This window comes from Shewanella sp., assembly GCF_041630135.1.
GTDB lineage: Bacteria > Pseudomonadota > Gammaproteobacteria > Enterobacterales > Shewanellaceae > Shewanella.
Map to the genome: position 1 here is coordinate 1 of NZ_JBFKLW010000008.1, position 57,671 is coordinate 57,671.

Annotated in this window: 49 protein-coding genes (1 of these 49 running past the window's edge); 32 read left to right on the forward strand and 17 right to left on the reverse strand. The window is 54.0% G+C overall.

Annotation, left to right across the window (positions count from 1 at the left end):
• The 4 genes from ABYK60_RS03455 to moeB form a co-directional block, all read left to right on the forward strand.
• Positions 1 to 1,924: efflux RND transporter permease subunit (locus tag ABYK60_RS03455; protein ID WP_372870534.1), on the forward strand; the 1,924-nt coding region annotated here is incomplete at its 5' end.
• Complete coding sequence (locus ABYK60_RS03460) at positions 1,921 to 2,988, forward strand: efflux RND transporter periplasmic adaptor subunit (RefSeq protein ID WP_372870535.1); 1,068 nt, start codon at positions 1,921 to 1,923, stop codon at positions 2,986 to 2,988. The genes ABYK60_RS03455 and ABYK60_RS03460, both read left to right, overlap by 4 nt.
• A 144-nt stretch (positions 2,989 to 3,132) precedes the next feature.
• Positions 3,133 to 4,374: a gephyrin-like molybdotransferase Glp gene (gene glp / locus ABYK60_RS03465; protein ID WP_372870536.1), complete on the forward strand. Its 1,242-nt coding sequence runs from the start codon at positions 3,133 to 3,135 to the stop codon at positions 4,372 to 4,374.
• 10 nt (positions 4,375 to 4,384) lie between these two features.
• Positions 4,385 to 5,137 carry a molybdopterin-synthase adenylyltransferase MoeB gene (gene moeB / locus ABYK60_RS03470; protein ID WP_372870537.1) on the forward strand — a complete coding sequence of 251 codons (753 nt, stop codon included), beginning with the start codon at positions 4,385 to 4,387 and terminating at the stop codon, positions 5,135 to 5,137.
• Between the two features lie 145 nt (positions 5,138 to 5,282).
• On the opposite strand, the gene ABYK60_RS03475 is transcribed toward moeB, so the two are convergent.
• Positions 5,283 to 6,479: an HD-GYP domain-containing protein gene (locus ABYK60_RS03475; protein WP_372870538.1), complete on the reverse strand. Its 1,197-nt coding sequence runs from the start codon at positions 6,477 to 6,479 to the stop codon at positions 5,283 to 5,285.
• 528 nt (positions 6,480 to 7,007) lie between these two features.
• Between ABYK60_RS03475 and ABYK60_RS03480 the strand changes: the two genes are divergently transcribed.
• The gene (locus ABYK60_RS03480; RefSeq protein ID WP_372870539.1) at positions 7,008 to 8,366 is read left to right on the forward strand and encodes an isochorismate synthase MenF; all 1,359 of its coding nucleotides are present in this window, start codon (positions 7,008 to 7,010) and stop codon (positions 8,364 to 8,366) included.
• Here the strand turns inward: ABYK60_RS03480 and ABYK60_RS03485 are convergent.
• Positions 8,363 to 9,091, reverse strand: a complete 729-nt coding sequence (locus ABYK60_RS03485; RefSeq protein WP_372870540.1) for a substrate-binding periplasmic protein — start codon at positions 9,089 to 9,091, stop codon at positions 8,363 to 8,365. The two genes, ABYK60_RS03480 and ABYK60_RS03485, sit on opposite strands and share 4 nt — an antisense overlap.
• 245 nt (positions 9,092 to 9,336) lie before the next feature.
• Here ABYK60_RS03485 and ABYK60_RS03490 point away from each other — a divergent pair, with 245 nt between their 5' ends.
• Complete coding sequence (locus ABYK60_RS03490) at positions 9,337 to 9,996, forward strand: 7-cyano-7-deazaguanine/7-aminomethyl-7-deazaguanine transporter (RefSeq protein ID WP_372870610.1); 660 nt, start codon at positions 9,337 to 9,339, stop codon at positions 9,994 to 9,996.
• Positions 9,997 to 10,081: 85 nt separating this feature from the next.
• A complete protein-coding gene (locus ABYK60_RS03495) occupies positions 10,082 to 10,543 on the forward strand; it encodes a GNAT family N-acetyltransferase (protein WP_372870541.1) in 462 nt (153 codons plus the stop codon).
• Positions 10,544 to 10,734: 191 nt separating this feature from the next.
• On the opposite strand, the gene ABYK60_RS03500 is transcribed toward ABYK60_RS03495, so the two are convergent.
• Together ABYK60_RS03500 and ABYK60_RS03505 are read right to left on the reverse strand one after the other, a co-directional pair.
• A complete protein-coding gene (locus ABYK60_RS03500) occupies positions 10,735 to 12,861 on the reverse strand; it encodes a cache domain-containing protein (RefSeq protein ID WP_372870542.1) in 2,127 nt (708 codons plus the stop codon).
• Between the two features lie 2 nt (positions 12,862 to 12,863).
• The gene (locus ABYK60_RS03505; RefSeq protein WP_372870543.1) at positions 12,864 to 14,249 is read right to left on the reverse strand and encodes a sigma-54-dependent transcriptional regulator; all 1,386 of its coding nucleotides are present in this window, start codon (positions 14,247 to 14,249) and stop codon (positions 12,864 to 12,866) included.
• A gap of 277 nt (positions 14,250 to 14,526) precedes the next feature.
• Here ABYK60_RS03505 and ABYK60_RS03510 point away from each other — a divergent pair, with 277 nt between their 5' ends.
• From ABYK60_RS03510 to ABYK60_RS03550, 9 genes are all read left to right on the forward strand, one after another.
• Complete coding sequence (locus ABYK60_RS03510) at positions 14,527 to 15,339, forward strand: substrate-binding domain-containing protein (protein ID WP_372870544.1); 813 nt, start codon at positions 14,527 to 14,529, stop codon at positions 15,337 to 15,339.
• Positions 15,336 to 16,043 (forward strand): ABC transporter permease, encoded by a 708-nt coding sequence (locus tag ABYK60_RS03515; protein WP_372870545.1) that lies wholly within the window; start codon positions 15,336 to 15,338, stop codon positions 16,041 to 16,043. The genes ABYK60_RS03510 and ABYK60_RS03515 overlap by 4 nt, the downstream gene beginning before the upstream one ends.
• Positions 16,043 to 16,738, forward strand: coding sequence for an ATP-binding cassette domain-containing protein (locus ABYK60_RS03520; RefSeq protein ID WP_372870546.1), 696 nt, complete (start codon positions 16,043 to 16,045; stop codon positions 16,736 to 16,738). Before ABYK60_RS03515 ends, ABYK60_RS03520 begins: the two co-directional genes overlap by 1 nt.
• On the forward strand, positions 16,722 to 17,312 hold the full coding sequence (mobA, locus tag ABYK60_RS03525) for a molybdenum cofactor guanylyltransferase MobA (protein ID WP_372870547.1): 591 nt from the start codon (positions 16,722 to 16,724) through the stop codon (positions 17,310 to 17,312). The genes ABYK60_RS03520 and mobA overlap by 17 nt, the downstream gene beginning before the upstream one ends.
• Before the next feature lie 16 nt (positions 17,313 to 17,328).
• Positions 17,329 to 19,128, forward strand: a complete 1,800-nt coding sequence (locus tag ABYK60_RS03530; protein ID WP_372870548.1) for a bifunctional molybdopterin-guanine dinucleotide biosynthesis adaptor protein MobB/molybdopterin molybdotransferase MoeA — start codon at positions 17,329 to 17,331, stop codon at positions 19,126 to 19,128.
• 8 nt (positions 19,129 to 19,136) lie between these two features.
• A complete protein-coding gene (gene moaA, locus ABYK60_RS03535; RefSeq protein ID WP_372870549.1) occupies positions 19,137 to 20,123 on the forward strand; it encodes a GTP 3',8-cyclase MoaA in 987 nt (328 codons plus the stop codon).
• 74 nt (positions 20,124 to 20,197) lie between these two features.
• On the forward strand, positions 20,198 to 20,641 hold the full coding sequence (locus tag ABYK60_RS03540) for a hypothetical protein (RefSeq protein ID WP_372870550.1): 444 nt from the start codon (positions 20,198 to 20,200) through the stop codon (positions 20,639 to 20,641).
• 45 nt (positions 20,642 to 20,686) lie between these two features.
• Entirely contained in the window at positions 20,687 to 21,502 is an 816-nt protein-coding gene (gene mutM, locus ABYK60_RS03545; RefSeq protein ID WP_372870551.1) for a bifunctional DNA-formamidopyrimidine glycosylase/DNA-(apurinic or apyrimidinic site) lyase, read from the forward strand.
• Between the two features lie 181 nt (positions 21,503 to 21,683).
• Positions 21,684 to 22,574, forward strand: a complete 891-nt coding sequence (locus ABYK60_RS03550; protein ID WP_372870552.1) for a DMT family transporter — start codon at positions 21,684 to 21,686, stop codon at positions 22,572 to 22,574.
• A gap of 53 nt (positions 22,575 to 22,627) precedes the next feature.
• Here ABYK60_RS03550 and ABYK60_RS03555 read toward each other — a convergent pair whose 3' ends face one another.
• From ABYK60_RS03555 to ABYK60_RS03570, 4 genes are all read right to left on the reverse strand, one after another.
• The gene (locus tag ABYK60_RS03555; RefSeq protein ID WP_372870553.1) at positions 22,628 to 24,100 is read right to left on the reverse strand and encodes a capsule assembly Wzi family protein; all 1,473 of its coding nucleotides are present in this window, start codon (positions 24,098 to 24,100) and stop codon (positions 22,628 to 22,630) included.
• 18 nt (positions 24,101 to 24,118) lie between these two features.
• A complete protein-coding gene (gene coaD, locus ABYK60_RS03560; protein WP_372870554.1) occupies positions 24,119 to 24,604 on the reverse strand; it encodes a pantetheine-phosphate adenylyltransferase in 486 nt (161 codons plus the stop codon).
• Between the two features lie 91 nt (positions 24,605 to 24,695).
• Positions 24,696 to 25,778, reverse strand: coding sequence for a glycosyltransferase family 9 protein (locus ABYK60_RS03565; protein WP_372870555.1), 1,083 nt, complete (start codon positions 25,776 to 25,778; stop codon positions 24,696 to 24,698).
• Positions 25,779 to 25,800: 22 nt separating this feature from the next.
• On the reverse strand, positions 25,801 to 26,847 hold the full coding sequence (locus ABYK60_RS03570) for a glycosyltransferase family 9 protein (protein WP_372870556.1): 1,047 nt from the start codon (positions 26,845 to 26,847) through the stop codon (positions 25,801 to 25,803).
• A gap of 82 nt (positions 26,848 to 26,929) precedes the next feature.
• On the opposite strand from ABYK60_RS03570, the gene ABYK60_RS03575 reads away from it, so the two are divergent.
• Positions 26,930 to 27,640, forward strand: a complete 711-nt coding sequence (locus ABYK60_RS03575) for a 3-deoxy-D-manno-octulosonic acid kinase (RefSeq protein WP_372870557.1) — start codon at positions 26,930 to 26,932, stop codon at positions 27,638 to 27,640.
• A gap of 8 nt (positions 27,641 to 27,648) precedes the next feature.
• On the opposite strand, the gene waaA is transcribed toward ABYK60_RS03575, so the two are convergent.
• Positions 27,649 to 28,908, reverse strand: coding sequence for a lipid IV(A) 3-deoxy-D-manno-octulosonic acid transferase (gene waaA, locus ABYK60_RS03580; RefSeq protein ID WP_372870558.1), 1,260 nt, complete (start codon positions 28,906 to 28,908; stop codon positions 27,649 to 27,651).
• Between the two features lie 124 nt (positions 28,909 to 29,032).
• Here waaA and ABYK60_RS03585 point away from each other — a divergent pair, with 124 nt between their 5' ends.
• The 5 genes from ABYK60_RS03585 to glpG all read left to right on the forward strand — a co-directional run bounded on the left by ABYK60_RS03585 (position 29,033) and on the right by glpG (position 33,447).
• Complete coding sequence (locus ABYK60_RS03585; RefSeq protein ID WP_372870559.1) at positions 29,033 to 29,668, forward strand: TetR/AcrR family transcriptional regulator; 636 nt, start codon at positions 29,033 to 29,035, stop codon at positions 29,666 to 29,668.
• Between the two features lie 296 nt (positions 29,669 to 29,964).
• On the forward strand, positions 29,965 to 31,158 hold the full coding sequence (locus tag ABYK60_RS03590) for a glycine C-acetyltransferase (protein ID WP_372870560.1): 1,194 nt from the start codon (positions 29,965 to 29,967) through the stop codon (positions 31,156 to 31,158).
• Between the two features lie 21 nt (positions 31,159 to 31,179).
• Positions 31,180 to 32,205, forward strand: a complete 1,026-nt coding sequence (tdh, locus tag ABYK60_RS03595) for an L-threonine 3-dehydrogenase (protein WP_372870561.1) — start codon at positions 31,180 to 31,182, stop codon at positions 32,203 to 32,205.
• A gap of 103 nt (positions 32,206 to 32,308) precedes the next feature.
• Positions 32,309 to 32,617, forward strand: coding sequence for a thiosulfate sulfurtransferase GlpE (glpE, locus tag ABYK60_RS03600; RefSeq protein ID WP_372870562.1), 309 nt, complete (start codon positions 32,309 to 32,311; stop codon positions 32,615 to 32,617).
• On the forward strand, positions 32,614 to 33,447 hold the full coding sequence (gene glpG, locus ABYK60_RS03605) for a rhomboid family intramembrane serine protease GlpG (RefSeq protein WP_372870611.1): 834 nt from the start codon (positions 32,614 to 32,616) through the stop codon (positions 33,445 to 33,447). The genes glpE and glpG overlap by 4 nt, the downstream gene beginning before the upstream one ends.
• A 35-nt stretch (positions 33,448 to 33,482) precedes the next feature.
• On the opposite strand, the gene elbB is transcribed toward glpG, so the two are convergent.
• Positions 33,483 to 34,136: an isoprenoid biosynthesis glyoxalase ElbB gene (gene elbB, locus ABYK60_RS03610; protein WP_372870563.1), complete on the reverse strand. Its 654-nt coding sequence runs from the start codon at positions 34,134 to 34,136 to the stop codon at positions 33,483 to 33,485.
• A gap of 386 nt (positions 34,137 to 34,522) precedes the next feature.
• Here elbB and polA point away from each other — a divergent pair, with 386 nt between their 5' ends.
• Entirely contained in the window at positions 34,523 to 37,294 is a 2,772-nt protein-coding gene (gene polA / locus ABYK60_RS03615; RefSeq protein ID WP_372870564.1) for a DNA polymerase I, read from the forward strand.
• 1,170 nt (positions 37,295 to 38,464) lie between these two features.
• Here the strand turns inward: polA and yihA are convergent.
• A complete protein-coding gene (yihA, locus tag ABYK60_RS03620) occupies positions 38,465 to 39,124 on the reverse strand; it encodes a ribosome biogenesis GTP-binding protein YihA/YsxC (RefSeq protein WP_372870565.1) in 660 nt (219 codons plus the stop codon).
• 168 nt (positions 39,125 to 39,292) lie between these two features.
• Between yihA and ABYK60_RS03625 the strand changes: the two genes are divergently transcribed.
• The 4 genes from ABYK60_RS03625 (at position 39,293) to ABYK60_RS03640 (ending at position 42,426) form a co-directional block, all read left to right on the forward strand.
• Positions 39,293 to 39,913, forward strand: coding sequence for a cytochrome c (locus tag ABYK60_RS03625; RefSeq protein ID WP_372870566.1), 621 nt, complete (start codon positions 39,293 to 39,295; stop codon positions 39,911 to 39,913).
• Positions 39,914 to 40,686: 773 nt separating this feature from the next.
• On the forward strand, positions 40,687 to 41,367 hold the full coding sequence (locus tag ABYK60_RS03630; RefSeq protein ID WP_372870567.1) for a class I SAM-dependent methyltransferase: 681 nt from the start codon (positions 40,687 to 40,689) through the stop codon (positions 41,365 to 41,367).
• Positions 41,368 to 41,404: 37 nt separating this feature from the next.
• Positions 41,405 to 41,941 carry a Der GTPase-activating protein YihI gene (gene yihI / locus ABYK60_RS03635; RefSeq protein WP_372870568.1) on the forward strand — a complete coding sequence of 179 codons (537 nt, stop codon included), beginning with the start codon at positions 41,405 to 41,407 and terminating at the stop codon, positions 41,939 to 41,941.
• Between the two features lie 17 nt (positions 41,942 to 41,958).
• Positions 41,959 to 42,426 (forward strand): DUF2489 domain-containing protein, encoded by a 468-nt coding sequence (locus ABYK60_RS03640; RefSeq protein WP_372870569.1) that lies wholly within the window; start codon positions 41,959 to 41,961, stop codon positions 42,424 to 42,426.
• A 62-nt stretch (positions 42,427 to 42,488) separates the two neighbouring features.
• On the opposite strand, the gene ABYK60_RS03645 is transcribed toward ABYK60_RS03640, so the two are convergent.
• The gene (locus tag ABYK60_RS03645; protein ID WP_372870570.1) at positions 42,489 to 43,760 is read right to left on the reverse strand and encodes an amidohydrolase family protein; all 1,272 of its coding nucleotides are present in this window, start codon (positions 43,758 to 43,760) and stop codon (positions 42,489 to 42,491) included.
• Between the two features lie 102 nt (positions 43,761 to 43,862).
• Between ABYK60_RS03645 and hemN the strand changes: the two genes are divergently transcribed.
• Positions 43,863 to 45,239, forward strand: coding sequence for an oxygen-independent coproporphyrinogen III oxidase (gene hemN / locus ABYK60_RS03650; protein WP_372870571.1), 1,377 nt, complete (start codon positions 43,863 to 43,865; stop codon positions 45,237 to 45,239).
• A gap of 70 nt (positions 45,240 to 45,309) precedes the next feature.
• On the opposite strand, the gene add is transcribed toward hemN, so the two are convergent.
• Positions 45,310 to 46,308: an adenosine deaminase gene (gene add / locus ABYK60_RS03655; protein WP_372870572.1), complete on the reverse strand. Its 999-nt coding sequence runs from the start codon at positions 46,306 to 46,308 to the stop codon at positions 45,310 to 45,312.
• 228 nt (positions 46,309 to 46,536) lie between these two features.
• Between add and ABYK60_RS03660 the strand changes: the two genes are divergently transcribed.
• Together ABYK60_RS03660 and ABYK60_RS03665 are read left to right on the forward strand one after the other, a co-directional pair.
• Positions 46,537 to 48,399, forward strand: a complete 1,863-nt coding sequence (locus tag ABYK60_RS03660; RefSeq protein WP_372870573.1) for a DUF885 family protein — start codon at positions 46,537 to 46,539, stop codon at positions 48,397 to 48,399.
• A gap of 44 nt (positions 48,400 to 48,443) precedes the next feature.
• Entirely contained in the window at positions 48,444 to 49,394 is a 951-nt protein-coding gene (locus tag ABYK60_RS03665) for an alpha/beta fold hydrolase (protein ID WP_372870612.1), read from the forward strand.
• Positions 49,395 to 49,459: 65 nt separating this feature from the next.
• Here the strand turns inward: ABYK60_RS03665 and ABYK60_RS03670 are convergent, their stop codons facing one another.
• Positions 49,460 to 51,931: a putative bifunctional diguanylate cyclase/phosphodiesterase gene (locus tag ABYK60_RS03670; protein ID WP_372870574.1), complete on the reverse strand. Its 2,472-nt coding sequence runs from the start codon at positions 51,929 to 51,931 to the stop codon at positions 49,460 to 49,462.
• Positions 51,932 to 52,203: 272 nt separating this feature from the next.
• A complete protein-coding gene (hutC, locus tag ABYK60_RS03675) occupies positions 52,204 to 52,908 on the reverse strand; it encodes a histidine utilization repressor (protein ID WP_372870575.1) in 705 nt (234 codons plus the stop codon).
• A 206-nt stretch (positions 52,909 to 53,114) separates the two neighbouring features.
• Between hutC and hutI the strand changes: the two genes are divergently transcribed.
• Positions 53,115 to 54,353 (forward strand): imidazolonepropionase, encoded by a 1,239-nt coding sequence (gene hutI, locus ABYK60_RS03680; RefSeq protein WP_372870576.1) that lies wholly within the window; start codon positions 53,115 to 53,117, stop codon positions 54,351 to 54,353.
• A 465-nt stretch (positions 54,354 to 54,818) separates the two neighbouring features.
• On the opposite strand, the gene ABYK60_RS03685 is transcribed toward hutI, so the two are convergent.
• Positions 54,819 to 55,709, reverse strand: coding sequence for a LysR family transcriptional regulator (locus ABYK60_RS03685; protein ID WP_372870577.1), 891 nt, complete (start codon positions 55,707 to 55,709; stop codon positions 54,819 to 54,821).
• 53 nt (positions 55,710 to 55,762) lie between these two features.
• Complete coding sequence (locus ABYK60_RS03690; protein WP_372870578.1) at positions 55,763 to 56,401, reverse strand: hypothetical protein; 639 nt, start codon at positions 56,399 to 56,401, stop codon at positions 55,763 to 55,765.
• A gap of 261 nt (positions 56,402 to 56,662) precedes the next feature.
• Here ABYK60_RS03690 and ABYK60_RS03695 point away from each other — a divergent pair, with 261 nt between their 5' ends.
• On the forward strand, positions 56,663 to 57,671 hold the 5' portion of the coding sequence (locus ABYK60_RS03695; RefSeq protein WP_372870579.1) for a MerR family transcriptional regulator. The gene runs 167 nt beyond the window's last position; only the first 1,009 of its 1,176 coding nucleotides appear in the window; its start codon is at positions 56,663 to 56,665; its stop codon lies beyond the right edge, outside the window.

The following is a 57,671-nucleotide window of genomic DNA, read 5'->3' on the forward strand; positions in this document are numbered from 1 at the left end:
GCGCACCCTGAACATTATCTCCCTCGCCGGTCTTGCCTTTGCGGTGGGACTGGTACTGGATGCAGCCATCATAGTGCAGGAAAACATAGTGCGGCTGCGCCAGCAGGGCATGACCCTTGCTGAGGCGGTGCTCACAGGTACTGCCCAGGTTAAGGGTGCCCTGCTCGCCTCCACAGCCACCACGGTGGCCATCTTCCTGCCAGTGCTGTTTATGCCCGGGGTGGAAGGGCAGCTGTTTTCAGACCTGGCGCTGACACTCTCTGTCGCCGTGGTGTCTTCATTCCTCAGCGCTATCAGTATTATTCCTATGCTCAACATGGTGTGGAAGGTCAAAGCCAGCCCTGCGGAGGGTAAGGATTACTGGCGACCGCTGGCCGCCTGGATTGGCAAGCTCACCCACAGCCGCAAACTGGCAAGCTTTTGGTGTGCGCTGCTGATTGTAGGCACCAGCGTGGTGAGTCTTGTGTTGATGCCGCGGGTCGATTTTCTGCCCCAGGCCAGCGGCGATGGCATTTTTACCTTCTTCTCCCTGCCGCCCGGCGCCAATATCGAAGCCATGGAGGCCGAGCTTGGCACCTTGCTGATCAGTCGCCTTAAACCCTACTACGACAAAGAAAAACAGCCCTACATCAAGGGTTACAACTTTTCAGTATTCGGTGCGTTTAACGTGTTGTTTATCTATCCTGAGGATCCAACCCGCATCGATGAAATGATAGGGTTGCTCAGGAACGAAATTCTGAAAGACTTGCCGGACACCCAGGCTTTCCCAAGCCGCAGCACGCTGTTGAATTTTGGCTTTAACGGCGGCCGTGCCATCAATATTGACCTGATTGGCTCGGACATGGAGCAGTTGATGGAGGTAGCATCAACCGCCATGCCCATCATCAGCGAAGCTCTGCCGGGAGCCGTAGTGCGGCCAATTCCGGGGCTCAGTCTGGCTCAGCCGGAACTGCAACTTATCCCCGACGAACATCGTCTGGCTCAGGCAGGAGCCGACCGCAGCCAAATCGCCAATGCCATTCGTGCCTATACCTCAGGTCTGTGGGTGGGAGAATATTTTGACGGCAATGAACGTATGGATGTACTGCTGAAGGGCCCAACCTGGCAATATCCGGAACAACTCGCAGCCACCCCGGTGTACACCCAGGGCGCGGGCGTACAAACCATAGGTGAACTGACCCGAATTCAGCGCACTGTCGGGCCAACCCAGCTGCAACGGGTGAATGGTCGCCGGGCCATTTCGCTGCTGGTTATCCCACCTCAGGATTTGTCCATGGATGAAGCCATGGAGCAACTGAACAACAACACCCTCGATAAAATCCGTGCCCTGTTGCCCGCAGAAGGTTCACTGGCCTTCCGTGGCGTAGCCGATCGTCTAACCCACACAATCACCCAGATGGGAACCAACTTCCTGATGGCGGTGATCATACTGTTTCTTCTGATGGCGGCGCTGTTCAAATCCATTAAAGACAGTCTGCTGGTCATTCTATCGATGCCGCTGGCCATTTGTGGAGGAGTACTGAGCCTGCGATTGCTCAATCTTTTCAGCTTCCAAAGCCTGGACTTGCTGACCATGATTGGCTTTATCATTTTGCTTGGTCTGGTGGTGAACAACGCCATATTGCTGGTAGATCAAACCCGCCAAAACTGTCGCAACGGCCTGAGTCTGGATGATGCCATTAACGATGCCGTAGTCACCAGGGCACGCCCGGTGTACATGAGCACCCTGACCTCGATCTTCGGCATGTTACCGCTGATGCTGGTGCCCGGGGTTGGCAGTGAAATCTACCGTGGCCTTGCCGCTGTGATTGTCGGTGGCATGACCTTCTCAGCATTGTTTACCCTGCTGTTGATGCCGAGCCTATTGCGCCTTGCAGGAACACCCAAGGCCACCACGTCCGTATTGAATGAGGTCACCGAATGAAACCTGCCATCCTGACCGGTCTGCTACTTAGTCTGGCCCTGAACAGCGTCCATGCAGCCGATGAACGCACTGTTGGCGTGGCCAATGTAGAACAAAGACCTCTGTCCCCCAAGCTAATGCTGGTGGGCACTGTGCATAGCCGCAGCGTCGCCGATTTAACCACAGGCGTATCCGGAAAACTCCTGTGGGTAATGGAACCGGGCACCCGGATCAACGCGGGTGATACGGTTGCCCGACTCGACGACACTCAGCTGCAGTTGCAATTGGCCGAACAACAGGCGCTGGTGGAACGGGAGCAAATCACCCTGACCCGGTTGGATCGCAACCTGGCACGGCTGGAGCAACTCGCCGATAGCCAAAACATTTCCCGTACTGAACTGGATGACACCCGCTCAGACCGTGACCTTGCCAAGAGCAACCTCAACCTGGCCAAAGTGCGCCTCGATATTATCCGCGACAACCTGAGCCGCACCCTGCTCAAGGCGCCCTTCAATGGCATTTTGATTGCCCAGCAGCATCAGGCTGGTGAAGACATAGGCCCGGCGGAACCTGTGTTGACCATCACAGACCCGGATCATCTGGAGCTGCGACTGCATGCTCCCCTGAAACACTCCCGCAGAGTGAATGTAGGCGACGACCTCAAGGTCTATCACAGCCAGGGCGAGTTCATTGCCCGAATCCGAAGCCTCATTCCGGTTTCAGACGTGCGCAGTCAAACCTTTGAAGCTCGCCTGGATTTGCCCGAAGAGATGGCCAGGATCATTAACATAGGTGAACTGGTGTCTATGGCATTGCCGATAGCCCCTGCCACCCTTACAACCCTGGTGCCAAGAGACGCTCTGGTACTGCGCTCCAGCGGCGCGGCGGTATTCAGGGTAAGTGCAGAGCAGACAGCCCAAAGGGTGCCTGTCACTCTGGGCGACGGTGAAGGCCCCTGGATTGCGGTACAAGGCGAGCTGATGCCGGGAGATCAGGTGGTGGTGCGTGGTGCCGAAACCCTGAGCGAAGGCATGAAGCTGAATGTCCACTTGGCGAACGGTCAGCCTATGGCGACTGCCAGGTAGAAGTCCCTGATTGCGAAGAGACATGCTCATCAGCGCCAAAATCACAATTGGGTCCTTTTAGGCCGACCAGATCATACAGTTAATGCCTCAGGACGTGGCATAATGTCCGCTGTTACCCATTTATGCCAACGATTGAGAACCTGAATGCACAGCCAAGACCCTTGCAGCAAACCGGGACTTATGCACCCGGACGACGCCATCGTTCAACTCCTGAGCCAGGTAGAAACCATAACTGATTCCGAGGTAGTGCTACTGACAGATGCCTTGGACCGGATACTGGCTGAAGATTTGGCCAGCCAAATTGACTTACCACCTTTCAACAATTCCGCCATGGATGGCTATGCCTTCAGTTTCGAGGATCTTGCCGGCTCCAATGGCGTTCTGACTCTGGCTGGCAATGCCTATGCGGGCCACCCTTTTGGGGGCCAACTCAAGCCCGGCCAATGTGTACGCATCATGACGGGAGCCCCCGTTCCCGCAGGCTGCGACACAGTACAGATGCAGGAAGAAGCTGAGGCCAATGGCGACCAAATCCATATTAATACTCCCAAGGCTAAGGGTGCCAATGTGCGCTGCCGCGCAGAAGAGCTCTGTGCCGGTGACAAGGTGCTCACATCAGGTACCCGCATTCGTGCGGCAGAAATGGGAGTACTGGCAACCGTTGGGGTCAGTCAGGTGCGGGTGTACCGAAAGCTGAAAGTAGCCTTTTTTTCTACCGGCGATGAGCTGCGCCCGGTTGGCAGTGAGCTGGCACCGGGGCAGATTTACGACTCCAACCGCTACTCGATTCGCGGTCTGCTGGAAAAAGCCGGTATGGAATGGCTGGATTTAGGGGTGATCCCCGATAGTCCTGACGCTATTCGCCAGGCCTTTCGTGATGCCGCCAGCCGCGCCGATGTGGTGCTGACCTCCGGTGGTGTGTCTGTGGGTGACGCCGATTTCACCAAGCAGGTTTTGGGTGAAGAAGGCCAGATTACTTTCTGGAAGCTCGCCATCAAACCAGGCAAACCCTTTGCCTGTGGCCGTATTGGCAAAGCACTCTTCTGCGGCCTGCCTGGCAACCCGGTGTCCTCCATGGTCACCTTCCAAAAACTGGTTTGGCCTATGCTGCGTAAGATGCAGGGCATGGCACAAAAACCGCCTTTGCTTATCGAAGCAAAACTGGCCTCACCGATTCGCAAGCAACCGGGCCGGGTTGAGTACCAGCGCGGAATCTTAAGCCGCAATGCCCAAGGGCTTTCAGTGCGCATCACCGGTAGCCAGGGCTCAGGCATGCTCACCTCCATGAGTCTCGCCAACTGCTTTGTGCATCTGGCTCAAAATCAGGGGGATACCGCCGAGGGCGAGACAGTGTTGGTGGAACCCTTTGACTCAGTGCTGGATTAAGGACCCGTTAATGACCGAAGAGATCCTCAGCGACAGCGAAATGCTGCGTTACAGCCGCCAGATTTCCATTAAGGCGATGGACATAGACGGCCAGGAAAAGCTTAAGTTGGCAAAGGTGTTGGTAATTGGCACTGGAGGCCTGGGCTGTGCTGCGGTTCAGTATCTGGCAGTGGCCGGTGTGGGCGAGCTGACGTTGGTAGACTTCGATACCGTTGAGCTGTCAAATCTGCAGCGCCAGGTGCTGCACCGCGACAGCCGTATTGGCATGGGCAAGGTGGAATCGGCCAAAATCGCCATCACCGAACTGAATCCCCATGTGCAGGTAACCGCAATCAATGCGGTACTGGATGACCCAGAGATGGATGCATTGGTGGCGCAGCATCAGTTAGTGCTGGATTGTACCGACAATGTGGCGGTGCGCACTCAACTCAATCAGGCCTGTTTTAACCATAAAGTGCCGCTGGTGTCCGGCGCAGCTATCCGCATGGAAGGCACTGTGACCGTGTTTGACTATCGCGGTGAAACTCCATGTTATCAGTGTTTCTCCAGCCTGTTTGGCGAGCAGCAGCTGACCTGCGTCGAGTCAGGCATTCTGGCGCCTGTGGTGGGCATGATTGGCTGCATTCAGGCAGTTGAAGCCATTAAGCTGCTTGCCGGAATGGGCAAACCTTTGGCCGGGCGGCTGCTGATGGTGGATGCCATGACCATGGAGATCCGCGAAATGAAACTGCCCAGGCAGCCCGGCTGCAAGGTGTGTGGTTAACCCGCAAAAGCAACTCTATCAACGGCAAGTCCGCTGACAACACATCCAGAATAACGCTGCCACAAGGATGTCACTGCCGATACCAATCAACGTAAAAACTTGCCCGTTTGGTATCGGCTTACGGCGCCCAATCAGGTTGCAGCTTTCAATAAAAAGGTTTGGGATCCACATCCAGACTGGAAGGGGAAACTCCCCGCTCGATATTGAGCTCAGACTTGCGTAGGTCAACAAAAGCCACGTCGGTGTAATGCCGGTGCTTGATGGAATAAAAACATTTCACAATGGGATGAAGCGCATCTCTGTCCTTGGCTTCCCAAACAATGCCCACACGCCCATCCGACAACTCCACCAGCGACCCCACAGGGTATACACCCACACAGCGGATAAACTCGTAAACCAGCTCTGTATCCAAATGGAATGGGGTGAGGCTGAGCAGAATTTTAAAAGCGGCGGCCGGACTCATGGCCTCTTTATAACAACGGGTGGCGGTAAGGGCATCGAAAATATCGACAATGCAGGACATACGACCATGAAGCGGAATTTCATCGCCTTTCAGCCCTTTGGGATAGCCACGACCATCGAGCTTTTCGTGATGCATCAGACACACGTCTTTGGAGACTTGTGAAAGCCCTTTGGTTTCCGCCATCACATCAATGGCAAATACCTGGTGCAGCTTCATATGCTCGAACTCTTCCGGCGTCAGCTTGCCCGGCTTGTGAAGCACCTTATTATCGACCCTTATTTTACCTATGTCGTGCAAAATCCCACCCACGGCCATCTGCTTCAACATATCCCGGTCAAGCTTGAGGTGTTTTCCGAAGGTAACGAGCAGAAAAGCCACGTTCACCGAGTGCTCCAGCAGGTAGGCATCTTTATCACGCAGCGCTGATACACATTTGAAAGCATCGTCATCCAGCATGATAGACTCAATCATATTGTCTGCCAGCGCCTCAAACGGTGCGACCTCAATGGCCTTTCCTTCGAAGGTTTCGGACAATACTTTCCGGATCAGCCCCTTGGCCTCTCCAAGGATCTTTTTTGCATGATTCTGACGTGCATCTCTGCTACCTACGGCCTTCTGAGCTTTTTCATGCTGACCAGGATCTGCGGCTACTGAGGTTTTTAAGCCACAATCGCCAGATGAGCGCTCAACATCCACCCACACAAATTGAATTCCGTTCTTAGTGAGTTTAGCTATGGTGTCCTGGGATCTGATTTGCCCTGCGTTGGCAATTGCAACCTTACCCTTGGCATTGCTGTCGATAGCCGACACAAACATACCCAGAGTCAGTTTGCTGACGGGCAGTTTCATTAAGTTACCATCGGGTGCCTTATCGGCCATGACTTTACTTCCCCCACACCGTTGTAATCATGCAATTGCAATCAACCCAGAACCACTACACTAATCCAAGGCCTCAGTTAATACACCAAAAACCTAGTTAATTAGTCAGGCATACTGATTCTAAGACGGTATTATCACTCAATCCACATTTAATACTAAATGATGACATCTGGCTTAGTTTCGCACGTACACAAAAAAGAAAATAATATCTTATAACTCATGTGAATTTCATCTGGCGGCGTCACAGCTGAAGATTGCATATAGATAAAGATGACTGAATATAAGTAACTCTCCCCCAACCACTTCAGTCCTCTTACAAACAGACAGAAATTAACAACCCAGGTACCATAACTGCCTGTGATGAATTTCAGCAAAGTGACGACCTACGCACAAAATCAGCAATTGCTCATTTAGCTTTTAGGCCAGACTCACACCTTGGCGGTCAAACGATTGACAGCAGCCACCATGCTCATTAAGTTTGGTCGAACAACAATAAAAGCAGTGTGTTGCACACAGTTGGAGACCCGTTTGTCTGTCATGTCGCTGCCTGAGGCTCGCCAATCCCTCGAGGCTAAAATTCAGCGCCTTCGTCTTACCCCCAGCAGCGAACCTCTGGTTCAGCTGACAGAAACCGTGCACGCCTTACCACTGATATCCTGGCTGGCATCCCAAGCCACTTTTCCACGCATTTATTGGCATGGCCGCGACAAAGAAGAAGAAGTCGCGGCCATTGGTGCTGCCGCCGATTTCTTTTTCGACAGTCCGGTAACCGACCACAGTCTGGCCGAAATTTATCAGCGTCAGCGCGATTTAAGCCGCAATCAAAATATCCGCTACTACGGCGGCATGGCATTTGATCGCGAAGTGGAAAGCTGGCCAGAGTTTGGCCGTGCGCACTTTGTACTGCCACGCATTGAACTGAGACGCAGCGGCAAAGACTTTATGCTGCTGCTGAACCTGAATTTTGATGGCAGGTCGCGGGAAGAGGAATGTCAGGCCGCACTGGATGTACTGACACAAATTCAGAAACCCCGGCCATTGCCGCCACCGGGCAAAGTCAGTTTACTTGGCCGCAGTGAATATCCTGAATATCCGCGCTGGAAACAGTTGGTTGAGCAAGTCACTGCGGACAAGTTTAATCAACACACACCAAAGGTGGTGTTGTCGCGCCTGTCACAGCTTGAAATCAGCGATCCTATAGACCCCTGGATGGTGCTGGCGTGCTGGCAGGGACGTAATCCTTCCAGTTTCCAGTTTGGGTTTCAGTTCTCCCCCGAGCGCGCTTTTATCTCTTGCTCGCCGGAACGCCTGTACCGTCGTCGCCATCAGGAACTTTTTACCGAGGCGTTGGCTGGAACGACTTTGCGCGGGTTAACCCCTGAAGAAGATGAGCACCTTGCCAAAGCACTGCTCGAAGACAGTAAAAACAGTCACGAGAACCAGCTGGTACGTCAGCACATAGTGGAGCATCTGGCACCACTCAGTCATTACGTAGGTGCTGAAGAGTCACCGAGGATCTTTAAACTGCCTCACATTCAGCACCTTCACCGGGCAATCCGCGCAGAATTACGCCCGTACGTGAACGATTTTCAGCTACTGCAGGCTCTGCACCCAACACCGGCCGTCGGCGGCCTGCCACGGGACAGCGCCATGAGTTTTATTCGTCAACAGGAAGGTTACAACCGTGGCTGGTATGCCGGCGCCTGCGGTTATTTAAACAAACACGAGAGTGAGTTTTCGGTGGCTATTCGCAGCGCCCTGATTGAACCGGGACGGATCAATTTGTATGCCGGCGCAGGCATAGTGGCCGGCTCAGATCCCGAAGCAGAATGGCAGGAGCTGAACAATAAGCTGGCGACAATATTGTCAATCCTGGTAGAGCTTTAATCTTTCAGCCCCAGCTTTTGCTGAACTTCATTGAATAATCTCTCTTGTACCCCGTCATCAATTAACTGCTTGTGTACGCTATCAAAATGTAGTTTAAGCGACGAACCAAAACGGGTATCAGCAAAACCAAAATAAACGTTTTCATTGAGCACATTATCAACAATGACATAATTGACTGGCTCACCTATTTTGCGTGTGGCGGCTTCCAGGCCGGGACGATAGTCAAGCACAGCGTCTATACGGCCTTCATTAAGCCGTGCCAGCATATCTTCAAGGCTGCTGCTTTCTTCATAATACATTGTGTGTGGAATGATACGGTCAAAGCCATAAGCAAGGTATGCCTGCACCTTTCGGTGCGTCAAACTGGACAATCCTTGCCAGTCTCGGGCCATTGCCGGTGTTATCGCTATATCAACTTTATCCATCTCAACCGGATACTGGCTGTATGAACCTCGGCGCAAATCTCCCCGGTAAACACCCAGCACAATATCCGCTCTTTCATGCTGCAACATCTGAATGCTGCGAGCAAAGGGAACCACCATGATATTCAGCTGCCACTGCGGCTCAGGAAAGGCACGTTTAAGGATTTCGAAATAATATCCCTCCCCCTGTGCATCCGCATAGCCAAGCCATTGCGCCGTGACAACCCGCACTTCCACTGAGTGTGCTGCCACGAGTGGAAAGCACTGCAATATCAGCGCACATAGAATGACTTTCAATCCCATCTGTTACCACTCCCCCAATGATTCAAACTCAGCCCATGCAAATAATTGTAGTGGATTGAACACAAACTGATGATTTTGTGCGCTTGCCCCTTGCGTTGCACGCGGCCATTCTTATAATGCGCAGCCCGGCGAAATTTTGAGTAAAAACTCGCCGACAAATTAACCGGCACAGGGTTCAACCCTGTGCTCCTGTTTTACTGCGGGTTCCCTCACCCCGCCAGCCCAACAAAAAAGGTCACAATATGATGTTGCAACTCACAAGCGCCCAGTATCGGCGTGCTCTTTTCCTGCTTGCCGGATTTCATATTCTGGTGATAAGTGCCAGTAACTATCTGGTACAACTTCCATTTCAGCTTTTTGGCTTCCACACAACCTGGGGAGCATTCAGTTTTCCCTTTGTGTATCTGGCAACTGATTTAACCGTTCGAATATTCGGCCAGCAGTCGGCAAGACGGATTATTTTTCGCGCCATGGTGCCTGCATTGCTGATCTCCTACTTTATGGGCGTTCTGTTCCATCAGGGCCTGTGGCAAGGTCTGGGCGCTGCTGCACAATTCAACAGTTTTATATTCCGCATTGCGCTGGCGTCCTTCGCGGCCTACCTGTTTGGTCAGCTGATGGATATCCGGGTGTTTAACCGCCTGCGCCAGAGCCGCCGTTGGTGGATTGCTCCCGCAGCCTCAACCTTTGCGGGAAACCTGCTGGACACCCTGGTGTTTTTCAGCGTCGCGTTCTATGCCTCCAGCGACACCTTTATGGCCGAGCACTGGGTAGAAATCGCCACCGTCGATTACGGATTTAAACTATTGGTGAGTATAGGGTTATTTCTGCCAGCCTATGGAGTATTGCTGCGAGTGTTGCAGGATAAAATCCTCACCACAGAGAAACCGCAGCAATACTGCTGATGCAACTGGCCAGACCTGTTATAATGCGGCCGTTTTTTGTTCGGCCGCTGCTCAGGTAACGGCCTTTATTCTGCGGGAGAAGTTGATGTACTCCACTCACATTCAAGCCATTACCCAGTTCACTCCGGCCGATGCTCAGGTGGCCGCCAGTCTGATGCAAAACATTTCTGAGTTCGATAAGCCCGTCAGCGCCGAAGCCATGCTGGAGCGCATTGGTGCGGCCCCGGCGCTGTTGCTGCTGTGCTACGTTGAAGACGAACTGGCTGGTTTCAAATTGGGTTATGAGAAATCACCGGGCGAGTTTTACAGCTGGCTGGGTGGCGTATTACCCGATTTTCGCAAGTTGGGACTGGCGCAATCCATGCTTTTGACTCAGGAGCAATGGGCCGGTGAACAGGGCTACAGCCTGTTGAAGGTAAAGACCCGCCACAGCTTCCCGGCCATGCTGTCGATGCTGGTGCAAAACCGCTATCAGATTGCCGCCATTCAAAGCGAAGGCGTGTCGCTGGCGGAGCAGAAGATCAGTCTGCAAAAAGCACTGGTTTAAAAATCTTGCAAAAAACACTTGCAAACACAAGTGAGAATGATTATCGTTAACTTGCGTTCCAAAACTCATCCCTAACTGAAGCGAATTCTTCGGATTATGGTGTTCCTGAGTTTGCAAAGCACGACATTGCTCACACTCACTTTGTGACCGGATCCCCTCGGATCCGGTTTTTTTTACCTTGCCCTGAAATATCAGTGGATCTGAACACCGCCGAGCATCAGCCCCTCATAGGGATTTTGCCCCATATCTTCCCGGGCTTCGTGGTGCAAACCTATGGTAAAGACCGTCCCTTTGCCCACACTGGAGCTGACCTCGATGGTGCCGCCAATACGTTTGATGATGCCATAGCTCAAAGACAGACCAAGGCCAGTGCCATCGCTGCGGGTGGTGTAAAAAGGGTCGAAAATCCGGCCGAGCTGCTCTGCTGCTATACCACAGCCCTCGTCTTCAATTTCAATTTTTACCCCTATAGGTTCGTCGTGTAACACCCAGTCGTAGGTGCGGATCCAAATACGCCCCTTACCATCCATCGCATGGGCCGCGTTAACAACCAGATTAATCAGCACCTGCAACAACTGAGGCCGATTCACCTGTACCGGGTAACTGGCATTTAGCTCCTGAATCAACACAACCTCTTGCTTTTTAATGGAATGGCGCACCAGAACCAGCATTTCCTCTATGATTGGCGTTATCTGATGCATCTCCAGGGGTGCGTTAAACTCGCCGGGACGGCTATATTGCAGCAAGCTGCGGATAATAGTGCTGATACGTCCAACCTGCTCAATTACCAAATCGATTTCTTCGTCAACCCGACCGGCATCTGACCCAAGCTCAGCCCGAAGCAGTTCCATATTGCCAAGGATAACCGCTGTGGGATTATTAATTTCGTGGGCTATCCCGGCTGTCAGTTCACCCAAAGCAGTAAGCTTCTCATTGGTAACCAGCTGCGCCCGCGTCTCATTGAGAAGTGCCACGTTGCGTTGCAGCTCTTCCGTTTTTTCCTGCAGGCTGCGGGTCCGCTCTTCCACTTTTAGTTCGAGCTGCTCGGCCGCAGCCTGTATCTGACTATTACGCCGCTGCAATAAATCAAGCATGCGGTCAAACTGCTCGGCAAGATTGGCCAGCTCATTATCTTTCTCAAGCCCCAACTCACCAATGCGCACATTGCGCCCGGACTGCACCGCCTTCACCACATGGTGAATACGTTCAATGGGTTGCAGCAAACTGTAGGCACCGCGGTACACCAGCATGCCAGACACCAACAGCACCAACATCAAAATAGTACCCAGCTCGATAATATTCAGCAGGTAATTGTGAATAAAGGGTGCCTCCGAAAAACCGGTGTAAATCATACCAATGCGCTCACCGCGCACATCGGTTAGCGGGGCATAGGCTGAAATGAACCAGTCGTTGTACACAAAGGCCCTGTCAACCCAGGTCTGCCCCAACGTCAGCACTTTATGGCGCACTTCTTCCGATACCAGACTCCCCAGAGCCCTGCCCTTGTCTTCGCCATCACGGGGGAAAAAATGCAAGGGCACATTGGTACTGATGCGTACGTTGTCCAGAAATATGGTGACCGTGCCGATGGAACGCTCCGGCAGCGTACCCTGGTCATAAACCAAGTCACGGATATGGTCGACAATGCGGGTGTCACGATTGAGCAGCAGGCCACCATCGAGATACCAGGCCACCTTGCCACTATTGTCGGCTATGGGCATCAGGCTGCGGCTCAGCATGCCTCTATCCTCTTTTTCCCTATCCGGCGTATCAGCGCGCAACGTAGGCAAAATATCCAGTCTGGCTCCGTCTGCCAACAAGGGGTCAAGCCTTGCCAATCGCGCCGAAGACAGCACCATCAAGCCCGAATAGGCGCTGCCTTCGCGCACCTTGGGTAACATTTGCCTCAAATCAGGGTCGGCGGCAGCCCTTTCAACACTGACCAAGCGCAGAAAATCCAAATCCATGAGTTCCTTGCGCTGTGCCAGGAAGTCATTGAACTCGGGAATGATGGCTTCATTACCGGCCAGTTGGGCGCGGAAATAATTTTGAAACTCCCAGGAGCCCAGCAGTGTTTCGAGCTGTTTTTCCTGTTGGTGCTGCACCTGCTCAAGGGTGTTATTGGCCACGGTCAGGTCGGCCTTCACCTTCATAAACAGCTGCTGACCTGTGTAACTGATGTTCCAATAAATGGTAATAAACACCAGACTCACCAGGGTCAGCAGAATAGGCAGTAAGGTCAGGATCAGGATGCGATAGCGCACCTTGGCCTGCATCTGGCGCCAATCAACACCAAACAGCTGCGTGAAGAACGACATGCTCAGTCCTCCTCACCTTGGATTGCATCCAGATCAAACCATTCCTTAAACTTGCGGTCCAGCGTCTTACGCGATACCCCAAGTTCCCGCGCAGCGGCAGATTTATTGCCGGCATGGGCTTCCACCACCGCCAGCACATGGTGCTTTTCCACATCCTTAAGCGGCCACTCCAGCGGGTAACCAAACTGGCCGGGTTCCGGTACTTTGGCGTTCTGCTTCCAGTATTCCGCCGGCGGCTTGCCCAGCAAAATACAGCGCTCAATCATATTACGCAGCTCACGGATGTTACCCGGCCATTCATGCTGCTGCAGTTTGGTGAGGTCTTCATGGCTCCACACCAGCTCACGCATCCCCAGCTCGGCGCCCAGCAACCGGGTGAAATGATGGGTCAACTCAACCACATCCTCCGGCCTCTCCCGCAGTGGAGGAATGCGGATTTCCAGCACATTGAGGCGATAATAAAGGTCGCGGCGGAAATTGCCCGCCTCAACCTCATCTGCCAGCTTACGGTTGGTGGCCGCAACCACCCGCACGTCGATGGATACTTCTTTTTCGCTGCCCACCGGCCGGATAGCCTTTTGCTCCAGCACCCTAAGCAGTGCAGTCTGCATTTTGAGCGGCATTTCGCCAATCTCATCGAGGAAAATAGTGCCGCCGGAGGCAAAACTGAACAGACCTTCCCGCGCCCCCTTGGCACCGGTAAAGGAACCCGCCGCGTGACCAAAAAGCTCACTTTCCAGCAGCTCTGGCGCAATCGCGCCGCAGTTAACCGGCACAAATGGCCCCTGACGACCAGAAAGCTGGTGCAACTGCCTTGCCACCAACTCTTTACCTGTACCGGACTCGCCTTCAATCAGCACCACTGTATTGGTGGGCGCAACCCGGGCGATGATGGTTTTTACTTCCTGCATGGCTTCACTGTTGCCAATAATATTGGAGGAGTAGCCAATAGACACTTCACGGCGCAGCATCAGGTTTTCACGCTTGAGCAGGCGCCGCTCTATGGCGCGGTCCACGGCTTTGAGCATCTGCTCCAGGTGGAAAGGCTTCATGATAAAGTCAGACGCACCGGCACGCAGTGCCTGGATAGCCACATCCATATCGGCATAACCGGTCATAAAAATAATATCTGAACGGCGCTCTGCGTCGGCGAGCGCTTCATGCCAATCGATACCCGAACGACCGGGCAGCCGAATATCCACAATCAACAAATCAAAATGACATCGGCTGCGCAGCTGCTCCGCTTCTTCTACGCTGCCGGCAGTTTCCACCAGCGCAAATTTTTTCGACAGGGCTTTCTTGAGGAAAGAGCGCATCCCCGGCTCATCATCAACGATAAGCACAGAGACTGCAGTAGGCAGGGGTTTAGCAGCTTCGTTCTGGTTCATCTTGTCTTCTTCAGGACATTTTGACGCAATATGTGCTCATTCTATCACCTGGTCTGGCCGAATAGGTCACTATGGGCCACACAATCAGAGCGCTGGGACAATTTGTCCGAAGGTTTTTGCCACACTTGCGAGCCGTCTCACACTTTGACAAAAGGAATGTGAAGCAAATCGCTATATATTCCTTGGCATCCTATTTGCTAAGAGCACAGGGAAGTTTCGCCCCGGAAACACTCCGGCGAATTAATGTTAAGGCTCTGTATCAAGCCAAGGAGAAACCATGCTCAGTACCAAGCACTTTTTAGGCGCCACTTTGGCAGTAACACTTTTCACCATCCTGCCAGCCAAGGCCGAAGAAGTGATTAAGCTGGCTACCACCACCAGCACCGAAAACTCGGGTCTGCTCAAAGAACTGCTGCCCGTCTTTGAAGCGCAAAGCGGTTACAAGGTACAGGTTATTGCTACCGGCACAGGTAAGGCGCTGGCACTCGGTCGCCAGGGCGATGTGGATCTGGTGATGACCCACGCACCATCTGCCGAAGCCAAGTTTGTGGAAGAAGGCTTTGGCACTGAGCCCCGCGGCATCATGGAAAACGACTTTATCGTGCTCGGTCCGAAAAATGACCCGGCCAAAATTAAAGGCAGTGCCAACGCCGAAGAAGCGTTCAGTAAAATCGCCGCCTCAGGCGTCCCTTTTATTTCCCGCGGTGATGACTCAGGCACCCACAAGAAAGAACTGAAAATCTGGCAAGCCGCCAACGTGAAACCTGAGTTCAAAGGCTACACCTCTGTGGGTCAGGGCATGGGCAAAACCCTGCTGATGACCAACGAAATGCAGGGCTACACCCTCTCTGACCGCGGTACTTACATTGCCTACAAGGGCAAGCTGGATCTGGATGTCGACTTCGATGGTGGCGCTACCCTGGCTAACCCTTACCAGGTGATCCTGATTAACTCCGCCAAATACCCTAATCTGAACCACAAAGGTGCCAAGGCACTGAGTGACTGGCTGATCAGTGCAGAAGGACAAAAGATGATCAATGATTTCAAGGTACAGGGAGAGCAACTCTTCAAGGCTACCTATCGTCAATGAATGAAGGCTGGTTTGCATTGATACAGCAGGCGCTGAGCCTGCTGTTTTCCCTCGATAAGGACGTTTGGTCCATCATTTGGGTGTCGTTCAGCGTCTCGCTGGCGGCACTGCTGATCACGCTTGTGCCATCAATGCTGCTGGGCTTTGTGCTCGCCTTTACCCAATTTCGGGGCCGTAACTTTGTGCTTAATCTGGTGCAAACACTGCAATCCATCCCCACTGTGGTGATTGGGTTGTTGGTGTATTTGCTGCTGACCCGCATGGGACCGCTTGGCGACCTGCGCTGGCTGTTTACCCAGCAAGGCATGATTTTGGGGCAAATGCTGATTTGCGCCCCCGTGCTGATTGCCATGAGCCAGGCTGCGTTTACCAGTGTCGACCGCCGCGCCTGGGAAACAGCCCTTACCCTTGGCGCCTCGCTGCCACGGGCCATCGCCATGGTCAGTCGCGAGCTGCGCGGGCCACTGCTGCTGGCGGTTATTGCGGCCTTTTCCCGTATCGTGACTGAAGTGGGCTGCTCCATGATGGTGGGCGGCAATATCGAATACGTCACCCGCAACATTCCCACCGCCATTGCCCTTGAAACCAGCAAGGGCGACTTTGCCCAGGCCATCGCCTTAGGGCTGGTACTGCTGTTTCTGGCAATTATTATGAACTTTGCCCTTGGTAGTCTGCGCGGCAAAAACCAGGTAAGGAGTCACTGATGGCAAGCATCATCGCCCGGGAACTGGGTATGAAGTTCCAGCAGCGACAATTGTTTGCTGATGCCAACCTCACCTTCGCCGAAGGTGACTGCATCTACCTGATGGGCGATAACGGCAGCGGCAAAACTACCCTGATGAAGATTCTGGCCGGTCTGCAAGCACCCAGCAACGGCAGTGTCATTGTCGAAGGCTTTCCATCAAGGGGGCTGTGGCAGAAAAATAAACTCCATGGCTGCGCGGTATACCTGCATCAGCACCCGTACCTGTTCGACGGCACGGTTACCGAGAACCTGACCATGGCGCTGAAGATGGAACCGCATGACTCATCAACCAGCTGTATCGAACAGGCGCTGGACATGGCTAAACTCGGCCATCTGGCTCAGAGTCAGGCGAGCCATTTATCCGGTGGCGAGCGTCAGCGTCTTGCCATCGCCCGCGCCTGGCTGCTGAAACCCAAATTGCTGATGCTGGATGAACCTGTATCCAATATGGATAGGGAATCCCGCGAACTGGTGCAGACCATGACCGCCCAGCTCAAGGCTGATGGCACAGGGCTTTTGATTGCCAGCCACCAGCACGGACAGTTAACCGCGCTGTGCAACAGCCGCTGGCTGATTGAGGATGGCCGCATCAGCACCGATGTCGATATTCGTTTTCAACCTTCACAGGAAGCCCACTATGTCCTTGCGAATTGATGCCGTAATCCTTGCCGGTGGCCAGGCCCGAAGAATGGGTGGTCAGGACAAGGGTCTTGTCGAATTAATCGGCAAACCCATGATTGAACACGCCATAGAAAGGATCCGGCCACAGGTTAAGGAGATCCTGATCAACGCCAACCGCAACCAAACTCGGTATGCTGAATACACCCATTGCGTGTTTGGTGATGAGGACAGCGGCTTTTTGGGTCCGCTGGCCGGCATGGTAGCCGCCATGGGAAAAACCCAGGCTGATCTCTTGTTGGTAGTGCCCTGCGACTGCCCCTGCCTGCCAACAGACCTTGTTAGCAGACTTAAAGCGGCCATGGATGCCGCAGACGCCGAACTGGCCGTCGCCAGCGATGGCGAGTACGAACAGCCCGTCGTCATGCTGCTCAAACCGCAACTGCGGGATTCGATGAAGACATTTTTGGATGCCGGCGAGCGCAAAATCGATTTTTGGTACGCCAAACACAAGGTGGCGGTGGAGTCCTTTGCTGACCAGCCGAATGCCTTCGTAAACGTCAATACGCCAGAACAAGTAGAACAATTAACCCAGGCGCTGACTCAGTGACTTTTCAGAGGTGAACATGAACCAAGCCTTCCACAACCCGCTGCCCATTCCGGTTCTGGGCTTTTGTGCCTACAGTGGCACCGGCAAAACCACCTTGCTGCTGAAGCTTATTCCCGAGCTCAACCGGCGCGGCCTCAGGCTCGCCGTCATCAAGCATGCCCACCACGACTTTGACGTGGATGTGCCTGGCAAAGACAGCTATGAGCTGCGTAAAGCCGGTGCCCGCCAGATGTTGGTTGCCTCCCACGTGCGCTGGGCGCTGATGACAGAAGATGCCCGCGACTCAGACCCTGAGCTGACCCACTTGCTTGAGCAAATTGAAGCCGACAAAGTGGATATAGTGCTGGTGGAAGGCTTTAAAAAGCTCGCTCTGCCCAAGGTGGAGCTGCACCGCGCCGCCCATGGCAAACCCTTTATTCATACCGACGATCCCAACATTCTCGCGGTGGCCTGTTGCGACGACACTATCCTGCCCGGTGATACCCCAAGGCTGGATATCAACAATGTCAGCAATATTGCCGATTTTGTCGAAAACCATATCCGCCACTGGCGTCCGGCCTGTCCGGTACTGCCATTGGCCCCCAGCTGTGGCTGCGAAGCCGACATGAGTAAAACCCTGTCGGTACGTCAGGGCATAGATGCCATCCTCGAGCGGGTGCATCCAGTTTCCCAGAGCGAGGCCGTCCACCTGGATGAACTCGATGGCCGGGTACTGGCTGAAAATGCCATTTCTCCTGTGGATGTACCCCAGCAAACCAACTCGGCTATGGATGGCTTTGCCTTCCGCTTTGCCGACCCAATGCCAGAACGCCTTAACATTGTCGGCAGTTCATTCGCAGGCCATGGCTTTGACGGCACAGTCGGCGACGGTGAAGCCGTGCGCATCATGACAGGAGCGCCTTTGCCGGCAGGGGCTGACTCAGTACAGCCCCGGGAGATGGCAGAAGACAGAGGCGACAGTGTCAGTCTGCTTGGCAAACTGAGTCTGGGGCAGCACGTTCGCCTTGCCGGAGAAGATATCGCCGCTGGCGCTGTGGCTCTGACATCCGGAAACCGTATTGATGCCGCCGCCACAGGTCTATTGGCTTCACTTGGCTTCGATAAGGTCAAGGTAAACCGCCGCCCAAGGGTAGCGGTATTTTCCACCGGTGACGAAGTGTCCGAACCCGGAGACACCTTAAAACCCAGCTGCATTTACGACTCCAACCGCTTCACCATTAAGGCCATGGCCAAACGGCTTGGCTGTGAAGTGATTGACCTTGGCATTATCGAAGACAGTGAAGCAAGCCTGATGGCAACGCTGCAAGATGGGGCCAGCCGCGCCGATGTGGTGATAAGCTCAGGCGGGGTATCTGTGGGCGATGCCGATTACATCAAAACTGCACTGGAAAAGCTCGGTCAGATAGGATTCTGGCGTATCAATATGCGCCCTGGACGGCCGCTGGCTTTTGGTGAAATCAATAACAGGCTGTTTTTCGGTCTGCCCGGCAATCCGGTAGCTGTGATGGTGTCCTTCCTGCAGTTCGTTCAGCCTGCGCTGCGCAAACTTGCCGGCGAGAAGGATTATGCTCCCAGACTCATCCCCGCGATTACCGATGAGCCACTGCGCAGTCGCAGCGGTCGCACCGAGTTTTTCCGCGGTATTTTCCGCCTCGGCGACGATGGCCGCCTGCACGTTAGCACCACCGGCGCACAGGGCTCCGGCATGCTCAGCTCCATGGTCAAAGGCAATTGTCTGATCGTGATTGGCGAGCCGGATGAGCAAGTGCCCGCAGGCAGCACTGTCTACATTCAGCCATTCGCCGATTTACTCTGAGGCCTGCCATGCCGACCCTTTGCGACAGCTTTGGCCGTACGGTGGAGTACCTGCGGCTCTCGGTAACTGACCGCTGTGATTTTCGCTGCGTGTACTGCATGGAAGAAGACCCCTGCTTTCTGCCAAGAGAGCAAGTATTAAGCCTCGAAGAACTGGCTCTGATTGGTCGTGCCTTTACCGAACTTGGGGTGAAAAAAATCCGTCTGACCGGCGGCGAGCCGCTGATCCGCACCGACTGCGAAGAGTTGGTAAAGCAGCTTGGCAGTCTGCCGGGGCTTGATGACCTGTCCATGACAACAAACGGCTCACGCCTCGCCAAGTTGGCACCTTCTTTAAAGGCCGCCGGGCTTAAACGGCTCAATATCAGCCTGGATACCTTGCAGGGCGAGCGCTTCTCGGCGCTGACCCGTAATGGCAAGCTGGAGCGGGTGGTAGCGGGCATAGATGCCGCCATTGCAGCTGGCTTTACGCGCATCAAAATCAATGCGGTTATTCTGAAGGGACGCAACGACGACGAGGTACTGGACCTTGTGGAGTTTTGCCGCAGCCGCAAGCTCGATATTGCCTTTATCGAAGAGATGCCCATCGGGATGATGGATGAGCGGGAGTCATCCTCGCGGCACCTGTCCAGCAGTGAGGTACGAACCATCATTGAAAGCCGTTATCCGCTTGAACTTTCTGACAAACGCACCGGCGGACCGGCACGCTATTACCGGATGAGTGACAGCCAGATACATATAGGTTTCATTTCCCCCCACAGTCACAACTTCTGCCACGAGTGCAATCGGGTGCGGGTTACCGTAGAAGGCAGATTGCTGCTGTGCCTTGGCAACGAGCATTCGGTTGATCTCAAAGCGGTACTGCGCGAGCATCCCGGCGATATTGATCAGCTGAAGGCCGCGATTACCGCCGCCATGCCGCTCAAACCCCTGGAACACAGGTTCGACACCGGTGAAGTACAGATCCTGCGGTTCATGAACGCCACCGGCGGCTGAACCTTCGCCAATAGCCGTGATACACTGAGTGCCAGCATAACGCTGGCACTGTGTTTTTATGGGGTGGAATTTTTATGGCAATCAAGCGCCGCACCTGGAACAACATCATTATTATCGCCTGCATCGGCATGGTGTCGGTACTGACCCTGCTCGATAAACAAATGAATGGTCTGCCCAGCGATGCAGTACCGCTGTTTGATGACGCCACACCGCTCACCGGCCTGCAACTGGACGGGCTGGCGCTGGAGCGCAAGGGTGGCGTGCTTGCCTGCGATAAGGATGTAAGCAATTGCGATGACTGGGGCAAGGCCTGGCTGGAGGTGAAGGTTTCCCCCATTAACCAAACACCCGAGCAACCTAAGAATCCAAAAGAGCTGGTTATTCGTATAGGTACACTTGAGCCGCAGGTGTGGCTGATGTTCGATGACGGCATACTCAAGTCGCCCCAGGGCCACTGGTATCTGGTACCTCCCAGCCTGCGGCTGGCACTGGAGCCAAAGCTCTCTGCCAGTCACTGAATCTTCGTCACCACTGTATTTTTGCCTGACTTGCTGGAATAACCCATGCCCGAATTGCCGGAAGTAGAAGTTACCCGCCAGGGAATTGCCCCCCACCTGGAAGGCAACCTGGTCGAAGCCCTTATCGTACGTAATGCCAGCCTTCGCTGGCCGGTGCCAGAACTTGCCCAGCGTATCGTCGGCCAAACCATTCGCGCGGTGCGCCGCCGCGCCAAATACCTGCTTATCGACACAGATGCAGGCACCAGCATAGTGCACCTGGGCATGTCGGGCAGCCTGCGGGTATTGCCCAAAGACACCCCGGTGGAAAAGCACGATCATATCGATTTGGTGATGCAAAACGGCCGGGTTCTGAGATTCAACGATCCACGCCGCTTTGGTGCCTGGCTCTGGTGTGAACTCCCCGAAGAAGCGCATCCGCTGCTGGAAAAACTCGGCCCCGAGCCCCTGTCAGCGGCATTCCATGCAGGGCATCTGATTGCTGCCCTCAAGGGCAAAAAGAAGGCCATTAAACTGTGCCTGATGGATAACGCCATTGTGGTGGGTGTGGGCAACATCTACGCCAATGAGGCGCTGTTTGCTGCCGGAATTCATCCCGAAGCCGAAGCAGGCAAGGTGGATGCCGAGCGCCTGACTGTGCTCACTGCCGAGGTAAAGGCCATCCTTGCCCACGCCATCAGGCAAGGCGGCACCACCTTGAAGGATTTTACCAACGCCGACGGCAAACCCGGCTACTTTGCTCAGAAGCTGCATGTGTATGGTCGTGGAGGCCAGCCCTGCACCGAGTGTGGTCACCTGCTGTCTGAAATCCGGCTTAGTCAGCGCACCACGGTGTTCTGCCCTTTGTGTCAGAAAAAATAATTTCACCCATATCACCACCCCAAGCACTAAGAAAAAGGTAATAGGTGAGAATATTTAATCCATGAACTCATCGGCATGCCATATCCGCATCAGCTGCTGGTGAATTATTGCCCGGCTCACTATAATGGCGATCCTTTTGCCGTGCTTTGTGCGGTTTTGTTCTGGTTAAGTGGATCACCCCGTGAGTTACGAATATCTCGCCCTGCTGGCTGCGGCCTGCTGGGCCGTCGGCAGTTTGATGTCTGCCACCGCCTCAACCCATCTGGGTGCCTTCGCTTTTACCCGGCTACGGATGCTGAGCGCCAGCCTGATGCTATGGCTAATCGCGCTGGTGATGGGCAGCTGGCAAACCCTGACTGCCGATAGCCTGTGGCTTTTGGCCGTGTCGGGCATCATAGGTATCTTCATCGGTGATACGGCGCTGTTTGCTGCCATGAACCGTCTTGGCCCGCGCCGTGCCGGGGTACTCTTTGCCACCCACTCGCTGTTTTCAGCACTGCTTGCCTATCTGTTTCTCGGTGAAACCCTCTGGGGCTGGACGCTTATCGGCAGTTCCCTGCTGATAAGCGGGGTGATGACCGCTATCCTGTTTGGCAAGCGAAAAAGCGAGGAACATGCCTGGGAGAGCGGCAATCAGCAGATCAAGCGCGGCATTGCCCTCGCGCTTCTCTCTGCCCTGTGCCAGTCAGTATCGACTTTGATGCTTAAGCCGCTGATGGAGACAGATATTGATGCGGTGGCGGCCTCAGCGGTACGTATGAGCACCGCCTTTGTGCTGCACTTTGCGCTGCTTATGTTGGGGTTTTCAGTAGCCAGGGCCAGAAGCCCCGCCACGCCCAAGGTGTTGGCACTGACCATTGGCAATGCCGCCTTGTCGATGGTACTGGGCATGACCCTTATTTTGCAGGCGTTAAAGCACGGCAACGCAGGATTGGTGGCGATTCTCTCGTCGGTAAGCCCTATTTTGGTACTGCCACTGCTGTGGCTGGTGTACCGCAAAAGCCCGGCTATCGGCGCCTGGCTTGGCGCTGCAATGACGGTAGCAGGTACCGTTCTTATCCTGAGTCACTGAAACCTTCACAAGGCCGCAGTAACAAAAAAGCCCCTGTGCAGGGCCTTTGCCAATCAGAAACGATATTCGTAACTGGCATACAGCGATGCATCATTGCTGCTGTCAGTTTCATATTCGGATTTCGACAAGGTTCCTCCCATGGTCACCATCCCCCTGAACATTGGCTGGCGATAGGATACTTCCAGCATCAGCAGGTCTTCCTTGGCTGTCTGTGGGACCCACTCGCCGCCGCGGTTTTTACCGTCTTTATTCAGTTGTGCATAACGCAGGAAAGCACTCATCCCCTTGCTGTCGCTGAACTGACCAATCATGCCAAGCACCCAGGTTTCAGCATCGCTGTCGTAGGTGGAACCCAGCGAGCGCCGATAGTAACGCATGCCAGAGGTGTAGGTACTGTGTTCATAAAAGCAATTGAACGCATTGTCATCAACGCCACAGGCAACCAGGGTATCGGTATACTCGAGGAACAACTTGTACTGCTGCTCACGAAAACTGATACGGGTATCCACACCGGCCATTTTGGCACAATCGGCCAAATTCCACGGCATGGCGCCGTTTGAATCTTCACAGGTGCGCTGCAGGTAAATGCCGACAGGGATATCGAACCAGGTATCGCCATAGCGGATATCCCAGCCAGCCTGCTGATTACCGTAAGCGGTACAACCAAATCCCACATCGTTACTACAGTCTTTTGAACCGCTGAGAGCCTTGAATACGGTTGACAGGTCGCATGCCTGCCCTTCACCGCACATCTGCGCGGTCCAGGAAGCTCCTATTTCAACTTGCTGTATCGGACGCAGGCTGCCACGGAAATTCCACAGCAGAGTATCCTTTACTGCACGTTCATCATTCATCCAGCTAAGACCCATGGTCAGATTCCATGGACCAATCCATGACAACCAAGGAGTTTCGAATCCATGGGCATCGTTGCGACTGAGCATCACTGACGGCATTGGGCGGGCATTGTTTGTTCTGTGCATACTGGTATCAAAACCGGGCCCCCACCATTGCTCTACAGCGCCGGCCGTCATCACCCAGTTGCCCAGCACCATGGATGCCCATGAGTCATCGAGACGAAAGTCTTTGTCATCCTGAGCGTCATAAGCCGCGGTGGCAGAAAGCTTGAATGCAAAGCGGTTGTCCATATATTCATGGGAAACTTTCAGCTCGCCCTGCTCGCGATAATCACTGCCATAATGCTGAAAACGGGCGGCATCTGTGGCGGCTGTACCCTTGATGCGGGTATTCCCGGTATTATCCACGGCCTGACGATAATAGTAATTGACCCGCGCGAACGCAGACGCCACATCAGGATGCATCAAAGAGGGTTCTGCTTTCCCCAGATCGAGACCTATGCCAGCCCACATCAAAGGAAAGGTATTCACAGGTACAGTAATAACACCGGCATCTGCCAGCGTCTGAATGTCGGCTCTCAGATAAATGTCTGAGGTATCCACCCAGGGTGCAGCCTGAGCCTGGGAGACCAGCAATGACAGGCTCAATGCAGATAAAGTCAGGTACTTCATTAAAATCCCTTTTTATAATTACTTTTTACGGGGCAGCGCCAACAACTCGACAGCCACTTCGGGGTGAACAAATTGGCTCACATCCCCACCATGCAATGCCACTTCTTTTACCAGAGTTGAAGAAATAAAGGAGTTTTCTTCAGCAGGTGTCAGGAACACACTTTCGAGTTCAGGGCTCAGACGACGATTCATATTGGCCAGCTGGAATTCGTACTCAAAGTCGGATACTGCTCTGAGGCCACGCACCAACACACTGGCCTGCTGCTCCTTGGCAAAATCAACCAACAGCCCGGTAAAGCCAACCACCTCTACATTGTCCAGATGTGCTGTGACTTTTCGAAGCAACTCAACCCGCTTTTCCAGTGAGAATCGGGGCTGTTTTGATGGACTGGCGGCAACACCAATGACCACCTGCTTAAACAGGTTAGCGGCACGTTCAATGAGGTCGGCATGGCCGTTGGTCACCGGGTCGAAAGTTCCGGGGTAAATGGCACGTGTGTGCATAACGTTCACCTAACTCCTAAAAAATGGTCCAGTCTTGCTGTTTCTCGATCATTACACGGCTTAACAGTATGTTCCCAACATCCAATCCTGCTCAGGATTGAACCTCAGGATACTTTTCCAGCAGCCTGATTATCTCTTCCATGCCCACTTGCAAGCCATTTAACGCCGGTGCAGACAGCAGGCGCTGTTTCAGCTGTGATAAGTTTTCTGGCTGCAGCATCCGCCCCAAAGCCTGTGACATAGCCTCAGGGTTGGTGGGGCAAGCCATCACCAGCTGCTCTTTTTCACAGGCAGCAATTCTTGCCGGCTGATCCTTGGAAACCGGTGCCGTAAGCGTTGGCACCTTCAGGGCAATGGCCTGTAAAAGCGTATCACCGCCACTAATCACGGCCACTTTGGCTGCCGCCAACAAGTTAATAAACTCTGCATTGGACATGGCAGCCACTGAAATGACCCCCTCATATTGGGGAATATCCTTAGGATAATTGGGACCGAAAACCATCAAGCTTTTTATGCCGTGGGTTCGGTAGCAATTTCTGGCAACCTCAGAAAATATGTCCGCCGCCAGCAGGTCTGCCACTTTATGGCCACCGGAACCGGCGTTGAATATGGCATACTCACCGGCACTTAACCCATAGTTTTGCAGCAGACCAAATTGGCGTTGCGCATCAGGATTGGTAAATACCGGGCCGGTAAATATGGGTTCTGGCTTACCTATAAGCTGCAGCTTAAACCTGTCAATTACAGAAATGGGGCCGATCACAAACTCTGGCTGAACAACCCAATGGCTGTCGGTCACCCTGGCTCGGCCAATTTTCAATCCTCTGCTGCGCTTACGTTTATGCTGACTGATGAAAATCACTTTGGCGCCGAGTTGGTGCGCACACTGCAGCTGAGACTTACGCCCTGAAGCATCAAATATCACCAGATCGGGTTTAAACTGCGCCATCAGTGTGTTTACCGCTTTCACTTCTTTCGTAGGGCTTTTATCTACCAGCGTCACCGGATAAGGGCATTGACTGGAATAAGGTGCCTGACGGCTAAGCACAAAATGAATTTCGGCATCTTTCCATCGTGAACTGATGGCATCTGCAAGAATGACTGAGCGCATGTACTCGCCGATGCCCTCAGCTGAGGAAACCGGAACAAACAAAACCCGAGGCGACCTTGACATAATCTCTCTCTGCAAATCCGTCTTAACGGTGGTATTTCATGATGACCGAGTCAAACGCCCGCTGCACCATCTCAACGGAAATTTGTTGCATCAATTCAGCGCCCTTGGCACGTGTCCCCCAGGGGATCTCGCCTTCCGGGTATTGCTGGCGGATAACCTGATCATACACACTGACGGTATCCGCCTGAAATAAATAGGGGCCTGTGCGACCGGGGTTAGAGTGTGCATATAGGCCTATCACCGGGGTGCCCTGGGTAACAGCCATATGAGCCGGACCTGTATCCGGCGCTACCACAACCGAAACCCGTTTTAACAGCGCCAGCAACTGCAGCAATGTGGTTTTCCCCACAAGATTGGTCAGGGGTGAGGAACAGTGTTGCAGGATAGATTCGGCAAGGTCTTTCTCAAGCTGAGCCGGACCACCACACAGCAACACCCTGTAGCCCCTGGACACCGCATACTCTGCCACGGCGGCATAACGTTCAGGCAGCCAGTTACGCTCAGCTTTGCTGGCGGCGGCACAAATGGCCAGCACTTTCTCGCCATCAGCAACCAGCTCACTGGCAAAGGCCTCGTCCGCAGCGGGAATGTGCATATCCCAGCGGGGAGTCAGATCTGTAACCCCCAGCTTTTTGGCAAAGCCCATAAAGCCTTCCAGTACATGAGGGGTACTGAGCGCTTCTACCCGTGCATTGGTCACCAGCCACTGACCTTCTTTGGCCCGCTGACGGTCAAAACCAATGCGCAGTTTGGCGGAGATCATCAATGAGGCAATGGTTGCCCGAAGTGCCACCTGCATGTGCAGCAACACATCGAAATGACGCCCCTTGAGGGCACGACGCAGCTGACCATAAGCCTTAAAACCCTGAGATTTATCAAAAATCACAAACTCGATACCCGGCAGGTGCTTCAGCAGTTGATACTCCACCTTACCGATCACCCAGGTGATGGCGAGGCTGGGGTATTGGCGCTGAATCGCCTGTACCATGGCCACCGCATGGCACACATCGCCAATGGCAGAGAGGCGCAGCAGACACAGAGATTTCATCGTGTTAGGGTCAAATTTCATAGCAAAGACACTGCTTGGTGCAAAGGCAGGATCTTAATGTAGAATGGCCGCAGGTTCCACGCTTTGGACAAGAATTCCACCCATGCAACTGCAAAAGCATCCCCCTTTTATTGTGGCCACAGCCGCGGGCGAACCCTGCTCACTGACCGCCAACTGCTTTGAGCCCACTTATTGGCAAGGGTTGAATGCCGTCACAGGCACCTCAAAAGGCCGTTACACCACCTGGTTTGTGCGCCATACCGATGCCAATGAAGACTGGGTGCTGCGCCATTACTGGCGCGGTGGACTGATGGAAAAATTCAGCAAAGACAAATACCTGTTTACAGGCATGCACAACACCCGTGCCATTGCAGAGCTGACGCTGCTTGAAAAACTCCACAGTGAAGGTCTGCCTGTGCCACGCCCTGTGGGTGCCCGGGTGCAAAGGCATGCACTTTGGTACAGTGCCGATATTCTGATTGAGCGGATGCCGGGTTGTCGTGATTTGCTCGCCTGGCTCGAACAGGGCCCCATCAGCGAAGCCGACTGGAAAGCACTGGGCAGTTGCATCGCCCGTTTTCATCGCCGCGGCGTGTACCATGCTGACCTCAACGCCAAGAATATTCTCAAAGGCCCCGAGGGATTTGCGTTGATTGACTTCGACCGGGGTGAAATCCGCACGCCCGCAAATGACTGGCAGCAAGCCAACCTTTCAAGGCTAAGACGCTCTTTTGATAAAGAAAAAGGCAAGCTACCCTCGCTTGCCTTTGATGATGCTTGCTGGCAGTGGTTGCTCAGCGGTTATCGCAGCTAACGCGGCGGCTAAAGTAAGCTCTCCAATACCGCCAACTGCCGCGTGAGTGCGCCGCGGTTGGCAGCCACAACCTTAAGACCGGCTTCGCCTGCTGCTTTACGCCCTTGAACATCGCTGGCCGTGGCATCTAACCACCGCTCAAACGCCGCCGGATTTTCACATACACCCAGATTACCTGCGTCGCTCAGCAGAGAAGTAATTTCTTTAAAGTCCCAATGATGTGGCCCCATGGCTACCGGCAGCCCCATAGCAGCGGGCTCCAGTGGATTATGACCGCCATTTTCAATCAGGGTACCGCCCACAAAGGCGGCATCGCCGGCGCCATACCAGGTCAGCAGCTCTCCCATGGTGTCACCCAGAAGCACCTGAATGCCTGATATCGGCTGTTCGCCCAGGCTGCGCCTGGCAAGGCTCAGCCCCGCGTCCGCTATAGCCTTGGCAGCATTGGCAAACTGTTCGGGGTGGCGCGGCACCATAATCAGCAGTGACTGTGGCTGGGTATTCAGCAACTGCCTGTGGGCACTGAGCATGGCGCCAAACTCCCCCGGATGCACGCTGCCCGCCACCCACACAAAGTCAGTATCCCGCTGCCATTCGCGCCTTAACACTCTCGCCTGCTCACGGCGCTCGGCAGGGATATCGATATCAAACTTCAAACTGCCGCAGACGCTGATGCGGTCTGGCTCGACGCCCAGCGCCACAAAGCGCTCAGCTTCCGGGGCGGTCTGCACCGCAATCCGGTCGAGGGATTTGAGCATAGGCGCAGTAAGCGCATGGTATTTGGTGTAGCTTGCGGCCGACTTTTGCGACAAACGGGCGTTGAGCAGCGAAACCTTTACCCCACGGGCCTTGGCGGCAGCGATGAGGTTTGGCCACAGTTCGGTTTCCATGATGATAAGCTCGGCGCAGCCCAGCCTTTTAACGAAGCGCCCCATGGCAAAGTACAAATCAAACGGCAGATAGCAGTGCTGCACCTTGTCGCCAAATGCCTTGATGACTTCTGCCGAGCCAGTGGGGCTGGTGGTGGTCACGGTAATGCTGAGCTCTGGGCGCTCAACCATCATGGCGCGGATCAGCGGAATGGCGGCCAGGGTTTCCCCCATGGACACCGAATGGATCAGTACGTCTGTGGGCTTAAGTGGTGCCAATGCGAACCGCTCGCCCCAGCGACCACGGTAGTCTGGGCTCTTTATCGCTCGCAAAGCTAAATAAATCAGCAGCAAAGGCGATAACACATAGAGCAAAATGGAATAGAAAAATCGAGCCATAAGAACCAGGATATGTATGAGTTTTGCCTGATGAATTACGGCAATGCTAACATAACCCGGGATGCGGACATAAGCACAGAGCGACCCGCCGGGAAGCGGCCGCCAAGAATAAGACAGGATACCCATGAAAACCCGCGATAAAATTATTCAGGCCAGCCTTGAACTGTTCAACGAGCATGGCGAGCGAACCATCACCACCAACCACATAGCCGCCCATCTGGATATCAGCCCCGGGAACCTCTACTACCACTTCCGCAATAAGGAAGACATTATCCGCTGCATCTTCGATCAGTACGAACAGCATCTGCTCAATGGCTTCAAACCCTATGTTGGCCAAAAAGTCGATTTGGAATTGCTGATGGGCTATTTCGACGCCATGTTTTACACCATGTGGCAGTTCCGCTTTATGTATGCAAACCTGGCCGACATCCTGGCCCGGGACGAGGCTCTCAAGGCCCGCTACCTCAAGGCGCAGCAATCTGTACTCGAGCAATCCATCGGGGTACTGAAGCAGCTCAAGCAAGATGGCATTTTCAATATTCCCGACGATCGCGTCAGTGACCTGGCCGACACCATCAAAATGATCATCGGTTTTTGGATCAGCTACAAACTGACCCAGTCCAGCATTGCCACCATTAACAAGGGCTCACTTTACGAAGGCCTGCTGCGGGTGCTGATGATTTTCAAGGCCTATGCCACCCCGGATTCCCTGCCGACCTTTGACAGACTGGAACAGCACTTTCAGGAGCTGGCTGCCTGAGCGTATTTACGCACATCTTCTCTATAGCAACAGACAAGGGCTCAGCGATGGGCCCGGCCACATTGCCACCGTCTGACTGGTGACATTTTCATCGCGACAGGACTACAATCAAACACAGACCTGTGCGGCCTACCCCAAGGTTACAAATTAGTTTTTCTTATGTGAAAACCTCAAACGCCCTAGCGCAATTTATGCGGTCATTCATGCAGCAAAAATAAGCTGCGGGCCGATTGGGTTTAGGGGTAGAATGCCGCCACTCCAACAAAAGCAGAATAAAGTTAACTAAGGAGAGACAAGTGGCATCAACCTCATTCTACGAGCAGATCAAACAGCAACTCGCCGACGTCAAGGCCGAAGGCCTGTACAAAAGCGAGCGGGTGATCGTCTCACCTCAACAGGCATCCATCAAGGTAGGCGGCGATGAAGTGATTAACTTCTGTGCCAACAACTATCTGGGCCTGGCCAACCATCCAGAGCTGGTCAAAGCCGCTCAGGCCGGTTTGGCCGACCACGGCTTCGGTATGGCCTCAGTGCGCTTTATCTGCGGCACCCAGGACATCCACAAACAACTGGAAGCCAAGCTGTCCGAATTCCTCGGCACCGAAGACACTATCCTGTATTCCTCTTGCTTCGATGCCAACGCAGGTCTGTTTGAAACTCTGCTCGGCCCCGAAGACGCCATCGTCTCTGATGCCCTGAACCACGCTTCCATCATCGATGGTGTACGCCTGTGTAAAGCCATGCGTTTCCGCTACGCAAACAACGATATGGCCGATCTGGAAACCCAGCTGAAAGCCGCCCGCGACGCCGGTGCACGCCACATTCTGATCGCCACCGACGGCGTGTTCTCCATGGATGGCGTGATTGCCAACCTCAAAGGCGTGTGTGACCTTGCCGACCAATACGGCGCACTGGTAATGGTGGACGACTCCCACGCCGTGGGCTTTATCGGCCAGAACGGCCGCGGCACCCACGAATACTGCGATGTGATGGACCGGGTGGATATCATCACAGGCACCCTGGGCAAGGCCCTTGGCGGCGCGTCAGGCGGTTACACCTCGGGCAAAAAGGAAGTGATTGACTGGCTGCGCCAGCGCTCACGTCCGTACCTGTTCTCCAACTCGCTGGCGCCGTCCATCGTGGCCGCCTCTATCCGCGTGCTGGACATGCTCAAAGATGGTCAGGCGCTGCGTGAAGCCGTGTGGGAAAACAGCCGCTATTTCCGTGAGCAGATGTCAGCCGCCGGCTTTAAGCTGGCCGGTGCTGACCACGCCATAGTTCCTGTGATGCTGGGCGATGCCAAACTGGCGGCCGATTTCTCGGCCCGTCTGCTGCAAGAAGACATTTACGTGATTGGTTTCTCCTTCCCTGTGGTGCCCAAGGGCCAGGCTCGGATCCGCACCCAGATGTCTGCCGCCCACACCCGTGCGCAGCTGGACAAGGCCATTGAAGCCTTCACCCGTATTGGTAAGGAAATGGGCATCATCTGATGTCCATTTTGGAGTAAGCACATGAAAGCACTTGCTAAACTCAAGCCTGAAGAAGGCATTTGGATGGTTGATGCCCCCAAGCCGGAAATGGGCCACAACGATCTGCTGATAAAAATCCGTAAAACCGCCATCTGCGGTACCGACGTGCATATCTACAACTGGGACGAGTGGTCGCAAAAAACCATTCCAGTGCCTATGGTAGTAGGTCACGAATATGTCGGCGAAGTGGTAGGAATTGGCCAGGAAGTACGCGGCTTCAAGATTGGCGACCGCGTATCCGGTGAAGGCCATATCACCTGCGGTCACTGCCGTAACTGCCGAGCCGGCCGTACTCACCTGTGCCGCAATACCACGGGCGTGGGTGTAAACCGTGAAGGCTCATTCGCCGAGTATCTGGTGATCCCGGCATTCAATGCCTTCAAAATCCCAAATGACATCAGCGACGATCTGGCTGCAATCTTTGACCCCTTCGGCAACGCGGTGCATACAGCACTGTCGTTCGACCTGGTAGGTGAAGATGTGCTTATTACAGGCGCCGGTCCTATCGGCATAATGGCTGCTGCCGTTTGCCGTCACGTGGGTGCCCGCCATGTGGTGATCACCGACGTCAATGAATACCGCCTTGAACTGGCCCGCAAAATGGGCGCCACCCGCGCCGTTAACGTGGCCAAAGAAAGCCTGAAAGACGTGATGAAAGAGCTCGGCATGACCGAAGGCTTCGACGTGGGTCTGGAAATGTCCGGCGTACCGGCCGCCTTCCACGCCATGCTGGATACCATGAACCACGGCGGCAAAATAGCCATGCTGGGTATTCCCGGCGGCGAGATGGCCATCGACTGGAGCAAGGTGATCTTCAAGGGCCTCATCATCAAGGGCATCTACGGCCGCGAAATGTTTGAGACCTGGTACAAAATGGCCAGCCTGCTGCAATCTGGCCTGGATCTGTCCCCTATCATCACCCACCATTTCAAGGTGGACGACTTCCAGCAGGGCTTCGACGCCATGCGCTCCGGCCAGTCCGGCAAGGTCATCCTCAGCTGGGATTAATCCGGCATCGCACAGGGCGCTGTACAGAGTATGGCGCCCTGTTGCACACTAACCTACAGATCACATGTTGGCACCTATGTGCCACTCGTTTTTTGAGAATCCTATGTCATTCAAACATCTGAGTGTAAATGAGCTTATCCACCTGCGCGCCGAACTTGGCGACAGCGTGCAAATCGCCGATATTCGCGACCCCCAGAGCTTTGCCAACGGCCATATCGACGGCTCGGTAAACCTGAGCAATGACAATCTGGCACGCTTTATCGCCGAAGCCGATATGGACAAGCCTCTGGTCGTGGTGTGCTACCACGGCATCAGCAGCCAAAGTGCCGCCGGCTATCTGGTTGAACAGGGCTTCGATGCGGTGTACAGCCTCGATGGCGGTTACAGCGCCTGGGATCAGGCCAACCACTGATGGAATTCGGTCGCCTGCCAAACCCCAGAGCCGCACAGGCGCTGGTGGATTACCTCAAGAGTCGCGGCATTGAATGCCGGCTGGCCGCGGACGAACACGCCGTGGTGCTCCTGGTGGTGAATGCTGGCGACTACGGTGCTGCCAAGGCTGAATTTGACTATTTTGTGCAGCATCCCATGGACGATAAGTATCTTGCTGCGTCCTGGGAAACCGGCACCACTTCGGCCAATCTGGATTACGGTGCCCCCGGGCTTGCCCTGCTTAGCCGCTTCGTGACTGCCGCAGGTCCACTCACCCTGATTATCTTTGCCGCCTGCATGCTGGTTTATGGCGCCCTCAATCTGGGCTTCGCCAATCAAACCTACGAACTGCTGAGCTTTTTCGGAGCCACAGGCCCGATGAACACCAGCGAAGTATGGCGGGTGTTTACCCCGTCACTGCTGCACTTCTCGCTGATGCACATCAGCTTTAACCTGCTGTGGTGGTGGTATCTGGGTGGAAAAATCGAAACCCGCATTGGCACGGCACCACTGCTTATGCTGCTACTGGTGGCAGGCACCCTGCCCAACGTGTTGCAATACTTTGTCTCGGGCCCCAACTTCGGCGGCCTCTCCGGAGTTGTGTATGCCGTCGCTGGCTACACCTGGATTATGGGCGTACGTAAACCTGCCGCCGGCATAGGTCTGCCTGCAAGTTATATGGGCTTTATGCTGATCTGGCTGCTGCTGGGGTTCTTCGATATTCTCGGCCTGTCCATGGCCAACTGCGCCCACTTGGGCGGCCTTGCGGTAGGCTTATTGCAGGGACTGTGGGACAGTCGTCGCCGCTGAGCGTTTTACCGGGCAGCGACAACCGCTGACGACGGTCAGGCCATCGCCAATACTTTATTGACCAGCTTTTCGATGCCCGAGTGCGCCTCGGCAATGCTGCCCGCCAGCATATAAGCAGGGGTGCTCACCACCTTGTTGGCCTCATCCACTACGATTTCGTGCACTGATGCATCCTGATGCGCACCGCCCATGGCGCAGAAAGCCTCGCCGGTGCCCTTGTCAGTCCCTATGGTGCCTTTCGCGCCCTTGCCGTAGAGCTTGGGGATCATCACAGGAGCAATACAAATAAAGCCCACTGGCTTTTTCGCCAATGCAAATTCAGCGATAAAATCGCGCACCTCAGGGGCAACTTCGCAGTCGGCACCCACCAATGCAAAGTTGCTCAGATTCTTGGCCGCGCCAAAACCGCCGGGAACGATCAGCCCATCAAAGCCGGCCACATCCAGCTCGCTGGTCGCCCTGATATCGCCACGGGCAATACGCGCCGCCTCGACCAACACGTTGCGTCGCTCCCCTTGGGCAACCTCGCCGCTCAAGTGATTCACCACATGCAATTGGTCAATATCCGGTGCAAAGCACTGATAGGAAGCGCCGGCACGGGACAGGCTCAGCAGAGTGAGCACGGCCTCATGGATTTCACTGCCATCGAACACACCACTACCAGCCAATAGCACTGCTATTTTTTTCATAAAAAATTCCCTCTTATGTAATTTGGTTTTAACAAACTAGACACATATCGGTTGATCTGATTAAAAATCGTGCTAAGTTAGTTCATCGTCTTTGGTGAGCAACAGGAAGTAGCATGGCTCGCAGGACAAACAAAAACAACCAACAAAGAAATCCACAGATCAGGAAGATTTAACGGAATTGCCAAACCCCTCACAGAAAAACTAAAAAACAATAATTATCAACAATATACAAACTTGCCCTTCAGCATTATCGAATGACATCACAATTTGTTGATCTTTTAGCCCACAGACTTATCCACAGGCCGTGAGCCGTTCGCTGTGGCCGAATTCCTATATCTGTGGCATGCTTAGCCCCCAAGAATCCATGGACTGCCGACGCCAATTTTATGCCTGATATTGCCAGCAACCCGCTCATCCTTGTGGATGGTTCTTCTTATCTTTACCGCGCCTATTATGCACCGCCTCACCTGACCAACTCCAAGGGTGAAGCCACAGGTGCTGTCTACGGTGTGGTCAACATGCTCAGAAGCCTGTTGGCACGGTACCAACCTACCCAGATGGCGGTAGTATTCGATGCCAAAGGCCCGACCTTCCGCAATGAAATGTTCGCTGACTACAAGGCCCACCGTCCACCCATGCCCGACGACCTGCGCAGCCAGATTGCGCCACTGCATCGCATCATCAAGGCACTGGGTATTCCGCTTATCAGCATTTCCGGCGTCGAAGCCGATGACGTGATTGGCACCATTGCCGTGCAGGCGGGCAAAGAAGGTCGCAGCGTGCTTATCAGCACCGGCGATAAAGACATGGCGCAGTTGGTGAACGAACATATCACCCTGATCAACACCATGACCGATACCATACTTGGCCCGGACGAAGTGGCCACCAAATTCGGCGTGGGGCCAGAGCTGATTATCGATTTGCTGGCGATGATGGGCGACAAAGCCGATAACATTCCCGGTCTGCCGGGCGTAGGCGAGAAAACCGCACTGGCAATGCTCACCGGGGCAGGCGGCGTGGCCAAACTGCTGGCGGAACCTGACTGCGTTACAGATTTGGGATTCCGCGGCGCCAAAACCATGGCTGCCAAAATCCGCGATAACGCCGAAATGCTGGAACTGTCTTATCAGCTGGCGACCATCAAAACTGATGTGGCGCTTGAGCAGGACTGGCATCAGCTGTCACTCACTGAGCCAAATCGCGATGAATTGATTTCCTGTTATGGCGAAATGGAGTTCAAGCGCTGGCTTGCGGAAGTACTGGATAACAAGTCGCCCCTGGGCGCCAAAGCATCTGCAGCGCAGGCAAGTGTCGAGACCACTGAAACCCCGGTGCCTGCGGCCATCGAAACCCAATACGACACCCTGCTGACCGAAACCCAATTGGATGCCTGGCTCGAGAAACTGAGTAAGGCCGAGCTGATTGCTGTGGATACTGAAACCACCAGTCTCGACTATATGCAGGCCGAATTGGTGGGCCTGTCCTTTGCCATTGAAGCCGGTAAGGCTGCCTACCTGCCACTGGGACACGACTATCCCGGTGCCCCCACGCAGCTGCCACGGGACGCCACTCTGGCCAAGCTCAAACCACTGCTGGAAGATCCCGCCATTAAAAAAGTGGGCCAAAACCTCAAGTACGATATGAGCGTGCTGGCCAATGCCGGTATCCAGCTTAAAGGCGTGGCCTTCGATACCATGCTCGAATCCTACGTGTTCAACTCGGTGGCCAGTCGCCACGATATGGACGGTCTGGCGCTCAAGTATCTGGGCCACAAGAATATCAGCTTTGAAGAAATTGCCGGTAAAGGTGCCAAGCAGCTCACGTTCAACCAAATTGCCCTCGAGCAAGCCGCGCCCTATGCAGCGGAAGATGCTGATATCACCTTACGGCTGCATCAGCACTTGTGGCCGCGCCTCAGTAAAGAAGAAGGTCTCGAATCAGTATTTACCGAGCTTGAATTACCGCTGATTGATGTGCTGTCTGATATCGAGCGCCGCGGCGTACTCATTGACAGCATGATGCTGGGGCAACAGAGCGACGAGCTGGCACGCAAGATTGACGAGCTTGAGCAAAAAGCCCACGAGATTGCCGGTGAACCCTTTAACCTGTCCTCTACCAAGCAGTTACAGGAGCTGTTTTTCACCAAGTTGGGTTATCCGGTTATTAAAAAGACGCCAAAGGGAGCCCCTTCCACCGCTGAAGAGGTATTGGTAGAGCTGGCACTGGACTACCCGTTGCCAAAAATTATCCTTGAGCACCGCAGCCTGACCAAGCTGAAAAGCACCTACACCGATAAGCTGCCACTGATGATCAATGGCCGCACCGGTCGGGTTCATACCAGTTATCATCAGGCCAACGCCGCCACCGGTCGTCTGTCGTCCAGCGACCCGAATCTGCAGAACATTCCAATTCGTACCGAAGAGGGACGTCGCATTCGACAGGCGTTTGTGGCACCTGAAGGCAAACGCATTCTGGCAGCGGACTATTCGCAGATTGAACTGAGGATAATGGCGCATCTGTCGCAGGATAAAAGCTTGCTGCGTGCCTTTGCCGAAGGTAAGGACATTCACCGCGCCACCGCCGCCGAAGTGTTCGATGTGGCCTTCGAGACAGTGACGCCTGAGCAGCGCCGCCGCGCCAAGGCGGTTAACTTCGGTCTGATTTATGGCATGTCGGCCTTTGGTCTGGCCCGTCAGCTGGACATTCCCCGCAACGAGGCTCAAAGCTATATAGATACTTACTTTAAGCGCTACCCTGGTGTGCTTAAGTACATGGAAGACACCCGCGCCATGGCTTCGGAGCAAGGCTATGTAGCCACCCTGTTTGGCCGCCGTCTGTATTTGCCGGAAATCCGTGACCGCAACGCGATGCGCCGCCAGGCTGCCGAGCGCGCCGCCATTAACGCCCCCATGCAAGGCACAGCTGCCGATATCATCAAGAAAGCCATGATTGCCGTTCAGCACTGGATTAAGACCGAAACCAATGGCGAAATCCAGATGATTATGCAGGTGCACGATGAATTGGTGTTCGAGGTAGATGCCGATAAGGCTGATGTCCTGAAAGACAAGGTGTGTGAAATGATGGCAGCCGCCGCAAACCTGGACGTGCCTCTGCTGGCTGAAGCCGGTCTGGGTGATAACTGGGATCAGGCCCACTGATAGTATCAGGCCGCTGGCAGCGTCCTCACCGCCAGCGGCTCTATCTTGGTATTGTGGTGCAAACCGATTCAATCACTGCTGATATCATTTCAAGCGCAAACAATCGTGTACTGATGTTTCACAGCAGTATCGCGCGGCATGATTACACCAGAGAGCCAGCACAAAAGCCCGTCCCCTATCAAGCCCCTCACCAAGCTTCAACCTTTATTACCATACACTACCGCACATTAAACATATCCTATGTCCGGCTACCGTGGCTCGCTGCATCATGAAGACAAACACTAAGCAGATGGTGGTAAACAATGGGTATTAAGCCGTAAAGTTGCTTATATTGAACCGAGTCGGCACTAACCCCTGCTGCACATCCCAGCCATACTGCCACAATCGGTTTTTTGGTTTCCCATAGGCTCCCAAAGCCGGTTCAGGCTGACCTTTGATGTGGGCATTTGCCCCTTTACCAGTCCAAACCTACGAACAATCCGTACCCTATCCGGCAAAAAAAACCAAAACCGAGTAAACACTCTGAATGTAGACTTTTGATCAAATAAAATCCCAAAACGTCACAATATAACGCTAAGCGACTGTTTTAAAGCCTAATAGTGTAATTATTAGATCATGCAGAGCTTGTTTTATGAGCATTCTCCTGGGATCGGCCTCACATTATTGTCTCTTTTTTGAAAAAACTGTTTTCATATTACCGCCTGATGAGGTATTATTCTTGGCGTAGGGTACAGAGGTTAAGATGTTCTATCTTTCAGACCTTTATTTCACTTAATAGTGATGCCAAATTATGGCGCCCCAGCATCTCGTATGCTGGGGCTTTTTTTATGCCCTGAAAAAATATTAGAGCTTTTACTTTAACTTTACTGGGAGAGCGGATAAGATGTGTTCATTGAGAGCCATCGAAGCAGTTTGGTGGTACTTGAGTCTTGTTGAATTTTTAGCTTCTCCCCAAAAGAGCTAATACTTTGCGCCGATGGCTGGTTCGTCGGCGTTTTTTTATGCCTTAATTTCATCGGCTACCTGCGCCAACCAGGCACACAAGCTCTGGCATCATCCAATCCGGCATGCCTGATATTTAAACTGACTAAATTCAAATTAACACACTGGTTTTTAAGACAATAAAAAAACGCCGCTAGCGGCGTTTTCAACAACAGCGTTGTGGTTGGGTTAGCCGGCAACATCCTCGGCTTCACCTTGCTCATCAAGCCAGTCGGGATGGCACCAGGCATCCAGAATCGAAAGCACCTTAGGCTTACCGGTTCCCTTTAACGATGAGAAAGACTCAACGCTGACCCAATCACCAAACTCGGCCAGCTCTTTACGTACCGCGTTAACTGTCTTCATTTTATCGCTCTGCCCCAGTTTGTCGGCCTTGGTTAACAGCGCCAGCACCGGAATCTGACTTGCCACCGACCACTCAATCATCTGACGGTCAAGATCTTTCAGAGGGTGACGGATATCCATCAATACCACAACGCCGCTCAGACATTGCCGCTTTTGCAGATACTCACCGAGGGCGTTTTGCCACTTGCGCTTCATGTCCAAGGGAACTTTGGCAAACCCGTAGCCGGGCAAGTCCACAAGACGGCGCTGACTATCCAATTCAAACACGTTAATCAGTTGGGTACGGCCTGGCGTTTTACTGGTTCGCGCCAGGTTTTTTTGCTCAGTCAAGGCATTGAGTGCACTGGATTTACCGGCATTTGAGCGGCCAGCGAAGGCAATTTCAACACCAGAGTCACCTGGCAAGTGCTTATCAAGATGGGCGATATCCGGCGCACTGATCAAAAACTTGGCTTGGCGAAAATCGATACGGGTTTGGCTCACTGTAGACTCCGGATTATTGTCAGGCTTGGGCAGAATTTGTCGAAGAATTGCTTACTTTTACACGTTTTCGTGTAAAATATTGCCCCGATCACATTACGCTATATTACCACGCTTGCGGGCCAGGCCGGTAAGCTCAGGACAATAATCTTAACAAGAAGTTGGAACGCTATGAAAAAGTTAGCTCTTGCGCTGTCTGTTCTCGCTGCCATGTCTACCACTGCTATGGCTGAAGGTGATGCGGCTGCGGGTCAATCCAAAGCGGCTCTGTGCGTTGCCTGCCATGGCGCCGATGGCAACAGCATGATCGACATGTACCCTAAACTGGCTGGTCAACACGCCAAGTATCTGGAAAAGCAATTGCACGATTTCCAGAACGCCATGAAAACCGGCGGCAAAGAAGGCCGTATGGACCCTATCATGGGTGGCATGGTAATGACCCTGAACGAACAGGATATGGCTGATCTGGCCGCGTTTTTCGCCAGCCAGACTCAAACCCATGCACCAGTAGCCGACGTACCGGCGCTGGGTGAACAGCTGTATCTGGGTGGTGACATGTCTCGTGGTATCACCGCCTGCGTGGCCTGCCACGGCCCCGAAGGCAAAGGTACTGAGCAAGCTGGCTTCCCGATGGTTGCAGGCCAGCACACCAACTACATCAAGCTCCAACTGACCAAGTTCCGTGACAAGGGTCGCACCAACGACCTGAACGGCATGATGCAGGATGTGGCCAAGAAGCTCAGTGATGCTGACATCGAAGCCTTGTCCAAGTACATCGCAAACCTGAAGTAACGATTCAGGGGTGACATTAAGGGCGAGTGTTATCGCCCTTTTTTGCCCCCACAGGTTTACGTTTACGTAAACTGAGTTTATTTTTGCTTGACACCGATCACGCTTTTCGGTTTAATTGCCCTCGTGCCAAAACAAACCCAGCTGTATGAACAAAAATCATACTTACAACATACAGGTTTCGGTACGTTTTACATTCAAGATATAAGAATAAAGTTAACTAATAACAATAACATCGCTAAACCCGCTCGCAAATAATAATAATGAGCAGAGATTTCATAATGAAATCCGGGTAAATCAAAATAAGGGAACGCCGATTTTGGCACCTGGCTGTTTAGCCCTCCCCTTAAAATTTCAGGGATACTGAACCAACAGGAATCTGTGCCTTGCACAGAGCGCACTGGAAGCGTAATGCTTTGGATGCACCGGCTGGATGCTGTTATCACTGGAAGGTACCTGCGACAAGGATGGTTTGCTTATCGTCACAGAAGACGGGTTGGTTAGCGGATGTGTCAAAGACCATCTACGGAAACTGTTATCAGGATGGTGACAGAAATCGAATAAAGCGTCTGGAAGACCAAAAACGAGAAATTTCCGCAAGGAAAGCAGTAAAAAAAAGACGGATCTGACCGGGAAAGTCACATAGCAAGTAAGGATACTTGGAATCAGGATAAGGTGCTGAGGCACCGATGTTAAGGCGGCAGGCAACTGCCGCCTTTTTTCTTTATCGTGATATACTTGTCCCGCCCCGCCACTCGCCTCAATGATGGGATCCCATGCGACGTTGCCCTCTCTGCCTAAGGCCCGACATCAGGCTGTTTCACCAGGATAAGAAACGCAGCTTCCATGCCTGTGGGCAGTGCTGTCTGGTATTTGTTGATGGTGCGAACCATTTGCCCCCACAGGCGATTCGCAGTCGTTATGGCCGCGGCGGCTCGCTTGAGAATCAGCGCAACTTGCCACAGTTTGTTTTACCACTACTCAATGAACTGGCTACCGATCAGGCATCACCCTTGAATGGTCTCAACTATGGCAGACTTCTTGATGAGCAAACCCTTAAATTAATCACAGCGGCAGGCCACAACCTGAGCCAGTACGATCCATTCGTACAACCCAACAGCGAAGCCCTTCAGCAGCAATACGATTTCATCTGCTGCTATAGGGTGTTCGAGCATTTCGGCTCACCTTACCGGGAATGGCAACTGTTCCAGCGGCTATTGAATGAGGGCGGGTATCTGGCACTCAGTACCCGACTTTTAACTGAACCGGCGCGTTTCGATAAGTGGCATCACAAGAATAATTTGGCCCATGTCAGCTTCCCGAGTCGGGAAACCTTTGAATATCTGGCTGCTAACAGCGGCTTTAGGCTAATATTTGCCGAAAACGACCTCATCCTGATGCAAAAAGCATCGGGATCTGCTATAAAACGCGACCCAAACTTGACCCCGGGTGAATAAACCGGGTTGTTCCAGGCACTGCGGAGTTAACACAGTCATGACCCGAATCAAAAAGTCACGTAAACCAAGCGGTACAGCGCCCAAACATGCGCCCCGCACCTCAAAGTCTGAGCGCGTGCCCTCAACCAAAAAGCGCGACACCGGCAATAAATCCGGTAGTCGTCAGAATCCCGGCAATGACAAGCAAGGCGGTTCAGGCCAAAAAAGCAGTAAAGACCCCCGCCACGGCAGTAAAAAACCGGTAGCGCTGGAGCTGACGCCACAAACGCCGACACCAGCGAAAGCACAAAAGCCGAAGCAGCCAAAATTGACCGATGAACAGCTGTTGCTAAAGCTTGAGGAAGATCCGCGACTGAATGATTTGCTCGACAAACTGGAAGAAGGTCGTGTCCTTGGCGCAGACGATCAGCGCTGGCTCGATGAGCAGCTGTCGAAAATCGAAGCCCTGATGGACAAACTCGGTATCAGCGATCTGGACGACAGCCAGGCCGACGTCAGAGACGACGATGACGCCCTGCTGGACAAGTTCGAGTCTGGCGCCGAACTGTTGAAACAGTATCAGGATAAAGACTAAAACGGAGCTGGCGAACCATGTCCTCTACTCTCGTCATTATTGCTGTAGTGATAGTGCTTGCCCTCACAGCGTATGCGGCATCACTGCTGTGTAAACTGAAAAAGCAAAATGAAGCCCGCGCTGCGGCAGAGGCTGAGCGCAAGGCTGCCACCGATGCCCGCCGCGAGTCGATATTTGAAGACATTCGCTATATCGCCCACGCCATGTTGGAAGACAGATGTGAAGTATCCGAGGGCGTGGTGCGCATTGCGCGCCTGTTTGAGGTGCTGTCGCTGTCTGAGCGCGTCAGCAGCGACTATCCGGCGCTGTTCCAGCACTTTGAGCTCATCCGTAATCATCCCATCATGGAAGAGCGCAAGGCACTGCCAAAGCAGGAACGGATGAAGCTCGATTTCGAGCGGATGAAGTCCGAGGCTGAACTCACAGAGGCGATTCTGGATGACGCCAAGCGTCTCAAAGATTTCAAGCTTTCTGCCTGCCACTGAGTATTCTGGCATCAATGACAACAAAAAAGGGCGCTGAGCGCCCTTTTCTTTTTTAGCTGAAGTTATTTCACCTGCTCGCCGTCTTTGATCACCAGCTGCACATTTTCAAGTAAGCTAATATCGTCCAGCGGATTGCCCTTTACCCCGACCAAGTCAGCAAAATTGCCCACTTTAATGGCGCCCAGCTCGCTCTGTCCCAATACTTCAGCCGCCACCGAGGTAGCTGACTGAATTGCAGCCATGGGCGGCATACCAGCCTGGGCCATCAACACAAACTCGCGGCCATTGCGGCCATGTTCAAACACCCCGGCGTCGGTGCCAAAGGCAATAGTCACCCCAGCCTTATACGCCCTCGCAAAAGTCTCCTGAATTTTCGGGCCAATTTTGGCGGCCTTGGGGCGCACTATTTCCGGGAAAAAACCGTCAATTCTGGCTTTCTCGGCCACATATTCACCTGCGGTCAGGGTCGGCACCAGTGCAACCTTGTGCTTCTTCATCAGCGCAAATAGCTCATCATCCATATAGGTGCCGTGCTCAATGGTATTCACCCCGGCCAGAATAGCGCGCTTCATGCCTTCTTTGCCGTGGGCATGCACAGCCACTTTAAAACCGTAGTCTTTGGCTGCCGCTACAATGGCTTTCAGCTCTTCATCGGTGAACTGGGGGTTCTCACCACTCTTGGCCACCGACAGCACCCCACCTGTTGCAGTTATCTTAATCAGGTCTGAGCCGTCTTTATAGCGTTGGCGTACCGCCTTGTAGGCATCAACAGAGCCATTGATCACCCCTTCCTTTGGCCCCGGATCACCCACCAGTTCCTGATTGCGGCCATTGGTCTTGTCGGCATGGCCGCCTGTGGTGCCAATGCTGGTACCGGCAGTAAAAATTCGCGGTCCCTGCACCCAGCCTTTGTTGATGGCGTTACGCAGCGCTATAGAGGCATTACCCGCATCGCCCAGATCCCGCACCGTGGTAAAGCCCGCGTTGAGGGTGCGCTTGCCATACATCACCCCGCGAAGGGCCACATCGGCAGGGTTGAGTGTGTAAGGTTCAAGGTAAGCGTTCTTGTCACCCTGAAAGGTAAGATGGGTGTGCATATCGATAAAGCCCGGCATCAGGGTGCCGTCACGCCAATCAATCAGGGTATCGCCCTCTACCGGCGTGCGATAACCGCTCTCTACCGCCTGAATACGGTTGCCATCCAGCACTACTGTTGCCTTTTGCATGGGTTTGGATGACTCACCATCGATAACAACACCCGCATGGATGAGGGTCAACGCGTGAGCATTCACACATAACGCCCACAAAGTGACAGACAAGAGCGTCTTTTTCATGGATATTCCTTCTCCTGTGATGAAATTTACAACCTGGATCAAGGTTATTTGGCCGAAAAGGCCTCATACTTCGCCCATTGCTAAATTACCGGAGGACACGACTTGAAGCAGCCCACCCAAATCAGCTGGGATCAGTCGATGATCGAGAAATACAACTACAGCGGTCCCCGTTACACCTCGTATCCCACAGCGCTGGAGTTCAACGACGGTTTCACTGAGCAGGATTTGCTGAGTGCCATCGAGCACAGCAAGAGCGATAAACTGTCACTCTATATTCACATTCCCTTCTGTGCCAAGCTTTGTTATTACTGTGGCTGCAACAAGGTCATCACCCGTCACGCCCACAAGGCCGATCAGTACATCGAATATCTGGCGAATGAAATCTTAAATCGTGCCCCACTGTTCAAGGGCTATACAGTTACCCAGATGCACTGGGGCGGTGGTACACCTACCTTCCTGAGCCCAGAGCAAATTCTGCGTCTGACCAAGCTTTTAAAGGACAACTTCAACTTTGCTGATGAAGGTGAGTTCTCCATTGAAGTTGACCCGCGCGAAATTGAGCTGACCATGCTCGACACCCTCAAAGAAGCCGGTTTTAATCGTATTTCCATCGGTGTACAGGACTTCAACAAGCAGGTTCAGGAAGCGGTAAACCGCCCGCAGGACGAGCAGTTTATTTTCGACCTGATTGGTAAAGCCAAAGCCATGGGCTTTGAGTCCACCAACGTGGATTTGATTTACGGCCTGCCACATCAGACGCCGGAAAGCTTTGCCCAAACCATCCAGCGCATCCTGGACCTGTCGCCAGATCGTCTGTCGGTGTTCAACTACGCCCACCTGCCTGCGCGCTTTGCTGCCCAGCGCAAGATTAAGGACGAAGATCTGCCATCACCGCAGCAGAAGCTCGAAATCCTGCACCAGACCATCGAAACCCTGGTTGACGCCGGTTATCAGTACATCGGCATGGACCACTTTGCCAAGCCCGATGATGAGTTGGCCCGTCTGCAACGGGAAGGCAAGCTGCACCGCAACTTCCAGGGTTACACCACCCAGGAAGAGTGTGACCTGCTGGGCCTTGGTGTGTCGTCCATCAGCCAGATTGGCGATTGCTATGCCCAGAATCAGAAAGACATCCGCCCCTACTACGAAGCTATCGACGACCATGGTCATGCGCTGTGGAAAGGTTGCAAGCTGAATCACGACGACGAAATCCGCCGGGTGGTGATTAAACAGCTTATCTGTCATTTCGATTTGGATATGGCGGTTATCGATGAAAAGTTCGGCTTCACCTTCGAAGACTACTTCGCCCAGGATCTGAAGCTGCTGCAAACCTTCATCGACGACAAACTGGTGACCATTGAGAACCGTCGCATTCACGTGTCGGAGACCGGCCGCCTGCTCATTCGCAACATCTGTATGTGCTTCGACGTGTACTACCGCGAGAAGGCCCGTCAGCAGCAGTTCTCCCGGGTGATTTAAGCCTCAGGCTTCATCAGCCAACAAAAAACCGGCCTCTGGGCCGGTTTTTTTTTCAGCTAAATCGCTCAAATCAGGCTTTGGCAGCGTACAGCGCTTTACGCTCTGAGTCAGAGATAAACGCCATCTCAACGCCGTTGGCCTGCAGTTTGGCCAGCTCAGCGGCACTGAAACCCATCTCGTTGTGGGCAAGCGTATACTCGTGTTTGATGTCGATATTACTCACGCCCGGGTCGTCAGTGTTCAGACACACAAGTACACCGGCATCCACGAAGGTGCGCAGCGGATGCTCAGCCAGTGAACTCACAGTGGAAGTTTGCAGGTTGGAAGTGGGGCAAGACTCAATACCGATTCGGTGCTTGGCCAGATACTCCATCAACTTAGGATCATGCACTGCCTTCACACCGTGACCGATACGGGTAGCGCCCAATTCCTGAATCGCCTGCCACATGCTCTGGGCACCTGCTGCCTCACCGGCATGCACCGTGATGTTGAGTCCAGTGTCGCGTACCCGCTTAAAGTGATCGTTAAACAGAGTGCCGGGGAAGCCCAGCTCATCACCGGCCAAATCGATGGCCACCAGCTTGTCACTGTGGGCCAGCAGGCCATTCAGCTCGGCGGTACAGGCATCCACACCGAAGGAGCGGGACATAATACCAATCAGGTTAATCTTCATCTTAGGGTGGTCTTTCAGCCCCTGATTTACACCGTCGATAACCGCTTCCACCACACCTTCAATCGGCAGCTTGTGATTCATTGCCATGTAATATGGACTGAAACGCAACTCAGCGTAGTCGAGACCTGACAGCGCCGCATCGGCCACGTTTTCACGGGCAATTCGCTGCACGGCATCGAGATCGGCGAGTACCGCCACCATCCAGTCGAGCTTCTTCAAAAACGCGACCAGACTGGTTTCTATACCCTGTATTTGCACGAACGGCGCCAAGGTCTCAATTGAGTTCGCCGGTAAGGCGATACCATGCTGATGACCCAGCTCCCAAATGGTCTGCACCCTGACGTTTCCATCAAGATGTCGGTGGAGATCCACCAATGGAATCTTGCTATCGATCATAATTAACCCCTGTTTTAAAGCCCCGCCAGTATCTAGTTTTTTTGGTCCTGGGCAGGGATTAAGTCTAACACGCATTTTGACATCCCATTTCGAGTTATATGCATTCTGTTCGCAAATTCAACACTTTCTCACAATCTTGGTGACTAAAATCGCCCCGTCGGGCTGGCAAGGTAATGGGAGTCAGGCATAATCCCAGCTTGGATATCACAAGAATTACAGGACAATGGCATGCAAAAGCACTTTTATCCATCCCTGCTGGTACTGGCTTTAGCCAGCGCAGTAACTGGCTGCAGCGTCACCACCACAGTAGGTGAAGCCTATAAATACAGCTATGACGCGAACCGTACCTCCACAACGCAGGCTAAGGAAGCACAGCCGGCTACGCATCCCGTGACTCAAGCCAGTCCCGTCCTGAATACCAACCTGCAAAGCATTATCGACAATGCCTGGCAACTGGAGTTGGAAATCAGTCCATCCATGGCATACGACCAGGGTGACAGCACCGCCGCAGGTAAACTCAGTGACCTGTCACCGGAGCGCATGGCCGAAACACAACTCAAGCGCCAAAGCCTGCTGGCGTCACTGAAGGCCTTGAACAGAAGCAAGCTCAGCAAAGCGGAGCGCATCAATGCCGATATCCTTCAGGGCCAAATTCAAAATGAAGTCGACATGTATCAGTTTAAAGACCATTACATGCCCATCTCATCCGAAGGCGGCTTCCATGCCTATATAGCCTCCATCGCCAAGGGTAACTTTAAAACCCGCGAAGACTACGACAATTACCTCGCTAAGTTGAATGCCCTGCCGCAATACTTTGCCCAACAAATCTTCTGGCTGCGTCAGGGAGTGGCAAGCGGGATCACCCCGCCCAAGGTGACTCTCAAGGGCTTTGAAGACAGTATCAGTGCCTTTATGGTGCCAGTGGAAGACAGTAGCTATTTCGCACCTTTCAAAGAGTTTCCGTCTCATTTCAGTGCCGCCGACAAGGCTGAGCTGTCCAAAGCCGGTCGCAAGGCTGTGGCCGAGAAAGTGCTGCCCCAGTATCAGGCCTTTTATGACTTCATGACCGGCGAATACATGCCAAACGCCCGTGAAACCATTGCCGCCTACGATATGCCAAACGGCCAGGACTTCTACGAGAACCGGGTGCGCTACTACACCACCCTGACTATGACCTCTGACGAGGTGCACCAGTTAGGTCTCAAAGAAGTGGCCCGCATCCGCGCCGAAATGGAAGAAGTCATCAAGAGCACCGGCTTTACAGGCAGCTTCGATGAGTTCCTGCATTTTTTGCGCACCGATCCACGCTTCTATGCCACCACCCCGGAGCAATTACTTAAAGAAGCGGCCTATATCGCCAAGAAGGCCGACGCCATGCTGCCGAAGTTCTTTGGCAAGCTGCCACGTCAGCCCTATGGCATTGAGCCGGTACCCGCCGAAATCGCCCCCAAGTACACCACCGGTCGCTACTCAGGCTCGTCCAGCCCCGATAAAGCAGGGTACTACTGGGTCAACACCTATGCGCTGGACAAGCGGCCACTGTACGAAATGGAGGCTCTGACCCTGCACGAAGCCGTGCCCGGTCATCACCTGCAAATCGCCCTCAATCAGGAACTGGATCAGCTGCCCAACTTCCGCCGCTACAGCTATATCTCAGCCTTCGGTGAAGGCTGGGGTCTGTACAGCGAATATCTTGGGCTGGAAGGCGGCTTCTACACCGACCCTTACAGCAACTTTGGTCGCCTGACCTATGAAATGTGGCGCGCCGCCCGCTTGGTGGTAGACACTGGTATGCATGCCAAGGGCTGGAGCCGCCAGCGAGCCATCGACTTTATGGCGGGCAACACGGCACTGTCGCTGCACAACGTTAACACTGAAATTGACCGCTATATCTCCTGGCCAGGTCAGGCGGTGTCGTACAAAATTGGTGAGTTGACCATAAAACGTCTGCGCGCCAGGGCCGAAGCTGAACTGGGAGATAAGTTTGATATCCGCGCCTTCCACGATGCGGTGCTGGCCAACGGCAGTGTGCCCCTGTCGGTGCTGGAGCAGCAGATAGACGACTTTATTGCCGCAGCCAAAGCGGCCTGAACTCACGCACAAGCCCCGGGCTGGGGCATTTTTTACAGATGAAAATGCAAGAATCCGCTTTGAAAACATCCCTGATTATCCCGCCATCGCAACGGGCACTGTTTGCCCAATGCGAACTTGGCAGTCTAAGTACCAGCCCGGGCGTTGACATCGCCTGGTTGGCACTGAAACACCCAAACCCCAAGGGCAGCATAGTGTTCTCCAATGGCCGTATCGAGGCCTTTATCAAGTATCTGGAGCTGTATCAGGCCTTTTATGATGCCGGTTACAGTGTCTATGCCCTCGACCATCGCGGCCAGGGATTATCAAGCCGCCTTACGCCCAATCGTCATATGGGGCATGTAGCGCACTTTGCTGACTATCTCACTGACTTCCATACCTTTATGGAACACGTGGTGCGTCCACGAGCCAAAGAGCCGCTGTTTTTATCCGGTCATTCTATGGGTGGTGCCATTGGCACCCTTTACTTACAGGAGCACCCGGGGATATTCCGCGCCGCCTGTTTTTCGGCCCCCATGTACGGGATTTGCCTGCCGATGAATAAGGTGTTTATCCGTTGGTTGGCGCACAAGCTGGATGCCAGCGCCAAAGGCCTGCCCAACTACATTCTGGGGGGCAAAGACTACACCCCGGCACCCTTTGCCAAAAACGACCTCACCAAAAGCGAGGTGCGCTATCAGGGCTATCGGGAGCTGTATGAACAAAACCCACAGCTGCAACTGGGCTCCCCCACCAACCGCTGGCTGCTCGAGGCACTGGATGCCTGTGATGAGAGCGTGCTGGCGGCACGGGAGACAAAAGTCCCGTTGCTGGTTTTACAGGCCGGCGAAGACACCATAGTGGACAATAAAGCGCAAAGCCGCGCCCTGGGAGGCCTGTGCGAACTGTTGACTATTGAAGGTGCCCGCCACGAAATATTTATGGAATTGGATGCAGCAAGGGACAAGGCCATAGCCGCTTTGCTGAGTTTCTTTGATAACTACATGAAGCCGTGATAACCGGAACTCATATAAAATGGCGGCCAGTATGGCTGGCCGCCGGGGAGAAGAATCCTTAAGCATCAGGCGCTGATGCTGGCATCCCGCTTATCGGCCACCAGCAAACTGGCCGACATGGGTTTACCAAGCAGGTACCCCTGAAAGAAATCACATTCGAGCAGTGACAGATATTGCTGTTGCAACTCAGTTTCCACGCCTTCGGCCACTACCTGCAGATCAAGGCTATGACCCATCTCTACAATCGCCCTTACTATGGCATCACCGGCCTCGGTGCCTATACGCCCCACAAAGGCCGCATCCAATTTGAGCCTTGAGAGCGGGAGACTCTGCAGGTAACTCAGCGACGAGTAGCCAGTGCCAAAGTCATCAATGGCAATGGAGAAGCCCGCCCTGCGAAGGTGTTGCATCCGCTCACTGATCACACTCAGGTTGGACAAGAGCGCATATTCTGTTAATTCCAGCTCTATCTGCTTTGGTGATACAGACTGTGCCTTTAACAAGGCAATCAGCCGCTCAGCAAAATCACTCTGATTGAAATGACGGGCGCTGATGTTTACCGCCACTGCAGGCATAGGCGTGCCCTTGGCCTCCATGGCCTTGATGGTACGGCACACCTCCAGCAACACCCAATGACCTATATTCAGAATAAGGCCACACTCCTCTGCCACCGGAATAAACTGGGCCGGAGAAATCGGCCCACGCTCAGGGTGATACCAGCGGCACAAGGCTTCACAGCACACCAGCTCGCCATCGCGGTTGTAAATTGGCTGAAACACCAGCGACAGCTGCTCTCGCTCTATGGCATGGCGCAGTTCATTCTGCAGCCACAGGTTTTCAGTAGCCTTGTCTTCCAGCGCATCATCGTACAGGGCACAGCCGTTACGGCCACTGTCTTTGGCCTCGTACATGGCCATATCGGCGCGGCGCAGCAGCTGCGAAGGCTCGTGCATATGATGATTATCGAACAGGCAAATCCCCACCGAGGCGGATACGTTAATTGTTTGATCTGAAAGCTGGAAACTGCGTGCCAGCAACTGACGCAGTTCGACCCCCAATTGCAATGCCTGTTGCGAGGCCTGCTGCTCATTGGTCGCCAGGTCGAGTACCATAATGGCAAACTCATCGCCGCCCAGACGTGAAACCAGCGCATTCCCATTAAAGAAGCCTGAAAGCCGGGCCGCCACCTGAATCAGCAACCGATCACCATGGTGATGGCCCAAGGCATCATTGATCAGCTTGAAGTTATCCAAATCAATCATCAGCAGTGCCCCCATGCGCGGCAAACCTGCCCCACTGGCCTGCTGAAATTCGTACAGAGCATCCATTACCGCCCGACGGTTGGCCAAATTAGTCAGGGCATCATGATTGGCCTGATGGGCAACGGCCTGCTGATTGCGAACATCTTCAGACACATCACGCTGGCTGCCAATCAATCGCGCCGGGCGACCATCGGGTTGCCACTCTACCACCATGCCCCGATCCAGAACCCAAATGTAGTGTCCCTGCCTGTGCATAAGCCGGTGACGACTTTCATAGACTTCTGACTCGCCGTTGAGATAGTTCTGCAACCTGCCAATCACGGCTTCTTTATCATCCGGATGCAAGCGGCTTTCCCAGGCGCCGTACTCGTTTTTCACATCCCGCGGTGCAAAGCCAAGCATTTCCTTCCAGCGATCAGACAAAAAAACCTCACCGGTGGTAATTTGCCAGTCCCAAATGCCGGTCTGAGAACCTTCCACCGCAAACAGCCAACGCTGCTCCGAGTCTCTGAGTTGCTTCAGCGCCCGCTGCAGTCGCTGCTCAGTAGTGTGTATATATTCCTGGAGCCTTGCCACCTCTAGTGACGCCATTGCCACAGGCTGACCAAGTGCATCGAGTTTCGCAGCCCGGGCAAGACGCAAAAGCTGGCGCAGCGGCCTCACCCCGATGTAGTGAAATACCATCAAAAACAATAAAATGAATACTGCACCACCACCCCAAATCTGCATAAAACGCTGCTGCAACTGCTGCAAAGCTCTGCTGTAAGAACCGGAGAGATCGTATTCGAGGTAGATAAGATTGATATCGCCGTAGCGGGGAATACCCTTATGGCTTACCGGATAGTAAGCCTGAATCGACAAACGCTGCGGATTAATCTGGACCCAGGGCTTATCGGCGGCAATCGTTTGCTGATGCCTTAGTACATCGTAACCATCAATCACCTGACTGGCACGACTACCCTGCCACACAAGATGATTGGCATAACGGATATTACTGGCTGGATCCACCAACACCATCACCATCAGGTCAAGGTCGGTGGCGGCGAGGGAAACTTCCTGGGAAATGCGATCAATGTCCTGTACCGCCAGCGCCTCAGATACTATGTGTTGCAGACGGAACATCTGCTGCCTGATTTGTGCCAGCTGCGACTCGGCAACCTGTTCCTGTTTTTGCGACTTTTCGTAAAAAAACTCAGCCCCTATCAGACACAGATAGAGCAGCGTCAGGCAAAGGGGTGCCATGATGGCCAGGGACAGTCGTGGCAGTCTCGGCAAGGGGGCGTCCAGTCAGGGGGTTTGTTAACAGGGCTTTATGCTATCGGTATTCGATGTCTTTGGCAAAATACTGTTAACATGCCTTTTTCAGTAAATCACACAAAAAACTGAATTTTATGGATAAAATTTAAACCCTGCCAAAATTCAAAATAGTGTTTCTGTCTGAGCGACCTGTTATTTGCACTATCCGCAATACCGATTCCCGTTGTGGTGCAAACAGTGGAGCAATACAAACCTTGACCAACCGATACCTGTTTATGCAGTCGTTTGCTTCATTTAAAAGTCAGATGACCGCCGAGGCGGAAACGGTTGCCGGGGTGGATAAGCCGGGCAAAGCTAACCACCCCCTGACGTGACCAGGTGCGGCGGATAATCTGCAGGCAGGGTTCGCCTTCGGCCATATTCAGGCGGCTGCGCACCTGCTCTTTGGGCATGATGGCCTCTATGGTGTGGCGCGCTTCAGTTAGTGGTGCCACCAGCGACAAATACTCATGGGGAGTCTGACAGCCAAAATCCTGCTGCAGATAGTGCGGAATAAGCTCCGGGTTAACAAAACGCTCCTCAAGCTGCACCGGCACTCCCTGTTCGCAATGCACCAGCAATGAATAATACACTCCGATGCCTTCCTCCAGCCCCAGCGCAATGGCGATGGGCGCAATGGCTTTTATGGATTCCAGCTCCAGCACCTGCACGCTGTAACCATGGCCACGCCCCTTTATCTCATCAGCAATATTGCGAATGGATAAGATACTCGACTGCGACTTGAGTGATGCCACAAAGGTGCCCAGCCCCTGAGAGCGCTCCAGCACCCCCGCCTCAACCAGTTCCGTCAGCGCCCGGCGGGCGGTCATACGGCTGCAGCCAAACTGCTCAGCCAGTTGATTTTCAGACGGCACCCGGCTGTTTTCGGCCCATTCCCCCGACTCGATATGGCGGCGAATATGGTCTTTAATTTCGGCAAACTTGGCGGTGGCCATAGTGATTCCTTATCTTCCGGCGCGAGACGCCAACACGCGTCGCCGCTGTCTTCGCTGCCCACTGTCGGCTATAATCCAAACTTGTATATACAAGTAGATACTGCCTGATCGGCAAAAGATCAAGCCGTAACAATAGATTAGTCCGTTGCCGCAGCTGGGTTGCTGCAACGCCGCCCTACGCATTCATCATTACAGCAGGAGTCAGCATGTCTTGGGATCAGGTTTGGATTGATATCAATATTGCCACCATGGACCCGTCCAAGAGCGAGGCCTACGGCGCCATCACAGATGCTGCGCTGGCGGTGAAAGACGGCAAAATCGCCTGGCTTGGTAAGCGTGCCGACCTGCCAGAATTTGATGTGCTGGCAACCCCTGTGTATCGTGGCCACGGCGGCTGGCTCACCCCCGGCCTGATTGACGCCCACACCCATCTGGTGTTTGCTGGTAACCGTGCCAACGAATTTGAGCTGCGCCTGCAAGGTGCCAGCTATGAAGAAATCGCCCGCGCCGGTGGCGGTATTGTCAGCACAGTGAAGGCCTGCCGCGAAGCCGACGAAGCCGAGCTGTTTGACCTTGCCCGTCGCCGCCTCAATGCCCTGGCCAAAGAAGGGGTGACCACGGTGGAAATCAAATCAGGCTACGGCCTGGATTTGGACACCGAACTGAAACTGTTGCGGGTCGCCCGCGAGCTTGGCAAACATCACCATGTTGATGTAGTCACCACCTTCCTTGGTGCCCACGCCGTGCCACCGGAGTTCAAGACTCAGGGCGAGGCTGGCACAGAAGCCTATGTCGATCTGGTCGTTAACGAGATGCTGCCCGCGGTAGTGGCCGAAAACCTCGCCGATGCAGCTGACGTATTTTGTGAAAACATCGCCTTTAACCTCGAGCAGACAGAGCGGGTGCTCGCTGCCGCCAAAGCTTTGGGGCTGGATATCAAGCTGCATGCCGAGCAGCTAAGTAACCTCGGCGGCAGTGAACTGGCCGCACGCCTTGGTGCCAAGTCGGTTGACCATATCGAATACCTCGACGAAGCCGGCGTGAAGGCCATCGCTCAAAGTGGCACCTGCGCCGTGCTCTTGCCGGGCGCCTTTTACTTCCTGCGGGAAACCAAGCTGCCTCCCATCGACCTTTTGCGTCAGCATGAGGTGCCCATGGTGCTCGCCAGCGACTTTAACCCCGGCTCCTCACCTATCTGCTCAACCCTGCTGATGCTGAACATGGGTTGCACCCTGTTCCGCTTAACGCCTGAAGAGGCCCTCGCCGGTGTGACCCGCAACGCAGCCCGCGCCCTTGGCCGCGAGCAGCGCGTGGGTGTATTGCGTGAGGGTATGGAGGCCGACTTCTGCCTGTGGCGTATCTCTACCCCGGCGGAACTGGCTTACTCCTATGGCGTCAATCCACTGGTGGATGTGGTGAAGGGCGGCAAGCTTATTCATCAGTGATGCTGAGGCTCAGTCGCCGCAAGGCTGATTGAGCTTGTGCCAAACTGGCGTTTGGCGAGTGCAGTTTTAAGCCCTGCGGGCTTGCCGCTGTATACGGCTAACACCGAAGCCTTCCAGGCTTCATCCGGGCAAGGGCAGAAGCGGCCTGCAGGACAAGCGACAGAACAGTTTCTGTCGCTTAGCTGTCGCCGAAGAGCTCTGCGCGCCACGCGGAGCCGGTGTGACCTTTCCCCCTATCTGATCCCATTAAACCGCCCCGAAGAAGCGGATAGCCCCTTCGGGCTTATGCCGGAAATTGGCTAACGCGCCAGACGCTCGGATTTACATCCATGTAAATCCATCCCGGCCCGGCGTCTATGCCTCGTGCTCGTGAGCTCGTAACTGCGTGACACTCGCCCCTGATTCGACTGGCGCTGTGTTCGGGCGCTGCTTGCAGTGCTGTACTCAATTGGTTTTTGACGCCGGCTATTTGCCTGAAAGCCCTTCTATCAAATCGCGCTTGCGGTGCAGGCAATCTGCAAGATAGTCCATCAACAGCCGGATGCGCGGCACAGCCCGCAGGTCTTCGTGAGTCAGCAGCCAGATGTCCTGAAACGGATACGGCTTACCATTGCCAATGCGTTGCAACTGCGGCATTTGGTCGGCTATATAACAGGCCCCGCGTACCAGGCCGCCACGTTCAGCCGCCAGCTGATGACGCAACACCAAATCATCCAGCACCAGAGCGACTCCGGCGTTCGGATAAGGCGAGTCAGCAATCCAGTCGGCAGTCTCTGTGGTTATCCAGCCAAGCTCAGCCTCGGGTCTGGCCAAATAATCCGGCCTGGCATAGTAGCCCAGCCACACAGGAAACAGCCGCCGCCCCACCAAATGCTCGTCCGGGCTGTTTGACACCCGCACTACGATATCGGCTTCACAGCTATCGAGACTCGCCAGCGCGTAGGAGCAATGGATCTGCAAGCGGATCTGCGGGTATTGCTGCTGAAACGCGTTGAGTTCATCAAGCAGCAGCCACTGGGCAATAGCGGGGGGTAGCGATAGACGAATGTCGCCCTGCAGCGCATCGGTGGCAGCCAGTTCATCACGGCGATTGCCCTGAATAAGCCGCTCCATCTGCTGGGCGGCCTCCAGCAACCTTTGCCCCAGAGGGGTAAGCTGCAGCCCTTTAGGGGACGTCTCAAACACAGGCGCGGCGTACCTGTGATTCAGCACCGCCAGCCGTCTCGACACAGTGGCATGGTTCATCGACAGCAACTTTGCCGCCGCCCGCAGGCTTTGCCCCCGCGCCAGTGCCAGTATTACCCGGTAGTCATCCCAATTATCCATTCGCTCATCCACAGGCCCCATGCCAGCCATCAAGGTAACCCCTTATGGCGGCGATGAAAACCGCAGCAATGTGAGCAAAGCTTTCAGTTCAGTGGGAAGGCGCCCTTGTCGTCGTGCACCGCAAAGGCGGCAATTTGCCAGTGGCCATCCTGCTTGCTGAGCAAATAAGTGGCGCCCACCAGGTTGTAGCGCGAGCCATCGGCGCGAAAGCGCTCGGCCACGTTGCTTGCCAGTGCCAGTTGGCTGTCCAGCAGCCTGACATCCACCTTTTGCCAACGCACCCTGGCAACGCCCTTGGCCTTGAGGCTATCCAAAAAGCCCTGAATTTGGGTTGAAAACTCGGTTTCACTGGCCACCGCCGGAGCGCGATTGTTTGACATCAGCATCAGCTGCGGCCGGTACAGCACAGGAGCCGAATCCAGCTTGCCGCTGGCCAGGTAGTGGTTGTATTTGGCCATATAGTGCTCAAACAGCTGGGCAATTTCGGCCTTGTCATCAGTTGCCTTTTCATCAGTTGCGGAATCATCGGCAGTCTTTGGAGACGGCGGCATGGATTGCTTGCCACCGGCCACCTCACTGTCGGTCACCTGAAAGGTATCGGCGGCGCAGTAATCAGTCAGCCCCGGCAAGGCCAGCGCCAAGTGGCTTGTGCCAAGCAGTGCCAACGCCAGCAGACATCTGTAACCTCCGCCAAGTGAGGGCATTATCAGTTTTGGGTTCATCACATCATCCTTAATGGAGCCGATTGTCGAATGGGGTTTGTTATCAATTGGCGGCCACCAGCCAGGCCACCTTGGCTGAAACGCTATGACCCATGCTAACAAAGCTGCGCCGCAATACAGATGGATAGTTTTTCGACATCCCTGTTGCGTTTTCGCACCACACCGATTGCCGCCGCTCATATTAAAAAATCGCGACCACACCGTTGACCTGTCTACAGCTTCATAGTTTAAGTTGTGTTATCAGGACAAGAGGCAAGGCCAATGGCACTCAAAATTTCACAACTGGCACAAAGGCTCGGATTGTCGCGCTCAACCCTGCTCTACTACGAGAAACAGGGGCTTATTCGCGGCAAACGGCTGGATAACGGCTACCGGGTATACAGCGAAAAAGACCTACAACGGCTGACCTTGATCCAAAAACTGCAGGCAGGCGGCCTCACCTTAAAAGAGTGTCTGGCCTGCCTCGATGAGCGAATCGACAAGGCGCTGCTGCAAACCCGTCTTGCCGAGCTGGACGCCGAGATTGCCCAAAAGCAGGCTTCGCGGACATTGCTGGCAGCCCTTCTGGGCGAAGGTGATTTGAAGGCGTGGCACGAGTCCCTCACAAAAGAAGCGCCCGAGGCGCATCTGGATTGGTTACAAACCCAGGGCTTCAGTGAAAAAGAAGCGCTGCACCTGACATGGTTATCTAAAGATATGAACGAACACGACAAATTTATGGCCGACTTTATGCACATTTTCGCCCCACTGACACGTTGGGCACCGGGCAGCGAGGCGGATACCTTAAAAGCGCTGGCAGCCGTGCCGCTGACGCCAACGCGCATTCTCGACATCGGCTGCGGTAAGGGGTTAGCGACCCGGGTACTGGCCAGGCACACCCAGGCAAGCATAACCGCCATCGACAACGAAGAAGGCGCATTGGCTGAGCTGCAACAGCAGCTTCAGCACAGCGGCCTGAGCAGCCGGGTCAGCACCCTGTGCGCCAGCATGACGGACATCCCACTGCCAGCGGCCAGCGCCGATCTGATTTGGGCCGAAGGCAGCGCCTATATCATGGGGGTCGAACAGGCGCTCAAGTCATGGCGTAAGCTGCTGGTCGATGACGGCGTGCTGGTCCTCAGTGATCTGGTGTGGCTGAAAGGCGACAAAGACCCTGAGGCTGTGGCCTTCTGGCAGCAGGACTACCCCGCCATGACCTCGGTCGAAGCGAGAAAGGCGCAGATGCAGGCGTCGGGTTTTGAGGTGATAGGCAGCTTTAGCCTGAGTAATG

Bases quoted from the DNA above. Each gene is read 5' to 3' on its own strand.
- ABYK60_RS03510 (WP_372870544.1), top strand. From the start codon at position 14,527: ATGCTCAGTACCAAGCACTTTTTAGGCGCCACTTTGGCAGTAACACTT.
- ABYK60_RS03500 (WP_372870542.1), bottom strand. From the start codon at position 12,861: ATGTCGTTCTTCACGCAGCTGTTTGGTGTTGATTGGCGCCAGATGCAG.
- ABYK60_RS03575 (WP_372870557.1), top strand. From the start codon at position 26,930: ATGCAACTGCAAAAGCATCCCCCTTTTATTGTGGCCACAGCCGCGGGC.
- add (WP_372870572.1), bottom strand. From the start codon at position 46,308: ATGATCGATAGCAAGATTCCATTGGTGGATCTCCACCGACATCTTGAT.
- ABYK60_RS03640 (WP_372870569.1), top strand. From the start codon at position 41,959: ATGTCCTCTACTCTCGTCATTATTGCTGTAGTGATAGTGCTTGCCCTC.
- waaA (WP_372870558.1), bottom strand. From the start codon at position 28,908: ATGGCTCGATTTTTCTATTCCATTTTGCTCTATGTGTTATCGCCTTTG.
- ABYK60_RS03685 (WP_372870577.1), bottom strand. From the start codon at position 55,709: ATGGCTGGCATGGGGCCTGTGGATGAGCGAATGGATAATTGGGATGAC.
- glp (WP_372870536.1), top strand. From the start codon at position 3,133: ATGCACAGCCAAGACCCTTGCAGCAAACCGGGACTTATGCACCCGGAC.
- yihI (WP_372870568.1), top strand. From the start codon at position 41,405: ATGACCCGAATCAAAAAGTCACGTAAACCAAGCGGTACAGCGCCCAAA.
- ABYK60_RS03515 (WP_372870545.1), top strand. From the start codon at position 15,336: ATGAATGAAGGCTGGTTTGCATTGATACAGCAGGCGCTGAGCCTGCTG.
- ABYK60_RS03570 (WP_372870556.1), bottom strand. From the start codon at position 26,847: ATGAAATTTGACCCTAACACGATGAAATCTCTGTGTCTGCTGCGCCTC.
- mutM (WP_372870551.1), top strand. From the start codon at position 20,687: ATGCCCGAATTGCCGGAAGTAGAAGTTACCCGCCAGGGAATTGCCCCC.
- ABYK60_RS03630 (WP_372870567.1), top strand. From the start codon at position 40,687: ATGCGACGTTGCCCTCTCTGCCTAAGGCCCGACATCAGGCTGTTTCAC.
- ABYK60_RS03585 (WP_372870559.1), top strand. From the start codon at position 29,033: ATGAAAACCCGCGATAAAATTATTCAGGCCAGCCTTGAACTGTTCAAC.
- ABYK60_RS03485 (WP_372870540.1), bottom strand. From the start codon at position 9,091: ATGGGATTGAAAGTCATTCTATGTGCGCTGATATTGCAGTGCTTTCCA.
- mobA (WP_372870547.1), top strand. From the start codon at position 16,722: ATGTCCTTGCGAATTGATGCCGTAATCCTTGCCGGTGGCCAGGCCCGA.
- hutC (WP_372870575.1), bottom strand. From the start codon at position 52,908: ATGGCCACCGCCAAGTTTGCCGAAATTAAAGACCATATTCGCCGCCAT.
- ABYK60_RS03505 (WP_372870543.1), bottom strand. From the start codon at position 14,249: ATGAACCAGAACGAAGCTGCTAAACCCCTGCCTACTGCAGTCTCTGTG.
- ABYK60_RS03490 (WP_372870610.1), top strand. From the start codon at position 9,337: ATGTTGCAACTCACAAGCGCCCAGTATCGGCGTGCTCTTTTCCTGCTT.
- moeB (WP_372870537.1), top strand. From the start codon at position 4,385: ATGACCGAAGAGATCCTCAGCGACAGCGAAATGCTGCGTTACAGCCGC.
- ABYK60_RS03625 (WP_372870566.1), top strand. From the start codon at position 39,293: ATGAAAAAGTTAGCTCTTGCGCTGTCTGTTCTCGCTGCCATGTCTACC.
- glpE (WP_372870562.1), top strand. From the start codon at position 32,309: ATGTCATTCAAACATCTGAGTGTAAATGAGCTTATCCACCTGCGCGCC.
- ABYK60_RS03520 (WP_372870546.1), top strand. From the start codon at position 16,043: ATGGCAAGCATCATCGCCCGGGAACTGGGTATGAAGTTCCAGCAGCGA.
- ABYK60_RS03495 (WP_372870541.1), top strand. From the start codon at position 10,082: ATGTACTCCACTCACATTCAAGCCATTACCCAGTTCACTCCGGCCGAT.
- elbB (WP_372870563.1), bottom strand. From the start codon at position 34,136: ATGAAAAAAATAGCAGTGCTATTGGCTGGTAGTGGTGTGTTCGATGGC.
- ABYK60_RS03540 (WP_372870550.1), top strand. From the start codon at position 20,198: ATGGCAATCAAGCGCCGCACCTGGAACAACATCATTATTATCGCCTGC.
- tdh (WP_372870561.1), top strand. From the start codon at position 31,180: ATGAAAGCACTTGCTAAACTCAAGCCTGAAGAAGGCATTTGGATGGTT.
- ABYK60_RS03665 (WP_372870612.1), top strand. From the start codon at position 48,444: ATGCAAGAATCCGCTTTGAAAACATCCCTGATTATCCCGCCATCGCAA.
- ABYK60_RS03660 (WP_372870573.1), top strand. From the start codon at position 46,537: ATGCAAAAGCACTTTTATCCATCCCTGCTGGTACTGGCTTTAGCCAGC.
- ABYK60_RS03530 (WP_372870548.1), top strand. From the start codon at position 17,329: ATGAACCAAGCCTTCCACAACCCGCTGCCCATTCCGGTTCTGGGCTTT.
- moaA (WP_372870549.1), top strand. From the start codon at position 19,137: ATGCCGACCCTTTGCGACAGCTTTGGCCGTACGGTGGAGTACCTGCGG.
- ABYK60_RS03555 (WP_372870553.1), bottom strand. From the start codon at position 24,100: ATGAAGTACCTGACTTTATCTGCATTGAGCCTGTCATTGCTGGTCTCC.
- ABYK60_RS03475 (WP_372870538.1), bottom strand. From the start codon at position 6,479: ATGGCCGATAAGGCACCCGATGGTAACTTAATGAAACTGCCCGTCAGC.
- coaD (WP_372870554.1), bottom strand. From the start codon at position 24,604: ATGCACACACGTGCCATTTACCCCGGAACTTTCGACCCGGTGACCAAC.
- hutI (WP_372870576.1), top strand. From the start codon at position 53,115: ATGTCTTGGGATCAGGTTTGGATTGATATCAATATTGCCACCATGGAC.
- ABYK60_RS03690 (WP_372870578.1), bottom strand. From the start codon at position 56,401: ATGAACCCAAAACTGATAATGCCCTCACTTGGCGGAGGTTACAGATGT.
- ABYK60_RS03565 (WP_372870555.1), bottom strand. From the start codon at position 25,778: ATGTCAAGGTCGCCTCGGGTTTTGTTTGTTCCGGTTTCCTCAGCTGAG.
- ABYK60_RS03460 (WP_372870535.1), top strand. From the start codon at position 1,921: ATGAAACCTGCCATCCTGACCGGTCTGCTACTTAGTCTGGCCCTGAAC.
- polA (WP_372870564.1), top strand. From the start codon at position 34,523: ATGCCTGATATTGCCAGCAACCCGCTCATCCTTGTGGATGGTTCTTCT.
- ABYK60_RS03645 (WP_372870570.1), bottom strand. From the start codon at position 43,760: ATGAAAAAGACGCTCTTGTCTGTCACTTTGTGGGCGTTATGTGTGAAT.